This is a genomic window from Pseudomonas sp. O230 (genome assembly GCF_045447035.1).
GTDB lineage: Bacteria > Pseudomonadota > Gammaproteobacteria > Pseudomonadales > Pseudomonadaceae > Aquipseudomonas.
The window spans coordinates 288,358-341,760 of the sequence record NZ_JBJGXN010000010.1 but is presented as its reverse complement, the minus strand read 5'-3'; the positions used below and the strand labels follow the sequence as shown (position 1 = coordinate 341,760).

The window sequence follows — 53,403 nt, the reverse complement described above, 5'->3', positions numbered from 1 at the left end:
GCTGGCGCTTGGTGCGCGACGTCTGCAAGGGCTCGGAAACCATCAAGGCAGCCGGTGACAAGTATCTGCCTCGCCCGAATGCTTCGGACACCAGCCAGGACAACAAGGACCGATACGACGCTTACAAGAAGCGCGCCGTGTTCTACAACGCGACCGGCCGCACGAAACACAGTTTGGTGGGTGCGGTGTTTCGCACATGGCCGACGCTGGCTGTGCCGGGCGCGCTGGACTACGTGTCGAAGGATATCGACGGGCAAGGCGTAAGCGTTTACCAGCAGTCGCAGTCGGTCATCGGGCACCTGCTCGAAGTAGGCCGCCACGGGTTGCTGGTGGATTACGCGGCTGTGCAGCCTGGGTCGGTGAGCAAAGCGGACGAGCAAGCGGGACGCGCCCGTGCAAATGTCGCCAGCTACCCTACTGAGGCAATCATCAACTGGAAAACACGACAGGCCGGCGGCCAACATCTGCTGAGCCTGGTTGTGCTGCGCGAGACGGTCGACGTTGATACCGACGATGGCTTCGGCAGTGAGCAGGTCGTGCAATATCGCGTGCTGCGCCTCGATGCCGCTGGCGTCTACACCCAAGAGGTTTGGGAGGAAGGATCAAGCAAGACGGAAATGACAGTCGCGCCTTTCGCTCCGCTGAACGGCCTAGGCCAGCCGTGGAAGGTGATCCCATTTCAGTTCCTGGGCAGCGAGAACAACGACACCAGCGTTGATGACTCGCCGTTGTACGACATGGCTGAAATCAACATCGGGCATTACCGCAACAGCGCGGATTACGAAGAGGCCGCTTACCTGGTGGGCCAGCCTCAGCCGTGGATGTCCGGTCTCAGTGATCAATGGCGCGACCATTTGGAAGAGCAAGGCATCTTCCTCGGATCGCGCGCGCCGTGGTTGCTTCCTCAGGGTGGCGCCTGCGGGATGATGCAGGCGCAGCCCAATGCGCTTGCCAAAGAGGCCATGGACGCCAAGAAAGAAGACATGGTGTCGCTCGGTGCCCGACTGATCGAGCGCGGCAGCGCGGTGAAGACCGCAACCCAGGCTGACAACGACAGCGCCGCCGAACACAGCGTTCTCTCCCTGGTGGTGAGTAACGTCAGCGAGGCCTATAGCCAATGTCTGGTCTGGATGGCTGAGTTTGTGAATGCCAAGGGCGAGACCCTCTACAAGCTCAATCAGGACTTCAGCCAGATCACTCTCGACGCAACGATCCTGACCGGACTGTTCAATGCGGTGCAGGGCGGCAAGTTGCCGTCGTCTGACTTCTGGCAGTACTTGCGCGATCGCGGGGTGATTGATCCCGAGAAGACCGACGACCAGATCCGCGACGAGCTGGAAACAGAAAGCCCAGGACCTGCTCTAGATGACACCGAGGTAATCCCGAATGGCGGCAAACCAAGCAATCCTTGACGCCACGATCCGGCACGCTGTCTTCCTCGCGCAGCTGAAGTCGGGGGAGGTCGCCAAGTTCGGGCCATTCCTCAAGGAGATCGACCGCTCGATTCGTGAGCGGCTGACCCGGGCTGACCTGACGGATTACACCGTCGCTCGGCTGGAGCGGCTGCTGAGTGAGGTTGACAGCCTGCTGCTGGGCATATTCGACCGTTACAGCGAGAAGCTGAACCTCGACCTGATCGACATCGCCAACTACGAAGCTGAGTTCGAGGCGGCCAGCCTGACCCGGGCGGCACCGGTGGGCGTTTCATTTGATGCGGCAGTGCCTGGCGCTGCTGCGATCCGGGCAGCGATCCTCGGCAACCCGCTCAGCGTGCGCGGTGCGGACGGCGGTAAGCTGCTCAAGTCGTTCATTGATGGCTTCACCTCTACTGAGCGTCAACGCCTCACAGGCGCGATCAGGCAGGGCTTCTTCGAAGGCCAAACCAACTTCCAGATCATCAAGAACATTCGCGGGACCAAGGCGCTCCAGTACAACGACGGGATTCTGGCCACGACCAACCGGAATGCCGGCTCGGTCGTTCGGACAGCAGTGCAGCACGTCGCTACCCAGGCACGCATGGAGACGCTGAAAGAGAACGCCGACGTCGTGCAGGCGGTGGAATGGGTCAGCACGCTGGATACGAAAACGACCAGTCAATGTCGGTCGCTCGACAAGCAACGCTTCAAGCTGACCGAGGGGCCTCGGCCGCCGATCCACATCAACTGTCGCTCGACGGTCGTTGCTGTTACCCGCTTCAGCGCTCTGTTCGCCAAGGACGCCACGCGGGCATCCATCGGTGACGGTGGCGCCCAGCAGGTGAGGGCAGACCTCAGCTATTACGACTGGCTCAAGCAGCAGCCGGCAGCGTTTCAGGACAAGGCCATCGGCCCAGTTCGCGCCAAGCTGTTTCGCGAAGGTGGCCTGAGCATCGAGCGATTCTCGGAGCTGCAGCTTGATCGCAACTTTTCACCCCTCACCCTTGTGCAGATGAAGGCTCTTGAGCCGTTGGCGTTCGAACGGGCGGGCATCAAATAACACCCACAAATCAGCCTGTGCGCAGGCCGGAGGCTCTATGAGTACTGAATACCAAGTTCGCCCTGTGACCCGATACATAGTCACTTGCTACACGCAAGAAACGCCAAGCGCTGGTGGCGGGTGCGGCGCCTCGTCTATCACCGTCGGTGAATTCGGCAATGCTCAGCAGGCTGACAACGTAGCTGACGCGATGGTTGCCAAGGATGCTGCGGCGGGTATCGAGTCTCGCCGAAGCCGCCACGGGCTTTCGCTCGGCGAGGTCATCTCTGGTCAGCGGATCGAATAAGCGACAACGATTCACACAAGCCTCGTCAATGACGGGGCTTTTTCATATCTGCGGGCAGGGCCTGCAAATCGTCTCTGGGAGACAAGCAAATGGGTTTGAAATATCAGCTGGACACTCTGGACGGTCTCGATGATTCCGTTAAATCGCTCTACACCGAGAAGGAAGGAAAGTTTGTCCTCGGTATTGAAGGCCTGCCTCAACCAGAAGACGTTTCCGGCCTGAAGGCAAAGGTCGATGAACTGCTCGGCGAGAAAAAAGCCGCTGAGAAGAAGGCGCGGGAAACCGAAGAGGCAGCACGCCTTGAGCGTGAAGAGCTCGCTCGCAAGTCGGGAAACGTGGAAGAACTCGAAAAGTCCTGGTCGGAAAAATTCAACCGCCGCGAAGCTGAGCTGAACGGCATGTTGGAACAGGAGCGTGGAACGCTGAGCACTCAGATCCGGGATCTGACCGTCGGCCGTACCGCGACTGATATCGCGTCCGCCCTGGCAATCCCAGGCAGCGCCAAAGCCCTGTTGCCGCATATCGAACGCCGTTTGAGCGTCGAGCAGCGCGACGGGAAGCCTGTTGTGGTCGTTCTCGACCAGCAGGGCAAGCTCTCGGCGGCAACGCTGGACGAGCTGAAAGCAGAATTCGCAAACGACGTGGCGTTCGCGCCATTGATCGCGGGTAGCAAGGCATCGGGTGGCGGGGCCAGCGGTGCTGGGAATGGCGGCGGGGCCGCAAAAGGCAAGATCGGCGGCACCAAGGAAGAACGACAGGCCGCAATCGCGGGCCGGTTCTCCGACCTCCCACTCAAGTAAGGAATTGATCCATGTCCCTGTCTCAAATGCAGGTCTTCAACCAGTACATCATGCCGGCGACTCTCGAGACGCTGGACCAGATGCTGGAAGCGTTCAACATCGCCAGCAATGGCGCGATCCTGTTGTCCCCGGACGGCTTCACCGGTGATTTCCTTCTGGAGTCCTTCTTCCAGAACTTGGGCGCGGCTCAGCGTCGGGTCAACCGTTACGGTGCAAACAACACCGTCGCCGCGACCGACCTGACCGAGCTGCAGAACGCCTCGGTGAAAGTGGCTGGCGGCTTCGGCCCAGTTCGCTACGAGCCGTCGCAAATGACGTGGCTTGAGCGCCCAACCATTCAAGGCATCGAGGTTGCATCGCGCGCCTTTGCCGAAGTCTTGCTGAAGGACCAGCTCAACACTGCCATCGCCGCTCTGGTCGCCGCAATCACTGCCCAGGCAGCCGCGGTGAACGACGTGTCGGCAACAGCAGGCATCACTCAGGCCGCCTTGAACCTGGCGCACGCGAAGTTCGGCGATGCCAGCCAGAGCATCGTCGCCCAGATCATGCAGGGCAGCACCTACCACAAGCTGGTCGGCCAGGCGATTGCCAACCCGACCAACCTGTTCGTGGCGGGCAACGTCCGCGTGGTCGACATTCTCGGCAAGGTGTCGGTTGTCACCGACTCCCCGGCACTGGCGCAAACCGGCACTCCGAACAAGGAAATCATCCTTGGCTTGGTGCCGGGCGCCGCTCAGGTTCGTGATGGCCGCGACATCATTTCGAACGTTCAGACCACCAACGGCAAGGAGCGTATCGAGACGACCATTCAGGTGGATTACACCTTCAGCGTTGGTTTGAAGGGCTACACCTGGGATACCGCGAACGGCGGCAAGTCGCCTACCAGTGCCGCGCTCGCCACGGGCACCAACTGGGACAAAACCGCAGCCAGCATCAAGGACACCGCCGGTGTTGCATTGATCGGCGACGCCGCCAAGTAACCACCTGAAGGCTGCTCCGGGGCATAATGCCCTGGCGCAGCGGAGTGACAGTGATGACCGATAACATCTGGTATCTGCCGGGCCCGTTCCACCGCTACGAAGATGACGTGAAGGCGATCGCCAATAAAGCGGGCTTGATCATCATCGACGCGAACGTGACCGAGAGCCGGGAAGGTGAAGCGGACAAAGTCCCCGAAGTTACTTTGAAAGAAGTGGCTTCGCAGCCGGCTGTGATTGTGGCGGGCGGCGATCAAAGCGAGCTGGAAGACCTGGTCGGAAAGCTTCGTATCGAGAGCGACATGGTCCGCGGCGTCATTGATGGCCTCGATGCAGGGGAGATCGAAAAGCCAGAATGCGGCGAACTGGCGATCCGTCTCTACCACGCCCTGGATCACATCCGCACCAAAGTGGATGAGTTGGCCACCAGTCGCGATTCTCTCGCCAGTGAAAACGAAAAACTGCGTGGCGAGATCGAATCGCTGAAGGCTGGCGAAGTGCAAGAAGTCGAAGCCCTGAAGGCCAAGCTCGAAGCGGCCGGTGTGACGTACCGGGCGAACGCTTCGAAAGAATCCTTGGAAAGGCTCGTCGCCGAGATGCCCAAGGCGTAATACTGCGGGTGCCGGTCACTCTGGCGCCCAATCATTCAACGCTCATTCCAGCGAGTCGATCCATGACACTCATCATCGAGGACGGCACCGGCAAGCCAGACGCCGAAAGCTACGCGAGTGCTGCGGACCTGGTCATGTACGCCGGTAAGTTCGGCGTGGTCATTCCCGCAGAAGTGCCTGCGCAAGAAGCGTTGCTGCGCCGGGCCGCCTTGGCGATGGATGGCAAGACCTGGAAGGGGCGTAAGACGGATAGCGATCAGGCGCTTGCCTGGCCGCGCCGAGGGGTTGAGCTGGATCAGCAGATAAAACCCGACAACTACCTGCCGGCGCGCATCCAGTACGGCCAGATGGCTTTGGCCGCCGAGATTCACACCGACGACATCGACCCTATCGACAAGCGCAAAGGCGCTGTGACGCTGGAGCGTGTCGAAGGTGCGGTCACTCGCGAGTACGCGACAATCGCCAACACCAGCGGCCGACTGTTGCCGGCGGCGCCGGATCGGCCGAGCGCTACGCAGTTCGCTGACTACCTACAAAAGCGGGGCTTGTTCGCCGTCCGCGCATAAGTGATATGGAGCAACCATGGCCACCTTCTACGACGAAATGGCCGTGATGGCTCTGGAGATGATCACAGAGTTCGGCCAACCCGTGACTATTCGGGCGACCACCGCCGGCGAGTACGACCCTGATACCGGAACTGCCGGTCCCGACACCGTCACCGAGCAGACCGCCCAAGGCATGCTGATCGACTTCACCGGCCAAGAATTCCAGAACAACAGCCTCATCAAGCAGGGCGACAAGAAGCTGAAGATCGCCGCCCAGGGACTGTTATGGGTGCCAGACCTGCTGAACAAGGTCATCGTTCAGGGTCGCACCTGGTCAATCGTCCCGCCGCTGAAAGAGATCAACCCGGCCGGCACGCCGATTCTTTACGAATTGCAGGTGCGGTCATGAGCAAATACTCAGGCCTCAACGGCAGCTTCGCCGAGAACATCCGCCAGTTTGCCGAGCAGGCGCAGGCCGGGCTCGACGCCACCTTCCGTGAAATTGTGATCGAAATCGGCAGCAGCGTTATCCGCATGTCGCCGGTGGGCAACCCCGAGATCTGGGCGGCCAACGTCGCGCATCGACAGGCCAACACCGCGGCGGCAGATGATTACGACTTTAAGGTGGCTGTACGCAATACGGTCATCAACCTGACCGACAGCAACTTCAACAGGTCGGGCAAGCTGAAGCGCGGCGTGAAGTATGCCAAGCCTCTGACCAAGACCGAGCGCGATCAGAACTACAACGTGAACGGCCTGGTCGCGGGCAAGGACTACGTCGGCGGGCGGTTCCGCGGGAACTGGCAGTTCTCTATTGATACCCCTGCCGACGGCGTGCTCGATCAGATCGACCCATCGGGCAATGTCTCGATGGCGGTGCTGAGGGCGCAGGTGCAGTCGTTGACCATCGGCCAGACGGCGTACCTGGTGAACAACCTGCCGTATGGCATCGCCCTGGAATATGGCCATAGCAAACAAGCGCCATCCGGAATGATCCGCGTGACGCTTGCGAGATTTCAGCAAATAGTTGATGAAGCAATTGCAGCGAATAAAGTCTAGGCAACGTGAGTCCATGCTCGACGCTTGAGGATGTTCCGTATCGTGGCCTCGCTGACAATGTACTTTCGAGATATCGCAGCGCACGTCATGCCGCCGGAGCTGAGCTGGCGAATGGTGCGCACATCATCGTCCCTAAGGATAGATCGCGAATTTGCTGACCCTTTACGAGATGAGCAAAGCCCGGTGGCAAAAGCGTGCAGCACATTCTCCGAGCAGCTGACCCACTCTAAATTCTCCACGCGGTTATCACCCTTGACGCCGTTGATATGGTTTATCTGGTGATCGGCGGATGGTTGCGGAGGCAGAAACGCATACGCAACCAAGCGATGGACCTTGTAGGTTTTATGCACGGTCTCGACGCACAATCTCACGGCTATGTAGCCCTTGATTTCTGTCCGCATGTAGATCTGTTTGCCGTAGCGAACAAAGGGTCTGCCTATGCTATCGGTCGTCCTGCGATCTAGGGATCTGACGCGGCCCAGGCTTGAGACTTCGTAATATTTTTCAAAGTCGGGAATTGCTTTCCAGATTTCATCCATGTTGCTCTCCATCACAGAGTAATCACTTGGGGAGTGCAGCAGGCCGGTGATTAATCGGTTTTTCGGGGGCGACCCTAGCTGCACGCGTTAATTATACAGGGCTTCAGAATGTCCCATAACATCATCGCTTCAATCTACGAAGCCAAGCTGATCGCCTGGGCGAAAGCCTTGCCGACCCCATTGAAGGTTGTCGTCGAGAACGAGGCTTACGAGCCCGCCGATGGCGTCACCTACCTGCGAGCCTTCACGCTGCCGGGCGACACCGCAAGCAACACGCTTGGCGGTGACCACAAGCTGTACACCGGCGTGTTTCAGGTCAGCATCGTGACGCCATCTGGCAAGTATCGCGGCGCGGCCGGTGCGCTGGCTGACCAGATCGCCACGCTTTTCCCGCTGTACGAGCGGAACACCAAAGGCGTGCTGACGGTGGTGACCATGACCCCGGTCGACCCGGGCCCCGGGATTCCCGACGGCACCACGTTCATCGTACCTGTGTCGTTCATGTACCGCGCTGACACAAACTAATCCGCCCATTGGGCAAACCCAGAACCCGCCATTGAGCGGGTTTTGTCATTTCTGAAAAGAGGAAAACCCCATGGGCTACAAAATCCCCAACGGCGGCACCTTCCAGCACGCCGCGACTTATGCCGCTGCGCTGGCGTTCACTGCCATCTCCAATGCATCCGAGGCGGTGGCAACCGTTGTCGGCGGCACCCTGGCTGCTGGCGATATCGTCCTGCTCAGTTCCGGCTGGAGCAAGCTGGATAACAAGGTGGTGCGCGTGAAGGCGGCGACGGCAACCGCGATCACCCTCGAGTCGATCGACACAACGGACACGCAGGTCTTCCCTGCTGGCAACGGCTCCGGATCCATGAGGAAGGTGTTGACCTGGGTGCTAATCCCACAGGTCAGTGATCTCGCCTTCTCCGGTGGTGAACAGAACTATCTGGACGTGGCGTTTTTGGAGAACGACCAAGGCAAGCAGATCCCGACAGATAAATCCGCAGCGAGCATGGTGCTGACCATTGCCGACGACCCGGTTCAGCCGTTCAACGCGGTGCTGCTGGCGGCCGACGCGGGCAAGCAAGTGCAGGCAGCGCGTCTCAACCTGCCGGGCAACGACACGCTGCTCTACGGGGCCTACACCTCGTTCTCGAAACAGCCTGCCGTCTCGCGCAACAACCTGCTGACCCGCACCGTCAACTTGGCGTTGCAGGCGGAACCAACCCGTTACCTGACTGCGGTGGCGTAATCCATGGCCAAGTTCAAGATTGCTCAGAATCCCACCTTCAAAGCCGACGTGGATATCCCGCGCGTCGGCGGCACCACGATCAAGGTGCCGTTCGAGTTCAAGTATCGCGACCGTAAGGAACTGGCGGCGCTGTTCGCGGGCTGGCAGGAGAGCGCCAAGGAAGATCAGGAGCGCTTCAAGGCCAAAGGTGACGAACTCACCCTGATTGAAATTACCGACTCCCACATCGAGCGCCAGGTGGAGCAGGTCACGCAGTTGGTGGCCGGCTGGGGCTTTGACGACAAGTTGAGCCCTGAGTCTATTCGCGCTCTGGTCGAAACCTCGGCCGGCGCCGGTGATGCCATCGTCGACGCCTATCAAAAGGCGTTTTCCTCGGCCCGCCTGGGAAACTGATCGCCGCAGCGCGCTCTCTGTACGAGCCGGGCGCGCCGGCCGACCAAATGAGACTGTTCGGCTTATCCCCTGCGGACTTTGATGAGGATGTGGACGTTTGGCCGGACAACTGGCCGGCCTTCTGCCTCTTCAATGCCCTGGCCACGCAATGGCGTACAGGGGCGTGCGGCGCCACCGGGCTCGACTACTCGTCCATTCGCGACGTAGCCGGTTACCTCGGCATCAAGAAAAAACAAATCGCCGAGATTTTTCCTGACCTTCAGGTGATGGAGGCCGAAGCCCTGCTCGTCATGAGCGAATCGAAGTAATGGAGCACTCATGTCGGGCACAATCGCGCAGTTGGGCATCGAGGTAAATTCGGGCGATGCCGTCCAGGCCGCCACGGATCTGGATCGTCTGACTCAGGCCGGCGTCAAGGCTGAAAAAGCCGCTGAAGGCGTTGCTGCTGGCTTCGACAAAGCGGCCACCGCAACCGCCGGCCTGGCCACAGCAGAGGGCAAGCTCTCCGAATCCACTGACGACGCAATCAAGCGTCTGACGGCCATGGCCAAGGCATCGCTCGATTCGAGCGAGTACTACCAAAGCCTGACTACCAGCGTAAACAGCAACTCCGCGGCGATGGACGCCGCGCGCGCTTCAACAACTGATTTTGCTGCCATCCAGCGAAATCTGAACACGCTAACCCCGAGTCTCGATCAGCAAACAGAGGCGACGAAGAGAGCTGCGGCGGCGACTGGCGTTCAAGCCGAAGGCCTTCAGGCTCTGTTGGCCAAGATCAATCCGACGATTGCCGCCTATGAAAGACTCGATCAGCAACAGGAACTGCTCAAGCAGCATCTGAAAGCGGGGAACATTGATTCCGACCAGTTCAAGGCCTACTCGGCGGATATAGAAAAAACACGGAGCAAGCTGGGCGACTTCGATGATGGACTGAAGAAGACTGGCGTGTCTTCGGCGCAAACCCAGGCGGCTCTGCGTCAACTCCCGGCGCAGTTCACGGACATCTTCACCAGTTTGGCAGGCGGACAGAACCCGCTGATGGTGCTGATCCAACAGGGCGGCCAAATCAAGGATTCGTTCGGCGGTGTCGGGAATACCTTCGATGCGCTGAAAGATAAGTTCCGCTCGCTGTTCACCGGCGGCGCCGGCGCAGCGGTGCTCGGCGAATCGCTGGCGGGTATCGCGGCCAACTCCAAGGACGTGGCCGAGAATGCAGGCAAGGCAGGCGAAAGCCTGTCCAGCTTGGCAGAAAGTTCGAACACGGCGGCAGAGGCTGCGGAAAACGCACAGAAGGCTGTCGGAGCGATCACTCCCGCTATAAGTGGTGTGTCCTTCAGTGCCGCCGGGATGGCGCTGGCCGTAGTTGCAGCCGCTGCCGCGCTCGGCACGCTGATTTACGGCTACAGCCAAGGCAGCAAGGAAGCGGACGAATACAACAAGTCTCTGATCCTGACCGGCAACTACGCCGGCACCTCGGCCGCGCAACTGGCAAATCTCGCGCAGCAGGTGAGCGCAACAAACGGCACAACCGGTGAGGCAGCGGCATCGCTGGCCAAGCTGGCAGCAAGTGGCGTCATTGCCGGCGGCAGCTTCAAGGACATCGCTGATGCAGCGGCGGCCATGGAGGACGCGACCGGGAAATCGGTCGACGCGACGATCGCCGAGTTCGTCAAGATCGCCAAGGATCCAGTCGCTGCTGCGAAAGAGCTGAACGATCAATACCATTTCCTGACTGCCTCGGTTTACTCGCAAATTGTCGCGCTCAAGGAGCAGGGCGACACGATCGACGCCGCCAAGCTGCTGACCGACACGTATGCTGACACGGTGAAGACTCGCTCGACGGAGATCACCGAGAACCTCGGATTCATTGAGCGCGCTTGGAAGGGCGTCAAAGACGAGGCGAGCAAGTCGCTGGATGCGATCAAGAACATCGGCAGGGATCAGGCCGAAAGCGCTCGAGTAACTGAGCTCAACCAGAAGATTGCGTACCTGCAATCAACGATCGGCACCGGCTACGAGGACGGCGACGCGAAACAGCGTCTAACCGCGCTCAAGGACGAACTGAGCCTGATACAGGACAAGCAGGCCGCCGAGAAACAAGAGGCCCAGATCGGCAGCGACAATGCCAGGATTCAGAAGGAAGGGATCGAGGCAGAGCAACGGCTCAAACAGATCAGCGACTCAACGCTGAGCAATGCCGAGAAGCGCAACAAGCTGATCAAGGCCTACCTGCGCGACGTCGAAGTGCTCAAGAAAGCGAACCCGGACGATCCGAAGGTTCAAGCCGACTACGTCGCCAAAACCCTCCAGAACATCAAGGATAAGAACAAGGATCCGAAGGCGAGCGCCGGCGCGGTGGACCTGACGGCCTATAACGCCGCGCAAAATGCGCTTAAGGAGCTGCAGGCCGACTACGCGAACACCCAAAAGCAACTGGATGCTGCACAGAAGGCCGGGCTGATCTCGCAAGAAAGTTATGCCTCGCAGCGTTCAGTGCTGATCAGTGCAGAGAAGGAGGAGGTCACGGCGGCTTATCAGGCCGAGATCGACGCCCTTGAGGCAGCCAAGGCCAAGAAGAGCACGACGGCCGAGCAGTCCATTGAGCTCGACAATAAAATTGCCGGCGCAAGATCGGACATGCTCAAGGCGCAAAAGGATGCTGACAGCCAGCAGGAAGTGCTGGCAACCGCTGAGACCGGTAGGCTTAATCAACTCCGGGTCGCTTCAGAGGCTTATGTCACGCAACTGGAGCGGCAGCGCGCAGCACTTGATAACTCAGGCACACGCGCTGCGCAGGCGCTCGGCCTTGGCGACCGTCAAGCCGGACTGCAAAGCAACTTGGACGGCGTAACGGATAAGTTCAACGACGAGCGAGCGAAGCTGCTTGATCGCCGTAAGACCGCTCCGGACAAATACAGCAGTGCCGAATACGAGAAGGACCTCGCGATTCTGGAAAGCGCCGAGAACAAATACCGCGACACAGTGATCGAGAATTACGAAAAGATCTCTGCTGCTCAAGGGGATTGGCGCGCCGGCGCAACGTCGGCTTTCCAGAACTACATGGAATCGGCGCGCGACGTTGCCGGGCAGACGAAAAGCCTGTTCACCAACGCCTTCAGCTCGATGGAAGACGCCATTGTCCAGTTCGCGATGACCGGGAAGCTGTCCTTTGCTGACTTCGCCAAGTCGATTCTCGCTGATATGGCGCGTATCGCGACCAGGCAAGCGAGCTCGGCAATTCTGAGCAGTTTGTTTGGTGCTGCGCTGAGCTACTTCGGTGGAGGTGGCGGCGCAACCGGCGCCGCTACTGCAGGCGGGGCCTCTCAGGGTGCGAGTAACTTCGGCAGCCAATTCGATGCAAGTAACGGGTCTGTGATGTTTCCGCAAGCCAAGGGTGGCGCATGGTCCAGCGGCGTGCAGCTGTTTGCCGATGGCGCAGCCTTCACAAACAGCATCGTCAGCAAGCCAACGGCGTTCGGTATGGCCAACGGGAAAACCGGCGTGATGGGTGAGGCTGGTGAAGAGGCAATCGTTCCACTGGCTCGCGACTCGCAAGGGCGTCTCGGTATCCGCGGCGGAAGCAACGCAACACCCATCACCATGACCTTCTACATTGATGCGGCTGACAACGGTGCCAGCACAATCCCAGATCCGGCGAAGCTGGCTGAGGCGATGAAGGTTGTCGCACGGCAGGAAATCGCTCAACAGCGCCGTAACGGCGGCCAGCTCGCATAAGGAGGCGTCATGCCGACATTCACATGGCGGGCGACATATGACGCCTCCAAGACGGTCACCCCGACGGTCAAGGTCATCAAGTTCGGTGATAACTACGAACAGCGGCAGGGAACCGGTATCAACCGGCAGCCGCGTAAATTCGCACTTATGTTCAAGAACAAAATCAATGTGATCGCCGAGATTGACGCCTTCCTTGCTGCCCGAGGCGCGATCGACGCCTTCAACTACACGCACCCCGGTCAATCGATCGGGGTTTTTGTTTGCCGGGAGTGGGTACGAACCAACATTGCCCTGGGTGTTGACGGACTGTCCGCGACCTTTGAGGAGGTTTACGAGTGAGTGAACTTCAAGGTCAATTATCGCTCGCGCGAGGCCTGTCGATCTGGGAAGGTTTCGACCTGATCCTCCCTGACCAGACGCTCCACTTTCATGCGGGCACCAACGAAATATTGGGCTCTGTAATCTGGCAGGGGGTCCCCTATACGCCTTGGCCGCTAAATGGCACCGAGTTCGCAACACCCAGCCAAGGATCTCCTGCCCGCCCGAAGCTTCAGGTGGGCAACTTCGGCGGAACCATCTCGGCGTTGTGCCGGCAATACGAAGATCTGCTGTGGGCGAAGCTCAAGCGCCGTCGCACGCTGGTCAAGTACTTGGATGCGGTGAATTTCGCGGGAGGCAACCCGACGGCCAACCCCGCCGAGGAATATCCGGTCGAGACGTGGTTCATCACCCGCAAGGTCAACGAGACGCCCGCTGCGATCGAGTTTGACCTTGGCTCGCCGCTCGACCTGCATGGCGTCAAACTGCCGCGTCGTCAGGTGATAGCAGGCACTTGCCTATGGGTGTATCGCTCGGACGAGTGCAGTTATGCCGGCGGTCCTGTAGCGGACTATAAGAACAACCCCACCAGCGATCCGAGCAAAGACCAGTGCAGTCGCACAGGGACTGGATGCAAGCTGCGCTTTGGGGAATATGGCGAGCTTTCATACGGAGGCTTCCTTGGCATCGCCCGCGTCCCGAGACTTTGACCATGACTGACTTTCTAAATAAATGCCGGGCAGATGCCGAGGCGCATGCGCTGGCCGAGTATCCGCGAGAATCTGTCGGGCTCGTCATTAACGCTCGAGGTAAACCTCGATACGTTCCGTGCCGCAATCAGTCGGAAGAGCTGGATCATTTCATCCTGCACCCTGAGGACTATGCCGCGGCTGAGGACCTGGGCGACATCATCGCCATCGTGCACTCGCACCCGGACGCCGGACCAGAACCCAGCCTGCACGACATCGCCAGTCACGCGGTCAGCCGCATGGCGTGGTGGATTGTTGGGCTGAAGGATGGAGTCTTAACCTGGCACGAGATGCCAGCCGCCGGCGAGATGCCGCTTGAGGGGCGCGTGTTCGTCCACGGTGCGATCGACTGTTACACGCTGATTCGCGACTACTACCGGCAGGAGCGAGGTATCGACCTGCTCGACTTCCACCGGCCGGATGACTGGTGGCACAACGGCGGCGATCTTTACCGGGAAAACTTCGCCAAGGCCGGCTTTGTCGAGACGAACACGCCAAGCAATGGCGACGTGGTCCTGATGGCCATCGGCAGTCCGACACCTTGCCACGGCGCGATCTGGCTCGATGGCGACGTTCTTCTGCACCACCTCTACGGCCGGCTGAGTTGTCGCGAGGTGTACGGCGCCGCCTATCGAGAGCGCACAACGCACATTCTCAGATACATCAATTCGCAACCAACCACATGATGCGGCAGAGCCGTTGGAGATCGATATGACCAAAGTGGTCGAGATTACGAATTACCGCACCGAGAAATTCACCCTGACACGCGCAGAACTGGTCGCGGCGCTTACTGAAAAGTATGGTGATGAAGCGATCTTCAGCGAGGGGCGGATATACCAGACGTTTTGTCAGACCCTTTTCCATGAGGCGGGCAACTTCGAGAATACTGAAGTTGAGTTTCGAGTTGACCAGGCATAAGCCTGGTCAGCCCGGGTGGATCGGCGCTTTCTATTCTTTCGCCGCTCGCACCTCCAAATCATCCAGCCGCTTATTGAGCAGCTCAATAGCTTTGACTAGATCAGAGACGGCGTTAGCTGCAGCTAAACCTGAGCGCTGGCCGAAATGGTCAGTTGAGACTATTTTGGCAAACTCGGTAATGTTGGACTCTGCTGCACGTAGGTGCGAACGCACTTTATTGCTATCTGAAATCTTTGACCTCCAGGTCATAAACGCGCCGAAATTGGCGCATCCCCAGTCCTTGGGCTTGCAGGCGAAGGACTGGGAAATCCATTGCGTAGAAGCAGGAGGCTACTATCGGCAGGTGGTGGGGCGTTACTGGGGATTCGTACAGGCGCATCTTCGCTGGTAGAGTCGCCGAAACACATGGAGGCTCAATATGCGGAAGATTTCCACAGCTCTGGCATTTCTTGCTCTGGTCGGGTGCACGATCCACGGAAGAGAAAGTGATGGGCCTGATCTTGAGGTGAAAACAAGCAAAACGCCGCAAGAATATGCTCGATGCCTCGGACCGAAGTGGCTTTCATTAAACCCAGCAACAACTTCAGTTGAGACCGAGCAGGGATACAAAATATCCGCATCGGCCACTTTCTACGGAGTGATCTCTCTCGCCAGTATTGAGCGCTCGGCAGACGGATCGAGCGTCAAAGCCTACTTCCCAGTTACGAAACTAGGAACTGACGGTTGGAAACAGCCAGTAATCGCTTGCCTATAAGTACAGGCAGCCAACTCAAACCGCCCACGGGCGGTTTTTTATTGCCCGGAGAAAAGTATGACCACTGCCAACAACAAGGCCATGACACTGATTTTACTGTCCGGCAGCTTGGCTAGAGCCTTTGGTCGTCAACACTTTCGTCTGCTTGAGACGGGCACCACTGTCGAAGCCTTCAGCGCCCTAAAGAATACCGTCGATGGGTTCGAGGATTTCATCCGCGACCAAGCCCGGCGCGGTATGCGTTACGCCATTTTTCGCAACCGTGAGAATGTCGGCGAGGATGGATTCACTCTTAGCGGAACAACGGAGATCCGCATCGTTCCGGTCATTGCCGGTAGCAAAAACGGTGGGGTTTTCCAAACCATCGTCGGCATCGTGCTGATTGTGGCCGGCGCGTTTCTCACCGGCATCGGTTGGGGCGCAATAGGTGTGCCAATGATGTCGATGGGGGTATCAATGGTCATTGGCGGCGTCACACAGATGCTTTCGCCAGTACCAAAAGCGTCCAGCCAGCAAGAACAAGCCGGCACCGAAAACAAACCCAGCTACCTCTTCAACGGCGCGTTCAACTCCACCCAGCAAGGCCTTCCTGTGCCTGTGGTTTACGGGAAGATGCTGGTCGGCTCGAGCGTTGTCGCCATCGGCACCTGGTCAGAGGTCATTCCGGCATGAGCGAAGTGATCGTTGGCCGCAAAGGCGGTGGCGGGAAGGGCGGCGGCGGTAGCGGGTCGGCGCGCGCGGCTGTAGAGGCGCCAGACACTTTCAGCTCTCGTCAGCATGTCCGTGTCTTGCATGTGCTTTCTGAGGGCGAGATCGATTCCATTCTTGAAACCACTTTCGATGATGTGCCTCTCCAGAACACTGATGGCTCCTACAACTTTTCGAACGTCCTCATCGATACGCGCCTGGGCACTCAGTGGCAGACGTACATGCCGATCACTGGGCTCGAAGCAGAGCAATCGGTTGGCGTAGAAATGAGAGCGGGCGTCTCCATTGAGCGCGCCATTACTGACACTGACGTTGATGCTGTGCGCGTCACCGTCAGCGTTTCTCAGTTGACGGAACAAAACACGTCGAACGGGGACATGTACGGTTCGTCGGCCACCTTCCGGCTGGAGGGAAGGCTCGGCACCGGCTCCTGGTTTTTGCTGTGCGCCGATCAGGCGATAACCGGCAAAACGATGAGCCGGGCGCAAGTCTCCTATTACCTTCGCCTGCCCGCTTCGGGCGGTCTTCCGCGCTATGTGCGGGCGACCCGGATGTCTGCCGACTCCGGCACCGCGGCAATCCAAAACCGAACCTTCTTCGACAGCATGACACTGCTGTGGGATGAAAAGCTGCGCTACCCGAACACTGCGCTGCTGGGCGTCTCGATCGATGCCCAGCAGTTCGCCTCGATTCCGCGCATGGCGTTTTTGATCAAGGGCATCAAGGTCTTGATCCCGAGCAACTACAACCCGTTGACCCGCGCTTACACGGGGTCTTGGAATGGGTCATTTACCAGAGCCTGGACAGATAACCCTGCCTGGATCTGGTACGACATGCTGACCAACACCCGCTACGGGCTTGGCGGCTTGCTCGACTCGACGCTGATCGACAAGTACGCGCTCTACAGCATTGCCCAGTACTGCGACGTGCTCGTTCCTGACGGCTATGGCGGCAAGGAGCCACGGTTTACCTGCAACCTGGCACTGACCACTCAGCAGGATGCGTGGAAGCTGGTCAATGACATGGTGTCGGTCTTCCGCGCCATCTGTTTCTGGGCCGGCGGCACGCTCACGGCTGTGCAGGACGCGCCACGCTCAAGTCGATACGGGTTCAACAACTCCAACGTGGTCGGCGGCGAGTTCAACTATCAATCGGTCGCCTCCGATCAGCGCTTCAACGTGGCGGCCGTCACCTGGAATGACCCGCTTCAGCAATACAAGCAGTCGGTCGAAATCGTCGAGCGCCCTGAGCTCATTGCCAAGTGGAACCGAATCCAGCAAAGCGATGTTGTGGCCATCGGCTGCACCTCGCGCGGGCAGGCTCGTCGCCTGGGGCGTTGGTTGCTGTATGCCGAAAGTGAGGCGGTGACGTTTGCCGCCGGCGCAGACGGGGCCATCCCGATGCCCGGCGACATTATCGACATCGCCGACGCGAACCGGGCCGGGGCACGCAACGCCGGCCGCTTGCTGACGGGTAGCACGGCTTCAACGCTGCTGCTGGATGCACCTATTGGGTTCGCCGGTGACGGTGTGATCGGCGTTGTCATGCCGGACGGCTCATACGTGAACGTTGCTGTCAGCGTGGCGCCCGGCGCAACGTCGATCAGCGTGTCGCCGCCATTGACTGCGGCGCCTCTGGCGTCGGCGCCGTGGGTGTTTTCCACGCCCGCTTTGGAAACTCAGAAGTTTCGCGTCATCAGCATCAGTGAAGGCGACGACGGCACCTACGCCATCAGCGGCATCGCCTACGACCCCGACAAGTTCGACGAGGTCGAGTTTGGCACGCCGGATGTCGATAATCCGACCAGCATCGTCAACCTTGGCGCTCCGGATGAGGTAGGGCAGCTGACGTTCTTCGAGTCCTTGTATGACACCGGCACTGGGCTGGCTGCGGCTCGCCTATCGGTTAGCTGGACGCGGCCAGCGCGCGCCATGCGCTATCAGGTCGAAGTCATGAAGCCCGGTGGAAACTGGGAATACGTGACCGAGACGTCGATGCCGAGTATTGATTTTGACTCGGCGTCGTCCGGGCTATGGTCGGTTCGAATCACGCCGAAATCAGTGCTCGGCCTGGCGGGGCCGGTGTCAATGCAAGCCTACAATGCTCAGGCGCTTTTGGCTCCGCCGTCGGCGCTGGTTGGGCTGCGCTTGGACGTTATCAGCAGCGTGGCCACACTGGCATGGGACCCGGTTCCGGAACTGGACGTGAAGCTCGGCGGCAGCATCAGCGTTCGTCATTCACGCAGCACCTCGGCGAATTGGGACGCGGCCTTGCCGTTGACCGAAGTGGCGGGGCGCTCCACGTCGGCAGTCGTATCCTTGCTGCCTGGCAAGTACATGGCACGCGCCGTCGATTCCTCTGGTATCGGCGGGCCGATAACAGAAGTCTGGTCCGATGCTCAGGTTCCGCTGCCGACCAACGTCGTACTGACGGTCACCGAGTCTCCAGCTTTCCCGGGCGTGGCAGTCAATGCTTACGCCACTGGCGGCTCTTTGAAGATGGGTGGTTCTGGCTCCTTTGACGACATCCCTGATATCGATGCGTTTCTGAATGAGATCGATAAAACTGGCGGCTCGCTGCTCTCTTTCACCTACCGCTTCGCCTCTCCGGCAGACCTTGGCTATGTCTACGATTGCCGACTGACTGCCGACATCGTCGCGCTGCTCTACGACGACGGCACGTACATCGATGAGATTGCCGACTTTGACGCGATCACCAACCTGGATGGTGACCCGCCAAATGGAGCCACGCTCTCGCTATGGGTGCGTACCTCTGACGTATCGCAGGCGGTTTGGTCCGCGTGGAAACCGTTCGTAGTCGGCGACTACCGTGCTCGCCAGTTCGATTTTGAGCTGCGCGGATCGGTACAACAAACCAGCAACTGGATCGATGTATCAAAGCTAGAAGTCGTGATTGATATGCCTGATCGCATCGAGAGCGGGAACGACATTGCCGTTCCTGATACCGGGCTTCCAGTCCTTTATTCACCTCCGTTCAATGCGCCTCCGGCTGTCAGCCTGACCGCGCAGAACCTGTCGGCCGGCGATTACGTCGATGTCTCCGCCAAGACCGCCACCGGTTTCACGGTCTTCATTCGCAATTCCAGTGGGGTCGCCCAGTCAGGCCGCTCGATTGACTACATCTCAAAGGGATACTGACCTATGTCGCAACATGATATGACCGTTGATAACGGATCTGGGCTTGGCGTTCGAACCGACATCAACAACGCCTTGCAGGCGCTGGCATCCCTGAGCAGCGGAGCTTCAGCACCGAGCCCGTCGTTTCCATGCCAGCCTTGGGCGGATACCGGAACCGGCCGGTTCAAACGACGGAATGCTGCCAACACTGCGTGGGTTGATGAGGGGCCGCTGGATGCGGCCTTGCGCGATGCGGCCAGCCAAGGAGGGTTCGTGGCTGATACCGGAGCGGCCGGCGCGTATGTTTGCAACTTCGTGCCAGCGCTGACTGCGCGTAGCGAGAGTACTCCGCTGCGCTTCAAGGCTGCGAACGCCAACCCTGGCGCGAGCACTATTAACGATGGTGTCGGTACCGTTGCGCTGGTAGGAAGCACTCATGCTGCGCTGCAGGGCGGAGAAATCATCGCCAATGGCATCGCATGGATTCAGTGGAATGCTTCTGTCGGGGCATACGTGCTGCTGTCCTGCACTGGCGCGGCTGGGCCGGCAGTCAATCAGGTGCAAACCGCATTCACCACTGCTGGTACGGCGCCGGCGTTCACGCTGACTCCTGCTCCCGCCCTTGGTGGGTATGCCGCGAATCAGCGGTTCCGCGTGAAGTTCAATGCGGCAGCCGCATCCAGCGGTACGCTGAACGTGTCCGGTCTGGGCGCGAAGAACCTGAAGCAATACGATTCGGCTGGCGCCAAGGTGACGGCTGTCATTGCTTCCGGTCAGCTGGCCGATGTTGAGTACGACGGCACGGACATGGTGGTGCTCGATCCGCTCGCTGCGGATATAGCACCTTTAACCGGCAGGGTCACAACGCTGGAAAACATTGGCAAACCGTTCACCAAAGAATACATCAGCCCCCAACAAACTATTGTCGGGTTAGGCGGTATTACTCTGGCCCATGGATTGGGGGTCAAACCAAAAATAGTAAAAGTTTATTTGGTATGCACGATAGCGACTGGAAACTGGGCCGTGGGGGACGAGACGTTCTACCAGTTGGATTACGAGCAAGCCAACGCCTCCTTAGTAATCTTCGGGTTTGTCTGTAAACGAGATGCAACGAACCTTATCGTTAGGTTCGGTACTGGAATATTCTTATTGGACCCGGTTACCGGCGCTGTTGTCCCAAGTACAACCGTAGCCACAAACTTTAAAATCGTATTCGAGGCATGGGCATGAGCAATGATCTTAGCGAGGTTCAGATAGCCGGTGACGCAACTATTCATTATGTTGACGATGCTGGTCGCTACATGGGTGGGTGGGATGTCAATCCGCCTGACGGCGCAATCGAAGTTGATCCGCCACCAGCATATGCCGATCAGATCTGGCAGTTTCCAGGCTGGGGGCCGAGCCTTATCGCCATGCGCGCCGCAGAAGACCTGTGGCGTGAAGCTGAATTGATCGTTATTGCCAACCAATTAGATGCTCTGGAAGAGGTTTTTGCTGGTGAAATTCCCGCAGACATCTTGCCGGGAACGCGTGCGCAGTGGCTTGCGCATCGCGGTAAAACGCGAAACTGGAAAGAAGGAGCTGAGGGTTACCCAAATTTAATGGGGAGACCGGTTCGGCCTAGCTGAATTATGTTCAGGAAACACCCACGCCGCCTTGAGCGGTTTTTTTGTGCCTGGAGAAAGGTATGCCTGTAACTGAAAAGGACCGCGACGTTCTCGCCCGCACATTATGGGGCGAGGCGCGCGGAGAAGGCCTCGCCGGCCAGATCGCCGTGGCGTGGACCATTCGTAACCGGGTGAACGACGGCAAGGACAAATCATGGTGGGGCGAAGGCTACGCAGGCGTGTGCCAGGCCAAGTACCAGTTCAGCTGCTGGAACAGGAACGATCCGAATTATCCGTTCCTGAGTGGTGCCCGGCAGATCCCGTTCCGCGAATTGGCTCAAGCTCGGATTGCCGCTGATCAGGTGATTGACGGAAAGGTGCCAGATCCCACCGACGGCGCCACGCATTACTACGCAACCACCATGCCGAAGCCGCCGACCTGGGCGAAGGGTGCCAAGCAGACGCTGAAGCTTGGTCACCACATCTTCTTCAAGGACGTGCCATGACAGCCTTTCGCCGATTGTCCCGGCTGGCCACAACCGAGGAAGGGAGTCTGTGGTTCGAATGCCCTGGCTGCGAAATGGTGCACCGAATCATGCATGGTGCTGGCCCGGGTCCGCGCTGGGGCTGGAACAGCAATCTTGAAAAGCCGACATTCACCCCTTCGGTTCTGGTGCGTTACAACTGGTCTGACGGTGAGCGCGTCTGTCACTCCTTCGTCACCGATGGGCAAATCCAGTACCTCGGTGACTGCACGCACTCGCTGGCTGGCCAGACCGTTGACCTGCCTGACTGGGAGGACGAAGTATGATCTCCCTGGTGCAAAAGCTGCTCGGGCTGCTGGTGCTGATCCTGCTGGCGATGGCAATTACTTGTTTTTCCACATGGAAGGTGCAGGACTGGCGTTACGGCAAGCAACTCGCCGAGCAGGCCCGACTGCACCAGGACGATCTGACCGCCATCAGCAATGCCGCCGCCGAACAGGTCCGCACCGATCAGGCAAAGCGCCTCGCGCTGGAGCAGCGGCTTTCGGTCAGCGACCAAACCCACCACAAGGAATTGAACGATGCTCAAGCCAATCAGGCTCGCCTGCGCGATCGCCTTGCTACTTCTGATCTGCGGTTGTCAGTCCTTATCGACGCCACGGATTCAGCCAGCGGCTGTTCAGTGCCAGCCGGTACCGAAGCCGTCGGCGTGGTTCATGGAGGAACGCGCGCCCGACTTGACCCAGCGCATGCTCAAAGAATTATCGCCATCACCGACGCCGGCGACCAAGGACTGATTGCGTTGAAGGCATGCCAGGCCTACGTGCGAGAGGTGGCCGCCCCCTGAATGAGCGCGCAAGTCGAACGCTATGGACTCTACTGAGATGTGCAATTACTTCTTGGCTGCGATGTTTCTTTTCAGTGCGAGGGCCACTTCGCTGCCAGGCGTTACATAGGCAAATCCTGTCTCGTAGCCGTTAACATCGTTAATAACAAGCATTGCGACTTGGGACCAGCCGCGCGTGACGGTCTTATTTTCAACGCTGGCGATTTCAGAGTATTTGATTTTGAACGCGAGGCCATAAGAACCGCTCGTTAGATCCCAATACGCGGCGTACAGACCTTTCGAGGTGGCATACAAAGTGACCATCTGGAGTGCAGCATCGCCGCTATATTGATGGGCAAAACTTGTAGCTTCGACTGATTTTGCCCCATCATTTGCTTTGGCTAATAAAAGGGTTCTGTCTGTGTCCCGATTCGACGGGGGCATTGTTCCGCAGCCTGCCGTCAAGACCAGAGCAAGTGCTACTACAGTGGAGCGAATCATTCGGGTGGCATCCTTTCCAAGCTATTGGGGGGGCTGGTGCTAGAATGGCCGATTGTATGACGTGATGGCATTTTGAATCTAGCCACTCACCCGTTAATACTCGAGCACATCAAACTTATCGCGCTGTCTGGGTATCAGGCGTACGTCGGGGAGATTCTGCGCTCGGCTGATACTGTCACCGACAAGCAGAGGGAAATGCTATGGATCATCAGCTCGTATGGATGGCGGTGCTCCTGATCGCAGTCTGGGTTGTTGCTGTCTCGGCGGCTCTAGACGTGATCGTCTACGCGCTCGATGAATAAAGCAAAGCCTTGGAGCGAGCTTCGATCCTCCAGGGCTTCTATTTTCACCGGCATCCCTTAATGTCAGGCGGACGTGGCGGCGAGATACCAGCGGTGTGCCGGAGATTCCCTACTGCGACAGGTGGATTGTGTTGGGGCGGTAGGGCGCCCGAGAAGCCTTGGCTCACTTTTTTGTCGGTGTATGTAGACGGCAGCTCATCGGTGCCGTTGCATTTTTGTTAGGCCAGTATCTGTGATGAGGCGGTCATAAGCCTGCGAGCCTTTGAAATGTCCAACTCGTATTTACCATCGGGCTCGTAGTACCGCGCGGCGTCTACAGCAATGCCAACCGGACCATAGTAAATAGTGAAGAGCGCGCCTTCATGGTATTGCACGACCATCAGGTCATCGACTCTGTCTAACGTTGATTTCCCGATAGGAACAAATCCGGTTTTTTGCGCTGTTGTTTTTACGCTCACTCTGCGATTGTTCTGACAGATTACGTCGAAGCCATGCTGGTTGGTTAGACTCGCGAGAGTCCCGCCGACTTGCAGGGCGCAGTAGAATTCGCCAAGCCGTCCAATCAGATGGCGAACCTCAGTGGGCTTGACACCAAACTCAGCGATCTCCAGATGAATTAATTCGAGATATTTGTCGAATAGTTGCTGTATGCGGTCTGTCGTGATCATTTGAACTCTTACGTGAAATTTGGCGTAATCGGCGGCGCAACAAAGTCCTCGAATGCACTGCAAGCTACTCAAGACTTGGCTATTGGCCGCCGAAGCTGACGCAAGGCTGCTATTAGGTCCACCGTTCGCATTGACGTTGTGCCAGCACTCAGTCAGTCACTCGCAGTCAATTGCAGTCAATTGCAGTCAATCGGGCGACATCAGCACCGCCAACGTCAACTTGATGAACTCTTCGTTCTTGTCGATGGTGTCCAGGGCGCCGCGAACGTTGTCGGCGACTTCAGCGGCCCCGCGCTGCTCGACCCAGTTGGTCAGCTCGAGGATGGCGGCCTCAAGGGCCAATTGGTTTTCGTTGATCTTGTAGAGCAGGGAAGGGAGTAGGTCTGAATTTGGCATGGTGTTCCTCCGTGGAAGAGGAAAGCGTAGCAGGGTTGGGATGTGGTGTTCGGTCGGCAGGACGCCGTGGGCAGTGTTAAAATCAGCCTGTGCCAAGCCACCAACACAATCCAGCGACATCGAAATAGTACAGCGGTTAGTACATCAAATTAGCCGGCATCCATAATTTACCAATGAATGCTGGGGTTTTTAGCCGGAATTAGATTCCGGCTTCGGGCACCATCTTAAATCAAGGGTTTGCGGGCGAAAGCTGATGCAAGCCCTTGTTTGTTTCTGGTCCGCTACTTTCAGTTACCGCTTTTATCAGCAGGCATGCGTCGATCCGGGCCGCAAGCGTTGCCGCTATCAACCAGCCGTCTTTCCACCAAAATATTCTGCAATGCCTCCCGAGCTGCCGGGTCGAGCTGATGTTCTCGTTCCTTCAGCTCCAGCAAGATCGGGCTGGACCAGGTGCGGTAGGTTTTTTCCGCCTCACGAATCGGTGTCATTTATTCCTCCTTGATCAGGTGCCTACCCACATCGTCGGCGCAGTCTCGATGCGATAGAAACCCTAGCTGAGGAAAACGTTTATCGCCAAAAACGAAAAGGCATTTGATAGGTCGCAAGTTGCAAAGCCACACTGAAAAGGGTGACTCTTTCTGGGAAACACTGAGCCCTGGCGGGGCTGCAGCCATCAAGATCGCGGATTACCCTGAAGCAAAAGGCAGTTGGACGATTGCCGGAGATGTGATCTGCGTGACGTATAAGGAATATGGAAAGGAGTGCAATACCGTGCGCAGTGATGGTGTTTCAGTCTGGCTCATCGATGAGTCTAAAAAGACCACGAACAACAAGTTCAGTGCGCATTAGATCAGTTCTGACTGATGCACACTGACGTAATCCGTTGCTTAAATCATGGGGCCAGCGGCTGGGCCGAGTGAACGCGCTTCAGCCGCCGAACCCACCCTCTAAACGAATGGTTGGCCGGTAAAACCACGGGGCAAGCGTTGCCGCCCGGTCATGGCGGTAAGCCGCTCGACCCATGCCGCGCGCCAGTCATTGGCTGTGTGAGTGACTTTGGCTTTGCGTGCGGCGCGGCGTGCCGCGTTGCGTTGGTCTTTGCGTGCATCCTTGAATGCATCGGTATTTCGGCAGCTTCTGCATTTCACCCGGGCCAGTTCAGTGGTTGAGGTGAGATTGCTGTCTTTATGACCGCAGGCCAGATGCCCGGCAACTTTGAAGTGAGTAACCATCAGACGCCTCCTTCGTGACGTGTGTGATTGTTAGACCCCCCGCGAGTGATGACGTTCGTTAACCGAAAAAAGGCAAAAATAAGGCCCGCATGCGGGCGGGCCAAGGGGTGTTTCAAAAGGAGTAGGGCCACTGTAAGAGGAGAGTTGTGAACGCGGTGTGAAATGGCCGGGCAAAAAAAATCCCGGGGCCGGGCCGGGTTGGGTATTCAGCGGCAGTTGATCAGGCAAGGACGCATTCGGTGACGATCATCGTCGCCGTTTATGCGTCCTGAAGCAGGTGCGCGCTCGTGTCCGAAGCCCAGATTGAATCATCTGAACCGCGGCAGGGGCGGCTCGACAGGTTTGAGCGAAGAAAGCGTGTTACGAATCAGTGGCGCGTCTTTCTCGATGTCGTTCAGACGATCCCGAATCCTCAGGGCAGTCGGGTGCCCGCCTTGATGATCGACCCAGTCGGCGATTTCCTTGCAGGCCGCAGCCAAACGAGCCTGGCGCGAGTCAAGCAGGGTGAGCAGGGTGGTGATGGACTCTTTTTCGGACATGGCAAACACCTCCGTTCAAGAAACCTGGCAATGGCAGCAAAAAGCCCGCAAGGAGCGAGCTTTCTACCGATGGGGTCGCTGTTCCCTCAGCCATTTTCAGTATAGACCCGGACTTCAGCCTTGTCGGGCCGTCACTTGCGATCTGGAATTGAGTTGACGACATTCGCGCTGGGCGTCTTCCTCAAGGGCGTAGCCGTCACCGATGAAACCGTGGGTCCGGGTGTCTGCGATGCGATACCAGACGGCGGCGTCAGGGGGCTGGTGATCGACTTCCCCGTCTCGGCGGCCATAAATGATGATCTTGTTGCAACGCTTCACAACGAAAATGTCTTCCATGGCGTCACTCGAAGCTAATTCGTGTCACAACAACTATAGAAGTCATTTGTAATCACGCAAAAAATGGACAGGTCAGTTCGTCGGTTGAGTCGCCTCGATCATCTTTTCCAAGTACATCGCCAACCCCACTTCTTCTGCCCTCAAGCCTTTACGCGTTCTCGGACGCGGTAACTCGGCCAGTGCCCCCAACAGGAAACCCTCGAGAACCGCGGGGTGGATGTAGCACTTGCGACACACCGCCGGGGTGTTGCCGAGTTGCCTGGCGACGTTCTTGACCATCTCCACGACGTGCCGCTTGGCGTCCGATTCGGGCTCCCACTGCAAACCGCGCAACACCGACAACGCCAGCGCGCTGCCCGCCCACGTGCGGTAATCCTTGGCGGTGAAGTCAGCGCCGGTGAGGGTTTGCAGGTACGCGTTGACGTCGGAGGAACTGACGGTGTGCCGCTCACCGTTTTCATCCAGATACTGAAACAGATTCTGCCCGGGAATCTCCTGGCAGCGCTTGATGATGCGCGCCAGGCGTCGGTCTTTCACGGTGATCTGGTGTTCGACGCCGCTCTTGCCACGGAACTGGAACCGGATCGCACTGCCGTTGACCTCGACGTGACGGTTGCGCAGGGTGGTCAGCCCATACGAGCGGTTGTCCCGGGCGTACTGCGTGTTGCCGACCCGGATCAGCGTCGCGTCGAGTAAGGTAATGACCGTGGCCATGACTTTGTCGCGACTGAAGCCCGGCGCCGCCAACAGCGTTTCAAGCTGTTGGCGCAGTTTCGGCAGTGCGAGCCCGAAATCCCGCAGGCGTGAGTATTTGTCGGCATCGCGCACTTCGCGCCAGCGCACATGGTAACGGTATTGCTTGCGGCCCCGGGCATCACGGCCAGTGGCTTGCAGGTGTCCGCGCGGGTCGGCGCAGATCCACACGTCAGTGTAGGCCGGGGGCACGGCGAGGGCGTTGATGCGTTTGATCTCGCCCGGGTCGGTGATGCGCTGTCCGTCCGGGTCGAAGTAGCAGAACTTGCCGCGCAGTTTCTTGCGGGCGATGCCGGGCTGGGAGTCATCGACATAATGCAGGTCCGGCGGCAGTACATCAGTCAGCGCGGAATCGGGCATGGCGGTAGTCCTTGGCGACGAATCAGGGGCCGTTACAGCCATTGACCGCGCGCCGATGCAGTGGTGCCAGCGGATTTACGCCAGCACCGCCACCGCTTTGATTTGCGCCCAGAGCTGCTGGCCGGGATGCACTTGCAGCTGATCCCGGGAATAGCGGGTAATACGGGCCAGCAGCGGCGTGCCGCCCGCGTCCAGACGGATCAGCACATGGGCGGCGTTGTCCGCGCCCATTTCACTGATCACGGTCACCGGCAGGCGGTTGAGGATGCTGCTTTGTTCGACGCTGTGCAGGCTCAGGCTGACATCGCGTGCCTGAACCTTGCAACGCAGCGCCTGACCGGCATCCAACGGCGTGTGCGCCACACGGATATTCAGAGCGGTGCCGGGCAGTTGCAAGGTCAGCAACTGATAGTCGGCGTCGTAAGCACTGACGTGGCCTTCGATCACCACGCCGGCGTCATCGCCCAATGCCAAAGGCAAATCGAGCCGAGCCAGCGTTTCACCGATAGGGCCGCTGGCCAGTGCTTTGCCGTTGCTGAGCAGGACGATGTGGTCGGCCAGCCGCGCCACTTCATCCTGGGAATGGCTGACGTACAGCACCGGGATGTCCAGCTCATCGTGCAACCTTTGCAGGTAGGGCAGGATTTCGCTTTTGCGTTGCGAGTCCAGCGCCGCCAGCGGTTCGTCCATCAGCAACAGTTCCGGACTGGTAAGCAGGGCGCGGGCGATGCCGACACGCTGTCGCTCGCCACCCGACAGGTGCTGTGGGTGGCGGTCCAGCAGATGACCGATACCCAAGAGTTCCGTCGCGTGAGCCATGTCGACCCGGCGTTGGTGTCTGGGGATCCGTTTGAGGCCGAACTGCAGATTCGCCAGCACCGACAAGTGCGTAAACAGACTGGCTTCCTGGAAGACATAACCGATCGCGCGTTTGTGCGGCGCTACGAAAAGCTTCTTGTCGCTGTCCTGCCAGACTTCATCGTTGACCTGGATAAATCCTTGTTCGGCCCGTTCCAGTCCCGCGATGCAGCGCAAGCACGTGGTCTTGCCCGAGCCGGAATGGCCGTAAAGCGCGGTGACGCCACGGCCGGGCAGTTGCAGGTCCACATCCAGGGCGAACCCCGAGTATTTCAGTTTCAGACGCGTTCGGATCATCGATCAGCTCCAGCCCGCTTTGGTTTTGCGGCTGGAGTAGAGCGCCAGCAACACGGCAAACGAAAACACCAGCATCGCCCCGGCCAGCCAGTGGGCCTGGGCGTATTCCATGGCTTCGACGTGATCGTAGATCTGCACCGAGACCACGCGGGTCTTGTCGGGGATGTTGCCGCCGATCATCAGCACCACGCCAAACTCACCGACGGTGTGGGCGAAACCGAGAATCGCGGCGGTGATGAATCCCGGTCGGGCCAGTGGCAGGATCACGCTGAAAAAAGTGTCCCAGGGATTGGCGCGCAAAGTCGCAGCCACTTCCAGTGGGCGGGTGCCGATGGCAGAAAATGCGTTTTGCAACGGCTGGACCACAAACGGCATCGAGTAGAGCACCGAGCCGATCACCAACCCGGCAAAACTGAACGTCAAGGTGCCGAGCCCCAGCGATTGAGTGAAGTGGCCGACAAAGCCGTTAGGGCCGAGCGCCAGCAACAGATAAAAACCAATCACCGTGGGTGGCAGCACCAGGGGCAGGGCGACAATCGCCCCGACCGGGCCGCGCAGCCAGGATTGGGTGCGCGAGAGCCATAACGCGATCGGGGTGCCGATCACCAGCAGGATAACCGTCGTCAGGGAGGCGAGTTTCAGGGTCAGCCAGATGGCGGAAAAATCGGCACTCGTCAGCGTCATTTAGAGTTGGTAACCGTAGGACTTGATGACAGCAGCGGCTTTCGGGCCTTTGAGGTAGTCAACCAGTGCCTTGGCGGCCGGGTTGTCCTTGCCTTTGTTGAGGATCACCGCATCTTGTTTGATCGGGTCGTGCAGGCTGGCTGGAACGATCCACGCCGAACCGCTGGTGACTTTGCCGTCTTTGTAGATCTGCGACAAGGCGACAAAACCCAGTTCTGCGTTACCAGTTGAGACAAACTGATAGGCCTGGGTGATGTTCTGGCCTTCAACGATCTTGTCTTTGACCCTGTCGGTCAGGCCCAGCCTGGCCAGAACCTGGGTGGCAGCAAGGCCATAAGGGGCGGCTTTCGGGTTGGCGATGGACAAATGCTGATACTCGTTCTTTTTCAGCACATCGCCCTTGGCGTCGACGTAACCGTCTTTGGCCGACCACAGCGCCAGGGTGCCGACAGCGTAAGTGAAGCGCGAGCCCTTTACAGTGTCGCCTTCGGCTTCGAGTTTTTGCGCGGTGGTGTCATCCGCCGAGAGGAACACCTCGAACGGCGCGCCATTCTTGATCTGCGTGTAGAACTGGCCGGTTGCACCAAAGGAGGTGACCAGTTTGTGCCCGGTGTCTTTCTCGAAATCGGCAGCGATCGCCTGGATAGGCGCGGTGAAGTTGGCCGCGACGGCGACCTGAACTTCGTCCGCGTGGGCCGCGCCGATGGCGAACACTGCGAGCAGACTTGCGAGGCAGGACGGGGCAAAACGTGAGGCACGAATGGTCATGAAACGGCTCCGTGGTAGGCAGGGGCGGCGAGGGGTGAAAGCGCTATATAGCGGAATATATAGCGAATTGCCTGCAAACGGAATGTGTTGAACTCGATTGCATTGCGGCGAGGCTCACTCGCTACTGGTCTTATGCCTGCCGGTGCAACAGTTTTGCCAACCCCTCTTGCGCCAAACGCTGCGTCAACTCCGCCGTCGTCATCTCAACCCCCAACGTAAACGCCTGCCCGGCCCAGAGGTTGCTGAAATCCGCTTCGCCCTTGGCCCGCAACGGCATCAACGCCCCACCCGCCAACGGGAAGGCCGGGGCTTTATCGCAGATCGGTCCGAGCTCGTGCATCACGCGATTGAGAATCCCGCGTGCGGGACGGCCGGTGAAAATATTGGTGATGGCGGTTTCGCTTTCTTTGGCCGTGCGCAACGCCTTGTGATGGGAGGCGTTGACCTTGGCTTCTGGCGTGAACAAATACGCCGTGCCCACCTGAACCGCGGACGCGCCCAACAGAAACGCCGCAGCGACGCCCCGCGCATCGGCAATGCCGCCGGCCGCAATCACCGGCACTTTCACCGCGTCGACAATTTGCGGCAGCAGTGCAAAAAGCCCCACCTGGCTGCTCAAGTCGTCGCTGAGAAACATGCCTCGATGGCCTCCAGCTTCGTAGCCCATGGCGATGATTGCGTCACAGCCATGCTGCTCAAGCCAGAGGGCTTCTTCGACCGTTGTCGCTGAAGACAGCACTTTCGCCCCGGTCGCCTTGACGCGATCCAGCAGGGATTTTTCCGGTAAGCCAAAGTGAAAGCTCACCACTTCGGGACGGCATTCTTCGATCACTTCACAGGTCGCGTTATCGAACGGCGCGCGATTGGACACAGGCGTCGGCGCGTCGAAATCCACGCCGAGTTCGCGGTAGTAGGGCTCCAACAGATTCTTCCAGTCCCGAGCGCGTTGCTCGTCGGCCGCAGGCGGTTGATGGCAGAAGAAGTTGACGTTGAACGGCCGCTGACTGTGTTGGCGAATGGTCTTCAATTCTTCGCGTAATTGCTCGGTGCTCAGCATGGCCGCGGGCATCGAGCCCAGGCCGCCGGCGTTGCTCGCGGCGATCACCATGGCCGAACCGGTTGCGCCCGCCATCGGGGCCTGGATGATCGGCAGTTCGATCCCCAGCAAATCAATAATTCGGGTGTTTGGCCATTGGTTCATTTCAAATGTTCTCCGGCATCAAAACAGGGCAGGACGGTAGAACGGGAGTTGTATCAGCAAAGCGGCGCGAGACCAACGAGTTGTAGCGGGTAGATCGTCAGTTTTGTAGCGCCGCTGCTCAGCACCTGCGGCCAGGTCGGGCTCGTGGGTGCCTGCGATGCAGTATTGGCTTAAGGTCGAGTACGGCAAAATGTTGCCGTGTGTTATTTCAACTGCACCACAACCCAGTGATTCCGTAGGAGATAGCAATGTTCCAAGGCATTTTGATCGACAAAGACGACAGCGGTTACCGGGCCACACTGCAAGAGATCAATGACGATCAGCTGCCCGAAGGCGATGTGACAGTGCGTGTGGCGTACAGCACGCTGAACTTCAAGGACGGTCTGGCGATCACCGGCAGCAGCCCGGTGGTGCGAAAATTCCCGATGGTGCCGGGCATTGATCTGGCGGGGACTGTCGAAGTCAGCGGGCATCCGGACTACAAGGTCGGTGATCAAGTCGTACTCAATGGCTGGGGCGTAGGCGAAGGGCATTGGGGCGGATTGGCACAGAAGGCGCGCCTGAATGGTGACTGGCTGATTCCGCTGCCTCAAGAGTTCACCGCTGCCCAGGCAATGGCGATCGGCACGGCCGGTTACACAGCGATGCTGAGCATCCTGGCCTTGGAGCATAACGGTGTGACACCTGAGCAGGGTGACGTGTTGGTCACAGGTGCCAACGGCGGTGTTGGCAGTTTCGCCATCGCATTGCTGAGCAAGCTCGGCTACCGGGTGGTCGCGTCCACTGGCCGCACCTCAGAACATGACTACCTCAAACAATTGGGTGCCAGCGAAATCATCGACCGCGCGACGTTGTCCGAGCCGGGAAAACCGCTGGGCAAAGAACGTTGGGCGGCCGTGATTGACTCGGTCGGCAGTCATACGCTGGCCAACGCTTGTGCCAGCACGAAAGCCAACGGCACTGTCGCGGCATGTGGTCTGGCGCAAGGCATGGACTTTCCCGCCTCTGTCGCCCCGTTCATTTTGCGCGGCGTGACCCTGGCCGGCATCAACAGCGTGACCCAACCCAAAGCCAGGCGGGTACTGGCCTGGAACCGTCTGGCCAAGGATCTGGACTTTGCCTTGTTGCCGCTGATCAGTCATGAAATCGGATTGAGTGAGGCGATCGATGCTGCACCGCGATTGCTCGCCGGTCAGTTACGTGGCCGTGTGGTGGTGGATGTAAATCGCTAACAGCGAAAATCGCAGCACTGCGCCAGCGCCTGCACAGTCTGCAGGCGCTGGCGCAGGCTGCGATCTTTGGATCTATAGGCCTTCACGCTCCAACAACTGCCGCTTGCGTTCCACCCCCCAACGATACCCGGACAAGTTGCCGTCACTGCGCACCACACGGTGGCACGGGATCGCCACCGCCAGACTGTTCGCACCGCAGGCTTGAGCCACGGCGCGCACCGCTTTCGGTGAGCCGATGCGCTGCGCGATATCGGCGTAGCTCGCGGTGCTGCCCACCGGAATCTCCCGCAGGGCTTGCCAGACTCGCTCTTGAAACGCGGTGCCGCGCACATCCAGTGGCAGGTCAAGGCCGATAGACGGCGCTTCGATAAACCCGACAACCTGGGCGATCAACTGCTCGAACCCGTGATCGGCGCCGATCAGATTGGCCCGCCGAAATTTGTCCTGCAGGTCGCAGACCAGTTGGTGCGGATCATCACCCAGCAGAATCGCGCACACCCCGCGCTCGCTTTGCGCCACCAGAATCGCCCCCAAAGAACATTGGCCGACGGCAAACCGAATGTCGTTGTTCTGGCCTTCGGCGCGGTAGTCGCCGGGTTTCATCCCCAGCAATTGATCCGCAGCCTCATAAAATCGGCTGTTGGAATTGAACCCTGCGTCATACAAGGCGTCGGTCACCGAGCCTCCATCGGTCAAGCGTTGGCGAACCTTGCGTGAACGGTGGGCCGTGGCGTAGCCCTTTGGCGTCAGCCCGGTGACGGCTTTAAACACTCGGTGAAAGTGGAAGCTGCTCAGACCTGCCACGGCGGCCAGTTCACTCAATGCTGGCAGATGCTCTGCGGTCTCGATCTGCCGGCACGCGGCGGCCACCGTCGCGGCATGTTGCGCGGCGACGTCACTTTGATCTTTCGCCGCGCGTTTGCTCGCGCGATAACCGGCTGCCTGGGCTTGCTCGGCCGTGTCGAAGAATTCGACATTCTGCGGCTTGGGTAAACGCGCCAGACTGCTGGGGCTGCAATAGATGCCGGTAGTCTTCACTGCATATACAAACTGCCCGTCAGCGCGGGGATCACGCGCGACGATGGCGGCCCAGCGCGGATCGTTTTCGGTGGCGATTTTTGTCGATTGGCGTGTCATGGCTGCTTGTCCGTTGACCTGTTTGATTCAGATTAACCAGCGGGCGGAGGCGTTGCACTCCGGGGCTTGCGGTCAAATTCGAGGACTCACTCAGCGGTACGAAACGTGAAGTTGATCCGCTGCTCGCCCATTCGCGGGTGCTGGCCGTCCTTGATCGGCAAGACACCGTGATAACGCAAGCGATCAACGCCGCCCCAGACCACGATATCGCCATGCAACAGCGGCACTCGCTGGCTTTTATCGCTGCGTTCAAACCCTCCGAAGAGAAACATCGCCGGCAAGCCCAGGGATACCGAAACGATTGGCGCTGTGTAGGCAGCTTCATTCTTGTCTTGATGCAATGACATTTTGGCGCCGGGGATATAGCGGTTGATCAGGCAGGAATCGGGAACGAAATCAGCAAAACCGGCTTCGCGCGCTGCCGCTTGTGCGAGCGCAATAAACACCGCGGGCATCATCGGCCAGGGAGCGTCGGTTTGCGGATCATTGCGCGTGTATCGATAACCGCTGCGGTCGGTGGTCCAGCCCCATGTACCGCAACTGCTCATGGCTGCCGACATGGTAAAACCGCCGGGCGTGACCATTTGCCGAAGCGGTGCGGCGGCCAGGACGGCTTCAAGTGCCGGCAGCAATTGATCCAGCCAGGGTAGGGCAAAGCCCCTGAGTACGAAGGATTGTTCGCCGATCTGCTCGCGCCGAGGTTGCTGCTCGGGCTCGGCGTCGGCAAAAAGGTCGAATGTGCTCGGGTTCATGGGGTCAAGACGCATCGTGAAAGATGATTCCAAGGGTATGCCGTTTGCCGCTGTGCAGGCGACTCACCCCGTGGCGCAGGGTGACCCGGAAGTAGCCGCGAACGCCTTTGACCGGCCGTTGGTTGACGGCAAAGATCAGTCCATCACCTTTCTTCAGGCCAATCACCTGGGGGCGCGACTGCATCCGTGGACGTTGCTCGGTCAGTACAAACTCGCCGCCGGTGAAATCTTCGTCTGGCTCTGACAGAAGAATCGCCACTTGCAGCGGGAAGACGTGTTCACCGTACAGATCCTGATGCAGGCAGTTGTAGTCCTGTGGCCCATATTGCAGCAACAACGGCGTTGGACGCTTCTGACCGGCGGCATGACAACGCTCAAGGAACGCCTCATGCCGTTGAGGGAAACGGATCGGCAAGTCCATCTGCTCGTACCAGCGATTGGCAATCGGCACCAGTCGCGGGTAGAGCGCATTGCGCATTCGGCAGACGAGGTCCGGTAGCGGGTAGCGGAAATATTTGTACTCGCCACGGCCAAAACCGTGACGGGCCATCATGACCTGGGAGCGGAAAGGCTCGGGTTTCGCATAGAGCGAGCTGATGTCGTCGCACGCTTCGGCACTCAGCAATGACCGAATGATAGCGCAGCCATCCTGATCGAGTTGCTGGTACAGGCTGTCCCAGTCGAGTGCGTCGAGCGTACGCTCGTTAAACATGTGCTGACTCCTAAACCCAGGGTTGAGGTGGCCAGTCTAGGGCGCGCTGCAGTCGAGAACACTCCGGCGCTTGCGGTCGAATTCAACGGACGGAGCAGACATCCAGGTTGTCGCTCCGAATCCCGTTACAGCGCTTTGCTGACGCTGATGTCGCTGATGACGTCTTCGCTCTGGCCATGAAGGGCGTCCAGCGCGGCTTTAGCCTCTGCTTCGGTGCCGTTTTCCAGTTGGGCGAACTCGAAGCGGCGTTCACCGTTGAGTTTGTATTTGATGACGTACTTGGTCGTTTGGGCCACGGTCATATCTGCCTGTGTTCGAGTCGGGGGTGCTCAGCTCAGTTTCGTGGTAGAGCGGCGGATGATCTTGATCGAGTGAGTCAGGGTCGGCTTGCGGGTCACGCTGATTGGCCGGCGGTTGACGGTGTCGATGGTGATGTTCCAGAAACCGGTGCTCGGTGCAGTAATGCGGGCCGGGAAGGTGTCGAACGCACCGCCATGGTAAGTGTGACGGCCGCCATTCTTGAAACTGCGGAAATTGGCGTCGTTCATCAAGCGGATGTTGCACGTTTGCGAGCACTGGATGACGACGATGTCGTCTTCGTTGAGGTGCTCGCGCTGGTGGATAAATTTCATGAGGCGCCTCCAGAAGGGCTTTTTCTACAAAATCAAAACGATAGCATGGGCGATTGGCGCAGTTTATCAGCCCGAACGGGTTATTATCCGGTCGTCGAGCTCGGCTTTGACAATTAAAAACAGTTATTCGGAATTCTATGAGCGATAAAAGCGGTGGGCCTCGGAGAAAACCAGCGTTTGTGCTGTCGGAGGGTCTTTATCGGAGGTTTTGTATGAAGTGGGGTCCGTGGGTCTTGCCATTGGCGTTGGCGATGAGTGGTTGTGCGAGTGTCTCGGAAATCAACGAGACACTACCCACCATGAACGTGATTTCAGGCAAGAAGCCCCATGAGTACGCACAATGCCTGACCGAGAAACTGGCCAGCAGCCGCGGTGCCCTGCAAGTCGAGCCGCAAGAGAAAGAAGGTGTGCGGGTCATCGTGCCGCAGAAGTTCTCCTCAGGCCCGGCCGCCGTATTCGATATCGAAGAACGCTCCAGTGGCAGCAGCATCAAGCTGCATGAGCGCATTTCAAATGTGCCATTGCGCCCCATGGATGTACGCAATGCCGCTACCGCGTGCATTTCCGGCTGATAGACTGGCAACAGTCAGCATCGATGCCGTCAACGCAAGGCTTTGGCGGCATTGTCATTTCTGGAGTCGAGCATGAAGCGAGAGCAGGTACGGGAGCGGCACGCAGAGGGTCAAATTTCTGCTACCCACGTGATTCAGAATCCGGCCGATCCGGGGGAATGGATCGTATTTTTCAAGAAAAGCGCCGGGCGCAGCTATTTTCTGGTGGACGATAACGATGAAGTCGAGTCCTTCAGTCGTCTCGACGATCTGATCGAGACCGTGCGCGGTCTCGGGATCAAATTCGCCGAAATTCACATGTAGGGCAGGGCGCCTTACTTGCAGACCACCACGACGCTGCGGTTTTTGTAGTTGCCTACGTCGACGCCGAGGGTCTTGTCGCTTTCCTTGGTCGAAGGCGTACCGTCGGTGCCGACGATTCGATAGCCGGTGCCGGCGCAGGAGGCATCGGCTTTTTCATAGCAGGTGGCCCAGGAATTGGCTTCACCGGAGCAGTCGATGGACAGGCCTGTTTCGCCATTGTCCAGGTAAGTCTTTTCCGAGGTGGCGCAGCCGCTCAGGGCCAATACCGCAATCAGAGGCAAAAATTTATTCATGTCGTTGTCGTCGTCAGGATGATGGGGCTTAGCGCTGTGACAGCGCCGGAATCAAAAGGTTATAGCGAAAGGCCACTTCGTTTCAGCCAATCACAAAAAAGCCCTGCGCGAGGCAGGGCTTGGGTAAGTAGGGTGCTTCTCAGGACTTGTCCTTGCCGCGACGTTTTGGGGCTGGGTGTTCGAGCTCCAATACGGACGCCACTTCAATCGCCGACGCTTCGGTCGGGAATGGCCCGGCGATGTTTTCGCCGCCGCCGCTGGCTACCCACCACTGGCCGTCTTTCGCCTGATTGATCAGGAACCCGTTGACGCTTTTTGCTTCCGACATCTATCTGCCTCGTTGGCTGGTTCAATTGCGCAATGATAACGCCAAACGCACGCAACGGGTGCTGATGGGCGTATGGTGGTTTCGTTTGATTCGCAGGCGCGGGTCGGAAACTCTGCTATCTATAAGAGGCGGCGCGACGTTCTGCGGAACTATCCGCGAGATTATTTCTCTATGATGGCATCGGTTAGCCAGTGCGGGGCATTGTAAGGTGCGCGCCGCCTGATTAGACTGCGCCGAAACTCGTACACACAGCCCTTTCAAGGACTTTTATGATCAAGAAATGCTTGTTCCCAGCAGCCGGTTACGGTACTCGCTTCCTGCCAGCGACTAAAGCCATGCCCAAAGAAATGCTGCCGGTGGTAAACAAGCCACTGATCCAGTACGGCGTCGAAGAAGCACTGGATGCCGGGTTGACCGAGATCTCCATCGTCACCGGTCGTGGCAAGCGTGCTCTGGAAGACCACTTCGACATCAGCTATGAGCTGGAAAACCAGATCAAGGGCACCGACAAAGAGAAATACTTGGTCGGTATCCGCAAACTGCTCGACGAGTGCTCGTTCTCCTACACTCGCCAGACCGAAATGAAAGGCTTGGGTCATGCCATCCTGACCGGTCGTCCGCTGATCGGCGACGAACCTTTCGCCGTGGTGCTCGCGGATGACTTGTGCGTCAACCTCGACGGTGACGGCGTACTGACGCAGATGGTCAAACTGTACAAACAGTACCGCTGCTCGATCATTGCGATCCAGGAAGTCGATCCGCTGGAAACCAACAAGTATGGCGTGATTTCCGGTGACCTGATTGGCGATGATCTGTACCGTGTTCGCAACATGGTCGAGAAACCAGCCCCGGAAGACGCACCGTCGAACCTCGCAATCATCGGTCGTTACATCCTGACGCCGGACATCTTCGACCTGATCAAGCAAACCGAGCCAGGCAAGGGCGGCGAGATCCAGATCACCGACGCCTTGATGAAACAGGCGCAAAACGGTTGCGTGATTGCCTACAAATTCAAAGGCAAGCGTTTCGACTGTGGTGGTGCTGAAGGCTACATCGAAGCGACCAACTTCTGCTTTGAGAACTTCTACAAGACAGGCAAGGCTTACTGATAGCGTTTGAGCTGCTTGTTTCTTAAAAGCCACCTTCGGGTGGCTTTTTCATTTTCTGCCCCCAAATAGTCTGCAGCGCTTGCCCAACAAATGGCGGCAGGTATGCTGGTCACCTGCCGAGGAGATTGAAAATGGCCTACGATTTTGACCTTTATGTGATTGGCGCCGGTTCCGGCGGTGTGCGAGCGGCGCGTTTTGCGGCCGGGTTTGGTGCGAAAGTGGCTGTGGCCGAAAGCCGCTACCTGGGTGGTACGTGCGTGAACGTCGGCTGCGTGCCGAAGAAGTTGCTGGTCTACGGCGCGCACTTCGCCGAAGACTTCGAGCAATCTTCGGGCTTTGGCTGGACCCCGGGCGAGGCGAAGTTCGATTGGGCGACGCTGATTGCCAACAAGGATCGCGAGATCAATCGCCTGAATGGGATCTATCGCAACCTGCTGGTCAACAGTGGCGTGACCTTGCATGAAGGTCACGCGAAGATCGTCGATCCTAATACGGTCGAGATCAATGGCGAGCGTTTTACCGCGAAGAACATTCTGATTGCTACCGGCGGCTGGCCGCAGATTCCGGAGATTCCGGGGCACGAGCATGCGATCAGCTCCAATCAGGCGTTCTTCCTGAAAGAGCTGCCTAAGCGTGTTCTGGTGGTCGGGGGGGGTTACATTGCCGTCGAATTCGCCGGGATATTCCACGGCCTGGGCGCCGAAACCACATTGCTGTATCGCGGTGACCTGTTCCTGCGCGGTTTCGACGGTGCGGTTCGCAAGCACTTGCAGGAAGAGCTGACCAAGCGTGGCATGGACCTGCAATTCAATGCCGACATCGAGCGCATTGAAAAACTCGCCGACGGCAGTCTGAAGGTGACGCTCAAGGACGGTCGCCAGCTGGAAGCCGATTGCGTGTTTTACGCCACCGGCCGCCGTCCGATGCTGGACAACCTGGGTCTGGAAAACACCGGGGTCAAACTCGACAAGAAAGGCTTCGTCGAGGTCGATGAGCAATACCAGACTGCCGAGCCGTCGATCCTCGCGCTGGGCGATGTGATCGGCCGGGTTCAGCTCACACCCGTTGCGCTGGCCGAAGGCATGGCCGTTGCGCGTCGCTTGTTCAAGCCTGAGCAGTATCGCCCGGTGGATTACAAGATGATCCCGACGGCCGTGTTCAGCTTGCCGAACATCGGTACTGTCGGCCTCACGGAAGAAGAGGCTCGCGAGGCCGGCCATGATGTGGTGATCTTCGAAAGTCGTTTCCGCCCGATGAAACTGACCTTGACCGAGTGTCAGGAGCGCACGCTGATGAAGCTTGTGGTAGACGGCAAAACCGACAAGGTTTTGGGCTGCCATATGGTCGGGCCGGATGCCGGCGAGATCGTGCAAGGTCTGGCGATTGCCTTGAAGGCGGGCGCTACCAAGCGCGACTTCGACGAAACCATCGGCGTGCATCCGACCGCCGCCGAAGAGTTCGTCACCATGCGTACGCCGGTCGCCGGTTAATCGGCCTTGGCTGCGTCTGGCGCTGTCGCAATGACCGCTGCCAGGCGCACGCTTTCATCGAGGCTCGCCTGAGTCTTCAGTAGTTCGATTTCCAGTGCTTTGTTTATCTGCGATTGCTCCTCGACGCTCTGCTTCAGCGACTGGCTCTCCAGCAGTGCTGTGCGCAGACGATCCTGAAGGAGCGTGCGTTCGCTGTCGATCCGGTTGACCTGTTCCAGCAACTGATCCTGACGGCTATGGGTGTGCTTGAGCTGCTCCTGCAACAGGCTCAACTCGCGCAACGTGCCACGGTTTTCGGTGAGCAGGCGCTCGTTGTCACGGTGCAGTTGAGTGATTTCATCCTGGCGTACCAGGGCGCTTTGCTGAGCCTGGCGCAACTCCATCTGAATCTGCTGCACCTGGCCTTCATGACGGCTTTGGTCCTGCTCGCGCTGCTCTTTGACGGCGTTGCGATAGTGTTCGAGTGCATCGCGGGCGTGAAGGTGTTTTTCTTCAAGGGAGCGGATCTGCTCGTCTTTGTCCTGCAAGCGCAACTCAAAATCGGCCAGCGCCTGGTTCATGCCGGCGTTGCGGGTTTGCTCGGTCTGCAGCATCGAGAGGGTGTTTTGCAGGGTGTCGGACTCCTGCGTCAGCGCCAGGGTTTGAATCTCGTACTGCTGCTGCAGTTCGCTGTTGGCTTCTTGGGCATTTATCAGCCGGTTTTCCAGGTCTTTTCGTTGCTGTTCGAACTGCGCGCGTGCCTGGTCGATGGGTTCCTGCGCCTGCTCTTTGAGCCGTAGCGCAAGGCGTGAAACCAGCCCTGCCAATTCGTCATCGATCGGCTCGGAGGAGGGGGCGGCGGGTTCAACGCCGTCATCCAGTTCCTTCAGATAGCGGTGGATGGTGGTTTTCGAGCCGGTATTGCCCATCTCGATCCGTACTGCATCGATGCTGGGGTTTTCACCGCGAGCCAGAATTGCCAAGCGTGCCGCTTGCACCACTGCTTTGTTTACACCGCCGCGTGCCATGAACTCTCCTACGATTTCGTACTGTGGTACATACCACTAAAGTACACAATGTACCACGCCATCAAACAACATTAAATACGTGACGTATTCATGCGGGATATACTGGTATTACCCCGTGTGATGCACGCTGGCGCGGGTTTTCAGCCAAGAAAAAGTACGACTTCGAGAAGTAAGCCCATGAGCGATCTGGATCGTTACCTGCAAGCCGCCACGCGCGACAACACTCGCCGTAGCTATCGCGCGGCCATCGAGCATTTCGAAGTGGGTTGGGGTGGGTTTCTGCCGGCCACTGCTGACAGCGTCGCGCGCTATCTGGTGGCGTATGCGGGTGAGTTATCGATCAATACGTTGAAGCTGCGTTTGTCGGCGCTGGCGCAGTGGCATAACAGCCAGGGGTTTGCCGATCCGACCAAGGCGCCCGTCGTGCGCAAAGTCTTCAAAGGCATTCGCGCACTGCACCCGGCGCAGGAAAAGCAGGCGGAGCCATTGCAGCTTCAACATCTGGAGCAAGTGGTGGCCTGGCTTGAACAGGAAGCGCTCACCGCGGAATCAGAAAACGATCGGCCGGCGCTGCTGCGGGCGCGACGTGACATGGCGTTGATCTTGTTGGGCTTCTGGCGCGGGTTTCGTAGCGACGAGTTGTGCCGCGTACAGATTGAGCACGTGCAGGCCAGCGCCGGTTCAGGCATCACCTTGTATCTGCCGCGCAGCAAGAGCGACCGCGAAAACCTTGGCAAGACCTACCAGACACCGGCGTTGCAGCGATTGTGTCCGGTGCAGGCATACATCGCCTGGCTGACCGAAGCCGCATTGGTACGCGGGCCGGTGTTCCGTGGTATCGACCGCTGGGGCAATCTGGGTGAAGAGGGTTTGCACGCCAATAGCGTCATCCCGCTATTGCGTCAGGCACTGGAGCGCGCCGGGATTCCGGCCGAGCACTACACCAGCCATTCGTTGCGACGCGGTTTTGCTACGTGGGCCCATCAAAGCGGTTGGGATTTGAAATCGTTGATGAGTTACGTCGGCTGGAAGGATATGAAGTCGGCCATGCGTTACGTGGAAGCCAGCCCTTTTCTGGGGATGGCGCGGATTTCGGAAAAGCCGTTAGCGCCATAGATACCGTTTCCTTCTATTAATACTGTCTGCTAATAGCGAAAACCAATCAGCAGCATGAGCTTTGCCAATGAGCCATCCGTCCGTCGAGTGGGTAGAGTTCACGCCATCAACTTATTAACCCCTGACGGAGAGTCAACGATGCCTATCATCAACAGCCAAGTTAAACCGTTCAAAGCTACCGCTTACAAAAATGGCGACTTCGTACAAGTGTCGGACGCTGACCTGAAAGGCAAGTGGTCTGTCGTGTTTTTCTACCCAGCAGACTTCACCTTCGTTTGCCCGACCGAACTGGAAGACCTGGCTGACAACTACGCCGCGTTCCAGAAACTGGGCGTCGAGATCTACAGCGTTTCCACTGACACCCACTTTGCTCACGCGGCCTGGCACAACACTTCGCCAGCCATCGGCAAAATCCAGTACACCATGATCGGCGACCCGACCCACGCTATCTCCCGCAACTTCGACGTACTGATCGAAGAAGCTGGTCTGGCTGACCGTGGCACCTTCGTGATCAACCCTGAAGGCCAGATCAAAATCGTTGAATTGAACGATGGCGGCGTTGGCCGTGACGCTTCCGAGCTGCTGCGTAAAATCAAGGCTGCCCAGTACGTTGCTGCTCACCCAGGCCAGGTTTGCCCAGCCAAATGGAAAGAAGGCGAGGCCACACTGGCTCCGTCCCTGGACTTGGTCGGCAAGATCTAAGTCTGTGAAAGCATCATCAGGGCGGGTTTCCGCACCTAAGTAAGCTGCAACCGCCCAATAGAAAAGCCCGGGCGAGATTCGCTCGGGCTTTTTTTCGCCTCAAGAAAACCAAGGAAATCGCCCGTATGTTGGACGCCAATCTTAAAGCCCAGTTGAAATCGTACCTGGAACGGGTCACCCAGCCGATCGAGATCGTTGCATCCCTCGACGACGGTGCGAAATCCCAGGAAATGCTCGAACTGCTGAAAGACGTTGCCAGTCTTTCCACCCAGATTACCCTGCTCGATAACGGTGACGACGCACGCAAGCCATCGTTCTCGATCAATCGCCCCGGTGCCGATATCAGCCTGCGTTTCGCCGGCATTCCGATGGGCCACGAATTCACCTCGCTGGTGCTGGCCTTGCTGCAAGTCGGCGGCCACCCCTCGAAAGCCAGCGTTGAAGTGATTGAACAGATCCGCTCGCTCAAAGGCCAGTTCAGCTTCGAGACATATTTCTCGCTGTCCTGCCAGAACTGCCCGGATGTCGTTCAGGCGCTAAACCTGATGGCCGTGCTCAACCCGAACATCCACCACGTCGCCATCGACGGCGCGTTGTTCCAGGCCGAGGTCGATGATCGCAAGATCATGGCCGTGCCAAGCATCTACCTGAACGGCGAGATTTTCGGCCAGGGCCGTATGGGCCTGGAAGAAATCCTCGCCAAGATCGACACCAGCGGCGCCGAACGCCAGGCTGAGAAAATTAGCGCCAAAGAAGCTTTTGACGTGCTGATCGTCGGCGGTGGTCCGGCCGGTGCTGCCGCAGCGATCTACGCTGCCCGTAAAGGCATTCGCACCGGTGTCGCGGCTGAGCGTTTTGGTGGGCAGGTGCTGGACACCATGGCCATCGAGAACTTCATCTCCGTGCAGGAGACCGAAGGGCCGAAGCTGGCCAGCGCACTCGAAGAACACGTCAAGCAATACGACGTCGATATCATGAACCTGCAACGGGCCACCGCGCTGATCCCGGCGAAGAATCCCGGCGAGTTGCACGAGGTTCGCTTCGACAGTGGCGCCACCCTCAAGACCAAGGCGCTGATCCTGGCAACGGGTGCGCGGTGGCGTGAAATGGGTGTGCCAGGCGAGCAGGAATACAAAGCCAAAGGCGTGTGTTTCTGCCCGCACTGTGACGGCCCGCTGTTCAAAGGCAAGCGCGTAGCGGTAATCGGCGGCGGCAACTCCGGCGTTGAAGCGGCGATTGATCTGGCCGGTATTGTCAGTCACGTTACGCTGCTGGAGTTTGACAGCAAGCTGCGCGCCGATGCGGTGTTGCAACGCAAGTTGTTCAGCCTGCCCAACGTCGATGTCATCACCAGCGCACTGACCAGTGAAGTGAAGGGTGACGGCCAGAAGGTAACCGGTCTGGTCTACAAGGATCGCGATTCGGGTGAGTTCAACACGGTGAACCTTGAAGGTATCTTCGTGCAGATCGGTCTGCTGCCGAACACCGACTGGCTCAAAGGCACCGTCGAGTTGTCGCCGCGAGGCGAGATCATCGTCGATGCGCGTGGTGAGACATCGCTGCCGGGTGTGTTCGCTGCCGGTGACGTGACGACTGTGCCGTACAAGCAGATCGTGATTGCGGTAGGCGAGGGCGCCAAGGCTTCCCTGAGCGCATTCGATCACCTGATCCGGACCTCGGCCCCGGCATAACCCCGGACGCTGTAAACACAAAACCCCATGAGTGATCATGGGGTTTTTTTGTGTGCGCAGCAGATCTCTGTAGGAGCCGGCTTGCCGGCGATGGCGATCTGACTGGCTAAGCGATTGCTTGGCCGCCGCTTTGCGACGGATCGCCAGCAAGCCGGCTCCTACAGGACGGCGTTGTGTTTCAGAGCGGGGCTGGCTGGATGATCTCGACCCAGTAAGCATCCGGGTCCTTGATGAACGCCAGGCTCTTCATGCGGCCGTCGTTCAGGCGCTTCTGGAAATCGCAGCCCAGCGCTTCAAAGCGTTCGCAGGCCGCGACGATGTCCGGCACCGAGATGCAAATGTGGCCGAAACCGCGCGGGTCGGTGTTGCCGTTGTGGTAGGCAAAATCCGCATCGTTTTCAGTGCCGTGGTTGTGGGTCAGCTCGAGGATGCCGGGGATCGATTTCATCCATTCGGTGCGGGCTGCGGCGTCGGCCGGGATCTGGTTTTTGTCGACCAGTGCCAGGAAATACAGGCTGAACTCGGCTTCCGGAAAGTCGCGTTTTTCCACCAGCGAGAAACCGAGGATCCGCGTGTAGAAATCCAGGGACTTGGTGATGTCCTTGACCCGCAGCATCGTGTGGTTGAAGACGAAGTTCTGCGTCGCGGTGTCTGGTTGGGCGGTGACGCCTGGGAAGGTGTTCAATTCGTGCAGGCTCATGGGCCCTCCGGAAATAAGTGGGGCTAACGAATGGCGCCAATGATACGCAAGGGCGCAGGCATCACCAAACCCAAACCGCCAGCTATTGCCTGACAGGCGGGTGAGGCTCAGACTTTACGGTTCAATCCGTGAGTGTTCATTGCAATGATTCGATCCTGTCAATCGCTGTTCGTTCTGATTGTCCTGCTATCAGGCGTTACGTGTGCTCATGCGGATGCACCGATCGTGACCTGGCCGGATGGCTGGGAAGTTGAAGCGACCCCGGCCGATCAGGCCACGCCTCAGGTGTCCCGGCAGCGCGCGGTGAAAAACGATCAGGGCGGTGCGCCGTCGATGGTCATGGAGTTGACGGTGACGCCAGTGGAAAGCGGTCATCAGGTCAATCTGCAAGGCGTGCTGCTGGAAATGCGCAAGTCAGTGCAGAAGGACTTCTTTCAGGGCGGCTATCAAAGCGTATGCAACAAAATCCATCCGACAACGTTGAGCCGCCTGGCGGCACTGGAAACTACCTGCACGATTACGCAGAACGGGCGCCATGTGCTTTCGCAAACATTGGTCGCGGCGGTGGATGCCGATAAGGCTTATGTTCTTTCGTACGCCGGGCAGGCGGAGGCTTATAAGGCAAGCCAGGGTGAAATAGAGGCTGCTCGTAACAGCTTGAAACTTTAGTTGCCGGTTTGCACGGTCGTGCATTTCGCAATGTTTAGATACCCGAACGGATTAAGCACAAAGTTAGTCGATAAGTAGCGAATGGATCGATTCCAATTGTTGCATTGAGTAGATAGTCATAAAAAACCCTGCTTAATGCAGGGTTTTTTTGTCACCGCGAGTGCTTAGCCGCGCAGCCAGGAATCAACGGTGGCAGCACCGTATTGTTCTTTCCAGGCTTTCAGGCCCCGGTGGTTGCCGCCTTTGGTTTCAATCAGTTCACCGGTGTGCGGATTCTGATAAACCTTGACCACGCGAGCGCGGCGGGTTTTAGGCGCGGCTGCCTGTTGCAGGCCGGATTTTGCCGGGTTCGGATCGAGAATGGCGATGATGTCGCGCAAGCTCTTGCCGTAGGTTTTCATCAGCCCCTGGAGCTTTTCTTCGAATTCGATTTCTTTCTTGAGCCCGGCATCGTTCTTCAGGGATTCCAGCTGCTTGAGCTGCTCTTGAAGGGCCTTTTCAGCTGCACGAAATTCAGCGAGTCTGGACAATATCTTTACTCCAATAGTGTGTTTGGCTGATACCAACCGCAAACAAAGCTATAAGCCAAGAGCCTTGTAGCGACTCGGTGATAATGGCTCACCTGCCAATTTAGCGCAGGCATGAAAAATTGTAGTAGTTAATGGACAAAGAGTAAATCGTGACTTTTTCTTCATGTAACGAGAGTCGTCTTTTGATTCAATTTGGTGCGCATTCCCGTTGTTCCGTCGCTTAATGCCGTTAGTTAATGGTGACTTAATGCATTAATGAAGTCTGCGCCGGGCATCGGCCGACCGAACAGATAACCTTGCAGAAAGTTCACGCCATGGGCGGTGAGATAAGCACTTTGCTCTTCGGTTTCCACGCCTTCGGCGACGATGCCCAGATCGAGCTTGGCCGAAAGCTCGATGATGGTGTCCAGAATGTGCCGGGAAAGGGCGTCCGCGCCGATCATGGCGACAAAGCTTTGGTCGATTTTCAGGAAGTCGACATTGAACTGGCGCAAGTAGCCCAGGCTTGAGTGACCGGTGCCAAAGTCATCGATGGCGATCATCACGCCCAGCGCGTGAAGCTGCTCGAACAATTGCAGCGTGACGGCGGTTGGCTCGATCAGTTCGCGCTCGGTCAGTTCCAGTACCAGATGGATGGAGCCCGGCGCAAAGGCACGGAGAAATACCCGGCAATCCTCGACCAGTTCCAGGTCTTTGCAATGGCTGGCGGTGATGTTGATGCCAATGTGAAACGGGCTGTTGAATGAGCTCGATACGGGCGCCAGCAACGCGGCGGTTTGCTGCATTAAGGAGCGGGTCATCGGCACGATCAGCCCGGAGTGCTCGGCAAACGGGATGAACAGGTCCGGACGCACCAAACCTTCCTTAGGGTGATTCCAGCGCATCAACACTTCAGTGCCGGACCACTTTTTATTCGCACCATGCACCACTGGTTGGAAATACGGAACGAACTCCGCAGCCTCCAGTGCACGCTGTATTTCATGGCTGGGCGACGACGAACGCTTCTGCAAAATATGTCCGATCAAGCCGGAAACGACGCTAAAGAAAATCAGCAAGCTGAACAGTGGCGGGTACTCGCTGCCCATGTAACGCCAGGTCTCACCCTCGGGAAAACCGGCGTCGACGGTAAAGGCGTGGCGTGTTGACGTCAGTTTGCTTTCGGCGACGGGGAGGACGGGCAGGGCGTCTTCGTGAACCTTGCCATCGGCCGATAACCAATTGGGACCGACTTGCAGCAACACTAATGTCTGGCGTCCAATCAGGCGCAGCACATTGCTCAAGTGATATCCGTCGAGGGTGCTCAGCGCACCCTGTTTGCCTTCGCTGAGCCGATACACCAACAACGCAGTATTGGGCGTGATCGGGTTGCCGTTCATGAGCCACAACTTGCCTTGGGTGTAGTCTCCGGTGTTCACCTTCTCCTGATAGTCACCAAACAACGAACTGCAATAGAGGTTGCCGTCCCACACCAGATTCGTCGAGCGCACGAATGGCCGGCGGGTGACTTGTTCGCGCAAGGCCAGTTTGACCTCGTCGCAAGGCTGACCGGCCAGCGGCAGCAATTCGCGCGCGGCCTGCGCTGTGTTGTCGAGCATCAGCTCGAACTGGCGGACAGCTTCTTCGGCCGTCTGCTCGGTACTGTGCTTGAGCGCGCGTTCAGCCTGCATATAAAGAATGGCGAACCCCAGCAACATCGGGAGCAAACCACTCAATACAGTGACAACAATCCGTTTGGCGCGTTGACGGCGGGTTTTTACAGTCAGGGGCATTTGCGAAACCTGTAGCGATGGAAAAGGGCTCTCAAATGCAGGCAGGACAACGGCAAGCCTCCCCAAAAGAGTTCGGTCAGAGGCCATGATAGTTGGCCTTTGTGGCTTATGCCGCTCATCGGTATGCCAAATTCGAGGCCAGTTTGATAAAGGCCAGTGCCGCCGGTGAGCTCTGGCGTTGGTCAAGCACGGCCAGACCGACCTGGCGTGCAATCGCTGGAGACAGTGGTTTTTTCAGGTAACGGTCGTCGTGATGTGCGGGCAACGAGCCTTCGGCGACCACGGTCAAGGCATCGCCCCGGCCAACGGTATCCAGTGTGCTGAGTAGCTGCGAGCAGCGATAACGGATGTTAGGCGTCAACTGTGCGGCACCGAACAAGCGGGAAACCAGCTCCGAAGAGCCGGCCTCGGTCAGCACGAAAGGGTCGTGACACAAATCGCCCAAGGTCACGCTGGCGCGAGCCGCCAGCGGATGATGGGCGGGCAGCAAAGCGACCATCTGGTCCTCGAAGAGCGCAACGGTATCGAAGCGTACTTCGGGCAACACCACGAAGCCGATGTCGATGCGTCGCTCTTCCAGCCACTGGATCACCTGCCGGTCGGGGCCTTCATCAATGTGCACCTCGATGCCAGGGTGAGCGGTGCGATAGTGCTGCAGGATGGTCGGCAACAACTTGATCGACGAGGTCGGGCCGAACGAGCCGATGCGCAATGTGCCGCATTTCATGCCGCGGGCATCCGCCGCTTCCTGGCGCAAGGTGTTGGCCAGCCCGAGCATTGCCCGGGCGCGCAGTAACAGCTGTTGACCGATGTCGCTGAGTTCGACCTGAGACTGATGCCGCCGCAGCAACTCGACGCCTAATTCCTGCTCCAGCGACTTGAGGGCGTGTGACACCGCGGATTGGGAAATGCCCAGACGATTGGCCGCCGCCGTAAAGCCGTGAAGCTCGGCGACGAGCGAGAAGATCTCCAGTTGAGTAAGGGTCATGAGTTTTTACTCATTTTACGATGATCAAGTATTAGCGGGATGATACGCCATCGAATCGATTTGTCGTTCCGGAGACTTATGACTGCATGTGAGCAAAACCTGTCACAGCCTTCCAATGTCGCGGTTTATTTCAAACTCGCGGCGGTTACCATGATTTGGGGCGGCACGTTCGTCGCCGGGCGTTTTCTGGCGGACAGCCTCAGTCCGTTGTTCGCCGCCAGCCTGCGGTTTTTGCTGGCCAGCGTGGCGCTGCTGCTGTTTTTACTGCTGGCGCGCATTCCATTGGTCCGGCCCAGTCCGCGGCAATGGTTACAACTGACGCTGTTGGGTTTCTTCGGGATTTTTTTCTACAACCTGTGCTTCTTCTATGGCCTGCACTACATCAATGCCTCGCGGGCGTCATTGATCGTCGCGCTGAACCCGGCCGTGATCGGGCTGGCCTCGTGGCTGCTGTTCAAGGAGCACTTGAGTCGAGCGAAAGTCATCGGCATCGCGAGCTGCATTGCCGGGGCGAGCCTGGTGATTGTCAGTCGTCATCCACAGTTGCTGGCCGGTCAGACTGATGCCTGGGTGGGCGACTTATTGATCTTTGGCTGCGTGCTCGGTTGGGGCATCTATTCACTGTTCTCCAAAGATCTGAATCAAACCCTGGGGCCGGTGCAAACGGTGACGTATTCGATTTTGCTCGGCACGGTGATGCTCTGGGTGGTCAGTGCGATCAGGGGCGAGGTGAGTGTCGCGGCGCTGGTCAGCCTTGGCTCGCCGCAATGGCTGAGCCTGATGTATCTGGGTGTATTGGGCTCGGCGCTGGCGTATATCGGCTATTACGACGGCCTGCGCACAATCGGCGCGACCCGTTCCGGTGTGTTTATCGCCTTGAATCCGCTGACCGCTGTGATCCTCGGCGCGTTGCTGCTCGGCGAGCAGTTGACGCTGACGATGTGTCTGGGCGGCGGGCTGATTCTGGCGGGGATTTTCCTCTGCAACAAACCCCTTGCGCGAGCAGGGAAAAAGGGGATTTGATACAGAAGGCGGACAAACCGATTTACGCTGTGTAGAATCCGGTTACGCATATAAGAATAAATGTCTTCTGGCAGCAGAAGCCTAGCCCGTAATAGCCTTGGGTCGACAATGAAGAGTTTTGGGTTTCAATTGATCTACGGTGATTTCCTCGCCCGCAGCGTGCGAGGCATTTCCTGCGCGCCACCCGCCGGTCTCAGCATTGCCAGCAACTAACGATTCGTTAATTGACCAGAAAATGATGAGGCGCCGACCATGGCAGATTTATACGAAAACCCGATGGGCCTGATGGGCTTTGAATTCATTGAATTCGCATCGCCAACCCCGAACACGCTGGAGCCGATCTTCGAGATCATGGGCTTCAGCAAAGTCGCGACCCACCGCTCCAAAGACGTGCACCTCTATCGCCAGGGCGCGATCAACCTGATCCTCAACAACGAACCCAACAGCGTCGCTTCGTACTTCGCGGCCGAGCACGGCCCGTCGGTGTGCGGCATGGCGTTCCGCGTCAAGGATTCGCAAAAGGCCTACAAGCGTGCGCTGGAACTCGGTGCGCAACCGATCCACATCGAAACCGGCCCGATGGAACTGCACCTGCCGGCGATCAAGGGCATCGGCGGCGCGCCGCTGTACCTGATCGACCGTTTCGGTGAAGGCAGCTCGATCTACGACATCGACTTCGTGTTCATCGAAGGCGTTGACCGCAACCCGGTCGGTGCCGGTCTGAAGATCATCGACCACCTGACTCACAACGTGTATCGCGGCCGCATGGCGTACTGGGCGAACTTCTACGAGAAGCTGTTCAACTTCCGTGAAATCCGCTACTTCGACATCAAGGGCGAATACACCGGCCTGACCTCCAAGGCGATGACCGCGCCGGACGGCATGATCCGCATCCCGCTGAACGAAGAGTCGTCCAAGGGCGCGGGGCAGATCGAAGAGTTCCTGATGCAGTTCAACGGCGAGGGCATCCAGCACGTAGCCTTCCTGGCCGACGACCTGGTGAAAACCTGGGATCACCTGAAAAGCATCGGCATGCGCTTCATGACCCCTCCACCGGACACTTACTACGAAATGCTCGAAGGCCGTCTGCCGAACCACGGCGAGCCGGTTGACCAACTGCAAGCGCGGGGCATTCTGCTGGACGGTTCTTCTGAGTCGGGTGACAAGCGTCTGCTGTTGCAGATCTTCTCGGAAACCCTGATGGGGCCGGTGTTCTTCGAATTCATCCAGCGTAAAGGCGACGACGGCTTCGGCGAAGGCAACTTCAAGGCGCTGTTTGAATCGATCGAACGCGATCAGGTTCGTCGTGGCGTGTTGTCTACCGACTAAACCACCAGCGCCGTAAAAACTGTGGGAGCGAGTTTGCTCGCGATGGCGCCAGGTCAGTCAACCGAGAGGTTGAATGTCAGGCCCTCATCGCAAGCAGGCTCGCTCCCACATTTGTTTGGTATGTGCTTAAGGTTTGCGTTGTCGCGTCAGGTGCTTGAACCCTTCGAACACCAGCACCAGCACCGCCATCCAGATCGGAATGTAGGTCAGCCATTCTCCGGCCTTGATGCTTTCCCCGAGCAGCAACGCCACGCCAAGCAACAGCACCGGCTCAACGTAGCTCAGCAGCCCGAACAGGCTGAACGGCAACAGCCGACTGGCAATAATGTAGATCACCAGCGCCGACGCACTGATCACGCCAAGCATCGGGATCAACAGCGACAACCACGGATGCTGATCAAACACATTGAACCCTTGCTCGCCGGTCTGTACGAACCAGAAGGCCACCGGCAGCGTCAACGCCATGTCCAGCCACAAGCCGCCGAGATTGTCCGCCGCCAGACGTTTGCGCAGGATGAAGTAGGTCGGATAGCCGATGCACACCAGCAAGGTTGCCCAGGAAAAACCACCGACCTGATACACCTCGTTGATCACCCCGAGGCAGGCGAAAAACACCGCAATTTTTTGCAGATAGGAGAGGCGCTCACCGTAGGCGAGCCGTCCGGTCAGGACCATGGTCAGTGGCAACAGGAAATAGCCCAGCGACACATCGAGGCTGTAGCCGTTGAGCGGCGCCCACATGAACAGCCAGAGCTGCACGCCGAGCAGGGCCGAAGAAGCGATCAGGCCAGCGATCAGTTTCGGCTGGGCAATGGCTCGCCGAACGAGCTCGACCACGCGCTTCCATTCGCCGGACACCATCATGAACACGGTCATGCACGGCACCGTCAGCAGCATTCGCCAGCCGAAAATTTCCACGCCGCTCAACGGAGTGAGCAGTGAGGTGTAGTAATACATGACGGCAAACAGCACCGAGGCCGAAACCGAGAGAGCGATACCTTTAGACAAACTGTCCTCGCTAAGTTGAGCGTGAAACGGGGGCGGAGGATACGTGGTTTTCGATGTGAATACTGACCAGCCGATCAACACCTGCCGACTGTGGGAGCGGGCTTGCTCGCGAAAGCGATGTGTCAATCGACATTGATGTTGATTGGTGCACCGCTTTCGCGAGCAAGCCCGCTCCCACAAGTTGTCTTGTGTTTATTCAACTGCGGAGTTTGCGGCCCGACACGAAGTGGCTCACATCATTGAACCCCGGCGTGGACGCATGCCCCGGTGTCACCAGCGAATCGATAAACGCCTCATCTTGCGCCGTGATCTTCACCGCTTGTGCCTTAGTGTAGGCATCCCATTGCGCTTCCGTGCGCGGCCCGACAATGGCCGAGGTGACGGCGCTGTTGTTCAGCACCCAGGCAATCGCGAACTCGACGATGCCGACGCCGCGATCCTGGGTGTATTGCTGGATCTGCTGGGCGATGCGCAGGGATTCGACGCGCCATTCGGTTTCCAGAATACGTTTGTCGGCGCGCCCGGCGCGGCTGTTGGCATCCGGTTTTACATCCGGTGCGTATTTGCCGCTGAGCACGCCACGGGCCAGCGGGCTGTAAGGCACCACGCCCAAACCGTAGTTCTGCGCGGCGGTGATCTGTTCGGTTTCGGCCTGACGATTGACGATGTTGTACAGCGGCTGGCTGATGACAGGCCGGTCGACGCCCAGTTTGTCGGCCACGCGAATAACCTCGGCAATGCGCCAGCCGCGGTAGTTCGACAACCCCCAGTAGCGGATTTTGCCCAGGCGAATCAGGTCGCCGATGGCCGATACCGTGACTTCCAGAGGTGTGTTGTGGTCTTCGCGGTGCAGGTAGTAGAGGTCGACGTAGTCGGTGCCGAGGCGTGTGAGGCTGGCGTCGATGCCGTTGAAGAGATGCTTGCGGCTCAGGCCGCTGCGGTTCGGCACACCGTCCACCGGGCCGAAACCGACCTTGGTGGCGAGCACCCATTCGTGGCGGTTGCCGGCGATCGCTTCGCCGACGATCTCTTCAGAGCGACCATTGGTGTAGACGTCGGCGGTGTCGATGAAATTGATGCCCTGGTCCCAGGCTTTGTCGATGATCCGCAGGGAATCTTCGGTGCTGGTCTGTTCGCCGAACATCATGGTGCCCAGGGTCAGGGTGGACACCTGCAAACCCGAATGACCCAGCGTGCGATAGCTCATGACGAAATCCTTTTACCGGTGGGAAAGGCTCAATC

64 protein-coding genes (1 of these 64 only partly in view) are annotated in these 53,403 nt (G+C 58.4%); 37 read left to right on the top strand and 27 right to left on the bottom strand.

Translation table 11 applies throughout. The features are described 5' to 3' along the window. From ACI77H_RS23025 to ACI77H_RS22985, 9 genes are all read left to right on the top strand, one after another. Positions 1-1,412, top strand: partial view of a DUF4055 domain-containing protein gene (locus ACI77H_RS23025; RefSeq protein ID WP_407014005.1) — the 3' portion only. The gene continues 52 nt to the left of window position 1, outside the view; the window shows 1,412 of its 1,464 coding nt (coding positions 53-1,464); its start codon lies beyond the left edge, outside the window; its stop codon occupies positions 1,410-1,412. After that, positions 1,387-2,475 (top strand): minor capsid protein, encoded by a 1,089-nt coding sequence (locus ACI77H_RS23020; protein ID WP_407014004.1) that lies wholly within the window; start codon positions 1,387-1,389, stop codon positions 2,473-2,475. The genes ACI77H_RS23025 and ACI77H_RS23020 overlap by 26 nt, the downstream gene beginning before the upstream one ends. A 37-nt stretch (positions 2,476-2,512) precedes the next feature. Then, complete coding sequence (locus ACI77H_RS23015; RefSeq protein ID WP_407014003.1) at positions 2,513-2,761, top strand: hypothetical protein; 249 nt, start codon at positions 2,513-2,515, stop codon at positions 2,759-2,761. An 89-nt stretch (positions 2,762-2,850) separates the two neighbouring features. After that, on the top strand, positions 2,851-3,561 hold the full coding sequence (locus tag ACI77H_RS23010) for a hypothetical protein (protein WP_407014002.1): 711 nt from the start codon (positions 2,851-2,853) through the stop codon (positions 3,559-3,561). Positions 3,562-3,572: 11 nt separating this feature from the next. After that, positions 3,573-4,541, top strand: a complete 969-nt coding sequence (locus ACI77H_RS23005) for a major capsid protein (protein ID WP_407014001.1) — start codon at positions 3,573-3,575, stop codon at positions 4,539-4,541. Positions 4,542-4,594: 53 nt separating this feature from the next. Further along, a complete protein-coding gene (locus tag ACI77H_RS23000; RefSeq protein ID WP_407014000.1) occupies positions 4,595-5,149 on the top strand; it encodes a hypothetical protein in 555 nt (184 codons plus the stop codon). A gap of 62 nt (positions 5,150-5,211) precedes the next feature. Continuing rightward, positions 5,212-5,715: a DnaT-like ssDNA-binding protein gene (locus ACI77H_RS22995; protein ID WP_407013999.1), complete on the top strand. Its 504-nt coding sequence runs from the start codon at positions 5,212-5,214 to the stop codon at positions 5,713-5,715. Between the two features lie 16 nt (positions 5,716-5,731). Further along, positions 5,732-6,103, top strand: coding sequence for a hypothetical protein (locus ACI77H_RS22990; RefSeq protein ID WP_407013998.1), 372 nt, complete (start codon positions 5,732-5,734; stop codon positions 6,101-6,103). Beyond that, on the top strand, positions 6,100-6,753 hold the full coding sequence (locus ACI77H_RS22985) for a hypothetical protein (RefSeq protein WP_407013997.1): 654 nt from the start codon (positions 6,100-6,102) through the stop codon (positions 6,751-6,753). Before ACI77H_RS22990 ends, ACI77H_RS22985 begins: the two co-directional genes overlap by 4 nt. On the opposite strand, the gene ACI77H_RS22980 is transcribed toward ACI77H_RS22985, so the two are convergent. Then, on the bottom strand, positions 6,750-7,292 hold the full coding sequence (locus tag ACI77H_RS22980; RefSeq protein WP_407013996.1) for an NUMOD4 motif-containing HNH endonuclease: 543 nt from the start codon (positions 7,290-7,292) through the stop codon (positions 6,750-6,752). The genes ACI77H_RS22985 and ACI77H_RS22980 overlap by 4 nt on opposite strands. Before the next feature lie 108 nt (positions 7,293-7,400). Here ACI77H_RS22980 and ACI77H_RS22975 point away from each other — a divergent pair, with 108 nt between their 5' ends. From ACI77H_RS22975 to ACI77H_RS22900, 16 genes are all read left to right on the top strand, one after another. Continuing rightward, complete coding sequence (locus ACI77H_RS22975; RefSeq protein WP_407013995.1) at positions 7,401-7,817, top strand: phage tail terminator-like protein; 417 nt, start codon at positions 7,401-7,403, stop codon at positions 7,815-7,817. Between the two features lie 70 nt (positions 7,818-7,887). Further along, positions 7,888-8,544 carry a phage tail protein gene (locus ACI77H_RS22970; protein ID WP_407013994.1) on the top strand — a complete coding sequence of 219 codons (657 nt, stop codon included), beginning with the start codon at positions 7,888-7,890 and terminating at the stop codon, positions 8,542-8,544. A 3-nt stretch (positions 8,545-8,547) separates the two neighbouring features. Further along, the gene (locus ACI77H_RS22965; protein WP_149658532.1) at positions 8,548-8,937 is read left to right on the top strand and encodes a phage tail assembly chaperone; all 390 of its coding nucleotides are present in this window, start codon (positions 8,548-8,550) and stop codon (positions 8,935-8,937) included. Positions 8,938-8,984: 47 nt separating this feature from the next. Continuing rightward, positions 8,985-9,245 (top strand): DUF1799 domain-containing protein, encoded by a 261-nt coding sequence (locus tag ACI77H_RS22960; protein ID WP_407013993.1) that lies wholly within the window; start codon positions 8,985-8,987, stop codon positions 9,243-9,245. 10 nt (positions 9,246-9,255) lie between these two features. After that, positions 9,256-12,672, top strand: a complete 3,417-nt coding sequence (locus ACI77H_RS22955; RefSeq protein ID WP_407013992.1) for a phage tail tape measure protein — start codon at positions 9,256-9,258, stop codon at positions 12,670-12,672. Positions 12,673-12,681: 9 nt separating this feature from the next. Then, positions 12,682-13,011 (top strand): phage tail protein, encoded by a 330-nt coding sequence (locus tag ACI77H_RS22950; protein ID WP_407013991.1) that lies wholly within the window; start codon positions 12,682-12,684, stop codon positions 13,009-13,011. Then, complete coding sequence (locus ACI77H_RS22945; RefSeq protein WP_407013990.1) at positions 13,008-13,700, top strand: phage minor tail protein L; 693 nt, start codon at positions 13,008-13,010, stop codon at positions 13,698-13,700. The genes ACI77H_RS22950 and ACI77H_RS22945 overlap by 4 nt, the downstream gene beginning before the upstream one ends. 2 nt (positions 13,701-13,702) lie before the next feature. Beyond that, entirely contained in the window at positions 13,703-14,425 is a 723-nt protein-coding gene (locus ACI77H_RS22940) for a C40 family peptidase (RefSeq protein WP_407013989.1), read from the top strand. A gap of 25 nt (positions 14,426-14,450) precedes the next feature. Further along, entirely contained in the window at positions 14,451-14,657 is a 207-nt protein-coding gene (locus ACI77H_RS22935; RefSeq protein ID WP_407013988.1) for a hypothetical protein, read from the top strand. A gap of 811 nt (positions 14,658-15,468) precedes the next feature. After that, positions 15,469-16,083, top strand: coding sequence for a tail assembly protein (locus tag ACI77H_RS22930; RefSeq protein ID WP_407013987.1), 615 nt, complete (start codon positions 15,469-15,471; stop codon positions 16,081-16,083). After that, positions 16,080-19,277: a host specificity protein J gene (locus tag ACI77H_RS22925; protein ID WP_407013986.1), complete on the top strand. Its 3,198-nt coding sequence runs from the start codon at positions 16,080-16,082 to the stop codon at positions 19,275-19,277. The genes ACI77H_RS22930 and ACI77H_RS22925 overlap by 4 nt, the downstream gene beginning before the upstream one ends. A gap of 3 nt (positions 19,278-19,280) precedes the next feature. Then, on the top strand, positions 19,281-20,486 hold the full coding sequence (locus tag ACI77H_RS22920; RefSeq protein ID WP_407013985.1) for a hypothetical protein: 1,206 nt from the start codon (positions 19,281-19,283) through the stop codon (positions 20,484-20,486). Further along, positions 20,483-20,884 carry a hypothetical protein gene (locus ACI77H_RS22915; protein ID WP_407013984.1) on the top strand — a complete coding sequence of 134 codons (402 nt, stop codon included), beginning with the start codon at positions 20,483-20,485 and terminating at the stop codon, positions 20,882-20,884. Before ACI77H_RS22920 ends, ACI77H_RS22915 begins: the two co-directional genes overlap by 4 nt. A 59-nt stretch (positions 20,885-20,943) precedes the next feature. Then, entirely contained in the window at positions 20,944-21,369 is a 426-nt protein-coding gene (locus tag ACI77H_RS22910) for a cell wall hydrolase (protein WP_407013983.1), read from the top strand. Next, entirely contained in the window at positions 21,366-21,674 is a 309-nt protein-coding gene (locus tag ACI77H_RS22905) for a DUF6527 family protein (protein WP_407013982.1), read from the top strand. The genes ACI77H_RS22910 and ACI77H_RS22905 overlap by 4 nt, the downstream gene beginning before the upstream one ends. Beyond that, the gene (locus tag ACI77H_RS22900; RefSeq protein ID WP_407013981.1) at positions 21,671-22,195 is read left to right on the top strand and encodes a lysis system i-spanin subunit Rz; all 525 of its coding nucleotides are present in this window, start codon (positions 21,671-21,673) and stop codon (positions 22,193-22,195) included. The genes ACI77H_RS22905 and ACI77H_RS22900 overlap by 4 nt, the downstream gene beginning before the upstream one ends. A gap of 45 nt (positions 22,196-22,240) precedes the next feature. Here the strand turns inward: ACI77H_RS22900 and ACI77H_RS22895 are convergent, their stop codons facing one another. From ACI77H_RS22895 to ACI77H_RS22880, 4 genes are all read right to left on the bottom strand, one after another. After that, positions 22,241-22,675, bottom strand: coding sequence for a hypothetical protein (locus ACI77H_RS22895; RefSeq protein ID WP_407013980.1), 435 nt, complete (start codon positions 22,673-22,675; stop codon positions 22,241-22,243). A gap of 520 nt (positions 22,676-23,195) precedes the next feature. Next, positions 23,196-23,645 (bottom strand): DUF6998 domain-containing protein, encoded by a 450-nt coding sequence (locus ACI77H_RS22890; protein WP_407013979.1) that lies wholly within the window; start codon positions 23,643-23,645, stop codon positions 23,196-23,198. A gap of 186 nt (positions 23,646-23,831) precedes the next feature. Beyond that, the gene (locus tag ACI77H_RS22885; RefSeq protein ID WP_407013978.1) at positions 23,832-24,041 is read right to left on the bottom strand and encodes a hypothetical protein; all 210 of its coding nucleotides are present in this window, start codon (positions 24,039-24,041) and stop codon (positions 23,832-23,834) included. 287 nt (positions 24,042-24,328) lie between these two features. After that, positions 24,329-24,529 carry a hypothetical protein gene (locus ACI77H_RS22880; protein WP_407013977.1) on the bottom strand — a complete coding sequence of 67 codons (201 nt, stop codon included), beginning with the start codon at positions 24,527-24,529 and terminating at the stop codon, positions 24,329-24,331. 118 nt (positions 24,530-24,647) lie between these two features. On the opposite strand from ACI77H_RS22880, the gene ACI77H_RS22875 reads away from it, so the two are divergent. After that, complete coding sequence (locus tag ACI77H_RS22875) at positions 24,648-24,890, top strand: hypothetical protein (protein ID WP_407013976.1); 243 nt, start codon at positions 24,648-24,650, stop codon at positions 24,888-24,890. A gap of 98 nt (positions 24,891-24,988) precedes the next feature. Here the strand turns inward: ACI77H_RS22875 and ACI77H_RS22870 are convergent, their stop codons facing one another. The 8 genes from ACI77H_RS22870 to ACI77H_RS22835 form a co-directional block, all read right to left on the bottom strand. Then, positions 24,989-25,273, bottom strand: a complete 285-nt coding sequence (locus ACI77H_RS22870; RefSeq protein ID WP_407013975.1) for a hypothetical protein — start codon at positions 25,271-25,273, stop codon at positions 24,989-24,991. A gap of 308 nt (positions 25,274-25,581) precedes the next feature. Further along, on the bottom strand, positions 25,582-25,812 hold the full coding sequence (locus ACI77H_RS22865; protein WP_150629883.1) for a hypothetical protein: 231 nt from the start codon (positions 25,810-25,812) through the stop codon (positions 25,582-25,584). 114 nt (positions 25,813-25,926) lie between these two features. Then, a complete protein-coding gene (locus ACI77H_RS22860; protein ID WP_407013974.1) occupies positions 25,927-26,148 on the bottom strand; it encodes a hypothetical protein in 222 nt (73 codons plus the stop codon). A gap of 72 nt (positions 26,149-26,220) precedes the next feature. Next, a complete protein-coding gene (locus tag ACI77H_RS22855) occupies positions 26,221-27,261 on the bottom strand; it encodes a DNA topoisomerase IB (protein WP_407013973.1) in 1,041 nt (346 codons plus the stop codon). Between the two features lie 75 nt (positions 27,262-27,336). After that, the gene (modC, locus tag ACI77H_RS22850) at positions 27,337-28,416 is read right to left on the bottom strand and encodes a molybdenum ABC transporter ATP-binding protein (protein ID WP_407013972.1); all 1,080 of its coding nucleotides are present in this window, start codon (positions 28,414-28,416) and stop codon (positions 27,337-27,339) included. 3 nt (positions 28,417-28,419) lie between these two features. After that, complete coding sequence (gene modB, locus ACI77H_RS22845; protein WP_150629875.1) at positions 28,420-29,100, bottom strand: molybdate ABC transporter permease subunit; 681 nt, start codon at positions 29,098-29,100, stop codon at positions 28,420-28,422. Beyond that, a complete protein-coding gene (gene modA / locus ACI77H_RS22840; RefSeq protein ID WP_407013971.1) occupies positions 29,101-29,868 on the bottom strand; it encodes a molybdate ABC transporter substrate-binding protein in 768 nt (255 codons plus the stop codon). It abuts the gene before it with no gap. A gap of 130 nt (positions 29,869-29,998) precedes the next feature. Continuing rightward, the gene (locus tag ACI77H_RS22835; RefSeq protein WP_407013970.1) at positions 29,999-31,069 is read right to left on the bottom strand and encodes an NAD(P)H-dependent flavin oxidoreductase; all 1,071 of its coding nucleotides are present in this window, start codon (positions 31,067-31,069) and stop codon (positions 29,999-30,001) included. Between the two features lie 248 nt (positions 31,070-31,317). Here ACI77H_RS22835 and ACI77H_RS22830 point away from each other — a divergent pair, with 248 nt between their 5' ends. Beyond that, complete coding sequence (locus tag ACI77H_RS22830) at positions 31,318-32,301, top strand: MDR family oxidoreductase (protein WP_407013969.1); 984 nt, start codon at positions 31,318-31,320, stop codon at positions 32,299-32,301. Between the two features lie 72 nt (positions 32,302-32,373). Here ACI77H_RS22830 and ada read toward each other — a convergent pair whose 3' ends face one another. The 5 genes from ada to ACI77H_RS22805 form a co-directional block, all read right to left on the bottom strand. Next, positions 32,374-33,438, bottom strand: coding sequence for a bifunctional DNA-binding transcriptional regulator/O6-methylguanine-DNA methyltransferase Ada (gene ada / locus ACI77H_RS22825; RefSeq protein ID WP_407013968.1), 1,065 nt, complete (start codon positions 33,436-33,438; stop codon positions 32,374-32,376). Positions 33,439-33,524: 86 nt separating this feature from the next. Next, entirely contained in the window at positions 33,525-34,205 is a 681-nt protein-coding gene (alkB, locus tag ACI77H_RS22820) for a DNA oxidative demethylase AlkB (protein WP_407013967.1), read from the bottom strand. Continuing rightward, positions 34,195-34,902, bottom strand: a complete 708-nt coding sequence (locus ACI77H_RS22815) for a 2OG-Fe(II) oxygenase (RefSeq protein WP_407013966.1) — start codon at positions 34,900-34,902, stop codon at positions 34,195-34,197. The genes alkB and ACI77H_RS22815 overlap by 11 nt, the downstream gene beginning before the upstream one ends. A 125-nt stretch (positions 34,903-35,027) precedes the next feature. Next, complete coding sequence (locus tag ACI77H_RS22810; protein WP_191623635.1) at positions 35,028-35,204, bottom strand: hypothetical protein; 177 nt, start codon at positions 35,202-35,204, stop codon at positions 35,028-35,030. A gap of 27 nt (positions 35,205-35,231) precedes the next feature. Beyond that, a complete protein-coding gene (locus ACI77H_RS22805; RefSeq protein ID WP_150581206.1) occupies positions 35,232-35,534 on the bottom strand; it encodes a DUF1883 domain-containing protein in 303 nt (100 codons plus the stop codon). Positions 35,535-35,746: 212 nt separating this feature from the next. Here ACI77H_RS22805 and ACI77H_RS22800 point away from each other — a divergent pair, with 212 nt between their 5' ends. Then, on the top strand, positions 35,747-36,106 hold the full coding sequence (locus tag ACI77H_RS22800) for a hypothetical protein (protein WP_407013965.1): 360 nt from the start codon (positions 35,747-35,749) through the stop codon (positions 36,104-36,106). Positions 36,107-36,178: 72 nt separating this feature from the next. After that, a complete protein-coding gene (locus ACI77H_RS22795; protein ID WP_407013964.1) occupies positions 36,179-36,409 on the top strand; it encodes a hypothetical protein in 231 nt (76 codons plus the stop codon). Positions 36,410-36,420: 11 nt separating this feature from the next. On the opposite strand, the gene ACI77H_RS22790 is transcribed toward ACI77H_RS22795, so the two are convergent. Both ACI77H_RS22790 and ACI77H_RS22785 read right to left on the bottom strand, forming a co-directional pair. Continuing rightward, positions 36,421-36,702: a hypothetical protein gene (locus tag ACI77H_RS22790; protein ID WP_407013963.1), complete on the bottom strand. Its 282-nt coding sequence runs from the start codon at positions 36,700-36,702 to the stop codon at positions 36,421-36,423. Between the two features lie 139 nt (positions 36,703-36,841). After that, positions 36,842-37,030 (bottom strand): hypothetical protein, encoded by a 189-nt coding sequence (locus ACI77H_RS22785; RefSeq protein ID WP_407013962.1) that lies wholly within the window; start codon positions 37,028-37,030, stop codon positions 36,842-36,844. A gap of 269 nt (positions 37,031-37,299) precedes the next feature. Between ACI77H_RS22785 and galU the strand changes: the two genes are divergently transcribed. Beyond that, positions 37,300-38,139, top strand: coding sequence for a UTP--glucose-1-phosphate uridylyltransferase GalU (gene galU / locus ACI77H_RS22780; protein ID WP_407013961.1), 840 nt, complete (start codon positions 37,300-37,302; stop codon positions 38,137-38,139). Positions 38,140-38,270: 131 nt separating this feature from the next. Beyond that, entirely contained in the window at positions 38,271-39,629 is a 1,359-nt protein-coding gene (gene gorA / locus ACI77H_RS22775; RefSeq protein ID WP_407013960.1) for a glutathione-disulfide reductase, read from the top strand. On the opposite strand, the gene ACI77H_RS22770 is transcribed toward gorA, so the two are convergent. Next, entirely contained in the window at positions 39,626-40,636 is a 1,011-nt protein-coding gene (locus ACI77H_RS22770; RefSeq protein ID WP_407013959.1) for a DNA-binding protein, read from the bottom strand. The two genes, gorA and ACI77H_RS22770, sit on opposite strands and share 4 nt — an antisense overlap. 177 nt (positions 40,637-40,813) lie before the next feature. On the opposite strand from ACI77H_RS22770, the gene ACI77H_RS22765 reads away from it, so the two are divergent. The 3 genes from ACI77H_RS22765 (at position 40,814) to ahpF (ending at position 44,145) form a co-directional block, all read left to right on the top strand. Continuing rightward, positions 40,814-41,752, top strand: coding sequence for a site-specific integrase (locus tag ACI77H_RS22765; RefSeq protein ID WP_407013958.1), 939 nt, complete (start codon positions 40,814-40,816; stop codon positions 41,750-41,752). A 138-nt stretch (positions 41,753-41,890) separates the two neighbouring features. Continuing rightward, positions 41,891-42,454 carry an alkyl hydroperoxide reductase subunit C gene (ahpC, locus tag ACI77H_RS22760; RefSeq protein WP_407013957.1) on the top strand — a complete coding sequence of 188 codons (564 nt, stop codon included), beginning with the start codon at positions 41,891-41,893 and terminating at the stop codon, positions 42,452-42,454. A gap of 125 nt (positions 42,455-42,579) precedes the next feature. Continuing rightward, positions 42,580-44,145 carry an alkyl hydroperoxide reductase subunit F gene (gene ahpF, locus ACI77H_RS22755; protein WP_407013956.1) on the top strand — a complete coding sequence of 522 codons (1,566 nt, stop codon included), beginning with the start codon at positions 42,580-42,582 and terminating at the stop codon, positions 44,143-44,145. A 178-nt stretch (positions 44,146-44,323) separates the two neighbouring features. Here ahpF and gloA read toward each other — a convergent pair whose 3' ends face one another. After that, positions 44,324-44,845, bottom strand: a complete 522-nt coding sequence (gene gloA, locus ACI77H_RS22750; RefSeq protein ID WP_407013955.1) for a lactoylglutathione lyase — start codon at positions 44,843-44,845, stop codon at positions 44,324-44,326. Between the two features lie 144 nt (positions 44,846-44,989). On the opposite strand from gloA, the gene ACI77H_RS22745 reads away from it, so the two are divergent. Continuing rightward, the gene (locus tag ACI77H_RS22745) at positions 44,990-45,514 is read left to right on the top strand and encodes a DUF4946 domain-containing protein (protein WP_407013954.1); all 525 of its coding nucleotides are present in this window, start codon (positions 44,990-44,992) and stop codon (positions 45,512-45,514) included. 164 nt (positions 45,515-45,678) lie between these two features. Here ACI77H_RS22745 and ACI77H_RS22740 read toward each other — a convergent pair whose 3' ends face one another. From ACI77H_RS22740 to ACI77H_RS22730, 3 genes are all read right to left on the bottom strand, one after another. Then, on the bottom strand, positions 45,679-46,044 hold the full coding sequence (locus ACI77H_RS22740; RefSeq protein ID WP_008075430.1) for a histone-like nucleoid-structuring protein, MvaT/MvaU family: 366 nt from the start codon (positions 46,042-46,044) through the stop codon (positions 45,679-45,681). A 233-nt stretch (positions 46,045-46,277) separates the two neighbouring features. Further along, entirely contained in the window at positions 46,278-47,813 is a 1,536-nt protein-coding gene (locus ACI77H_RS22735) for an EAL domain-containing protein (RefSeq protein ID WP_407013953.1), read from the bottom strand. Positions 47,814-47,928: 115 nt separating this feature from the next. Then, a complete protein-coding gene (locus tag ACI77H_RS22730) occupies positions 47,929-48,801 on the bottom strand; it encodes a LysR family transcriptional regulator (RefSeq protein WP_407013952.1) in 873 nt (290 codons plus the stop codon). Between the two features lie 78 nt (positions 48,802-48,879). Here ACI77H_RS22730 and ACI77H_RS22725 point away from each other — a divergent pair, with 78 nt between their 5' ends. Together ACI77H_RS22725 and hppD are read left to right on the top strand one after the other, a co-directional pair. After that, entirely contained in the window at positions 48,880-49,824 is a 945-nt protein-coding gene (locus tag ACI77H_RS22725) for a DMT family transporter (RefSeq protein ID WP_407013951.1), read from the top strand. A gap of 252 nt (positions 49,825-50,076) precedes the next feature. Then, the gene (hppD, locus tag ACI77H_RS22720; protein WP_407013950.1) at positions 50,077-51,153 is read left to right on the top strand and encodes a 4-hydroxyphenylpyruvate dioxygenase; all 1,077 of its coding nucleotides are present in this window, start codon (positions 50,077-50,079) and stop codon (positions 51,151-51,153) included. Positions 51,154-51,279: 126 nt separating this feature from the next. On the opposite strand, the gene rarD is transcribed toward hppD, so the two are convergent. Both rarD and ACI77H_RS22710 read right to left on the bottom strand, forming a co-directional pair. Continuing rightward, entirely contained in the window at positions 51,280-52,161 is an 882-nt protein-coding gene (gene rarD, locus ACI77H_RS22715) for an EamA family transporter RarD (RefSeq protein ID WP_407013949.1), read from the bottom strand. A gap of 196 nt (positions 52,162-52,357) precedes the next feature. Next, positions 52,358-53,368: an aldo/keto reductase gene (locus ACI77H_RS22710; RefSeq protein ID WP_407013948.1), complete on the bottom strand. Its 1,011-nt coding sequence runs from the start codon at positions 53,366-53,368 to the stop codon at positions 52,358-52,360. Positions 53,369-53,403: the final 35 nt, after the last annotated feature.

What these genes read in the sequence shown, in the direction of transcription:
- ACI77H_RS22885 (WP_407013978.1), bottom strand. Translation starts at nt 24,041, where the DNA reads ATGCCAAATTCAGACCTACTCCCTTCCCTGCTCTACAAGATCAACGAA.
- ACI77H_RS22790 (WP_407013963.1), bottom strand. Translation starts at nt 36,702, where the DNA reads ATGAATAAATTTTTGCCTCTGATTGCGGTATTGGCCCTGAGCGGCTGC.
- ACI77H_RS22965 (WP_149658532.1), top strand. Translation starts at nt 8,548, where the DNA reads ATGGCCAAGTTCAAGATTGCTCAGAATCCCACCTTCAAAGCCGACGTG.
- ACI77H_RS22880 (WP_407013977.1), bottom strand. Translation starts at nt 24,529, where the DNA reads ATGACACCGATTCGTGAGGCGGAAAAAACCTACCGCACCTGGTCCAGC.
- ACI77H_RS22925 (WP_407013986.1), top strand. Translation starts at nt 16,080, where the DNA reads ATGAGCGAAGTGATCGTTGGCCGCAAAGGCGGTGGCGGGAAGGGCGGC.
- hppD (WP_407013950.1), top strand. Translation starts at nt 50,077, where the DNA reads ATGGCAGATTTATACGAAAACCCGATGGGCCTGATGGGCTTTGAATTC.
- ACI77H_RS22785 (WP_407013962.1), bottom strand. Translation starts at nt 37,030, where the DNA reads ATGTCGGAAGCAAAAAGCGTCAACGGGTTCCTGATCAATCAGGCGAAA.
- ACI77H_RS22810 (WP_191623635.1), bottom strand. Translation starts at nt 35,204, where the DNA reads ATGACCGTGGCCCAAACGACCAAGTACGTCATCAAATACAAACTCAAC.
- gloA (WP_407013955.1), bottom strand. Translation starts at nt 44,845, where the DNA reads ATGAGCCTGCACGAATTGAACACCTTCCCAGGCGTCACCGCCCAACCA.
- ACI77H_RS22980 (WP_407013996.1), bottom strand. Translation starts at nt 7,292, where the DNA reads ATGGATGAAATCTGGAAAGCAATTCCCGACTTTGAAAAATATTACGAA.
- ACI77H_RS23000 (WP_407014000.1), top strand. Translation starts at nt 4,595, where the DNA reads ATGACCGATAACATCTGGTATCTGCCGGGCCCGTTCCACCGCTACGAA.
- ACI77H_RS22745 (WP_407013954.1), top strand. Translation starts at nt 44,990, where the DNA reads ATGATTCGATCCTGTCAATCGCTGTTCGTTCTGATTGTCCTGCTATCA.
- ACI77H_RS22940 (WP_407013989.1), top strand. Translation starts at nt 13,703, where the DNA reads ATGACTGACTTTCTAAATAAATGCCGGGCAGATGCCGAGGCGCATGCG.
- ACI77H_RS23015 (WP_407014003.1), top strand. Translation starts at nt 2,513, where the DNA reads ATGAGTACTGAATACCAAGTTCGCCCTGTGACCCGATACATAGTCACT.
- ACI77H_RS22835 (WP_407013970.1), bottom strand. Translation starts at nt 31,069, where the DNA reads ATGAACCAATGGCCAAACACCCGAATTATTGATTTGCTGGGGATCGAA.
- ACI77H_RS22920 (WP_407013985.1), top strand. Translation starts at nt 19,281, where the DNA reads ATGTCGCAACATGATATGACCGTTGATAACGGATCTGGGCTTGGCGTT.
- ACI77H_RS22995 (WP_407013999.1), top strand. Translation starts at nt 5,212, where the DNA reads ATGACACTCATCATCGAGGACGGCACCGGCAAGCCAGACGCCGAAAGC.
- ACI77H_RS22960 (WP_407013993.1), top strand. Translation starts at nt 8,985, where the DNA reads ATGAGACTGTTCGGCTTATCCCCTGCGGACTTTGATGAGGATGTGGAC.
- ACI77H_RS22950 (WP_407013991.1), top strand. Translation starts at nt 12,682, where the DNA reads ATGCCGACATTCACATGGCGGGCGACATATGACGCCTCCAAGACGGTC.
- galU (WP_407013961.1), top strand. Translation starts at nt 37,300, where the DNA reads ATGATCAAGAAATGCTTGTTCCCAGCAGCCGGTTACGGTACTCGCTTC.
- ACI77H_RS22795 (WP_407013964.1), top strand. Translation starts at nt 36,179, where the DNA reads ATGAAGCGAGAGCAGGTACGGGAGCGGCACGCAGAGGGTCAAATTTCT.
- ACI77H_RS22815 (WP_407013966.1), bottom strand. Translation starts at nt 34,902, where the DNA reads ATGTTTAACGAGCGTACGCTCGACGCACTCGACTGGGACAGCCTGTAC.
- ACI77H_RS22730 (WP_407013952.1), bottom strand. Translation starts at nt 48,801, where the DNA reads ATGACCCTTACTCAACTGGAGATCTTCTCGCTCGTCGCCGAGCTTCAC.
- gorA (WP_407013960.1), top strand. Translation starts at nt 38,271, where the DNA reads ATGGCCTACGATTTTGACCTTTATGTGATTGGCGCCGGTTCCGGCGGT.
- ACI77H_RS22915 (WP_407013984.1), top strand. Translation starts at nt 20,483, where the DNA reads ATGAGCAATGATCTTAGCGAGGTTCAGATAGCCGGTGACGCAACTATT.
- ACI77H_RS22865 (WP_150629883.1), bottom strand. Translation starts at nt 25,812, where the DNA reads ATGTCCGAAAAAGAGTCCATCACCACCCTGCTCACCCTGCTTGACTCG.
- ACI77H_RS22710 (WP_407013948.1), bottom strand. Translation starts at nt 53,368, where the DNA reads ATGAGCTATCGCACGCTGGGTCATTCGGGTTTGCAGGTGTCCACCCTG.
- ACI77H_RS23010 (WP_407014002.1), top strand. Translation starts at nt 2,851, where the DNA reads ATGGGTTTGAAATATCAGCTGGACACTCTGGACGGTCTCGATGATTCC.
- ACI77H_RS22975 (WP_407013995.1), top strand. Translation starts at nt 7,401, where the DNA reads ATGTCCCATAACATCATCGCTTCAATCTACGAAGCCAAGCTGATCGCC.
- ACI77H_RS22955 (WP_407013992.1), top strand. Translation starts at nt 9,256, where the DNA reads ATGTCGGGCACAATCGCGCAGTTGGGCATCGAGGTAAATTCGGGCGAT.
- ACI77H_RS22855 (WP_407013973.1), bottom strand. Translation starts at nt 27,261, where the DNA reads ATGCCCGATTCCGCGCTGACTGATGTACTGCCGCCGGACCTGCATTAT.
- ACI77H_RS22770 (WP_407013959.1), bottom strand. Translation starts at nt 40,636, where the DNA reads ATGGCACGCGGCGGTGTAAACAAAGCAGTGGTGCAAGCGGCACGCTTG.
- ACI77H_RS22900 (WP_407013981.1), top strand. Translation starts at nt 21,671, where the DNA reads ATGATCTCCCTGGTGCAAAAGCTGCTCGGGCTGCTGGTGCTGATCCTG.
- ACI77H_RS22910 (WP_407013983.1), top strand. Translation starts at nt 20,944, where the DNA reads ATGCCTGTAACTGAAAAGGACCGCGACGTTCTCGCCCGCACATTATGG.
- ACI77H_RS22985 (WP_407013997.1), top strand. Translation starts at nt 6,100, where the DNA reads ATGAGCAAATACTCAGGCCTCAACGGCAGCTTCGCCGAGAACATCCGC.
- ACI77H_RS22830 (WP_407013969.1), top strand. Translation starts at nt 31,318, where the DNA reads ATGTTCCAAGGCATTTTGATCGACAAAGACGACAGCGGTTACCGGGCC.
- ACI77H_RS22805 (WP_150581206.1), bottom strand. Translation starts at nt 35,534, where the DNA reads ATGAAATTTATCCACCAGCGCGAGCACCTCAACGAAGACGACATCGTC.
- ahpF (WP_407013956.1), top strand. Translation starts at nt 42,580, where the DNA reads ATGTTGGACGCCAATCTTAAAGCCCAGTTGAAATCGTACCTGGAACGG.
- ACI77H_RS22735 (WP_407013953.1), bottom strand. Translation starts at nt 47,813, where the DNA reads ATGCCCCTGACTGTAAAAACCCGCCGTCAACGCGCCAAACGGATTGTT.
- ada (WP_407013968.1), bottom strand. Translation starts at nt 33,438, where the DNA reads ATGACACGCCAATCGACAAAAATCGCCACCGAAAACGATCCGCGCTGG.
- ACI77H_RS22890 (WP_407013979.1), bottom strand. Translation starts at nt 23,645, where the DNA reads ATGATCACGACAGACCGCATACAGCAACTATTCGACAAATATCTCGAA.
- ACI77H_RS22990 (WP_407013998.1), top strand. Translation starts at nt 5,732, where the DNA reads ATGGCCACCTTCTACGACGAAATGGCCGTGATGGCTCTGGAGATGATC.
- ACI77H_RS22895 (WP_407013980.1), bottom strand. Translation starts at nt 22,675, where the DNA reads ATGATTCGCTCCACTGTAGTAGCACTTGCTCTGGTCTTGACGGCAGGC.
- ACI77H_RS23020 (WP_407014004.1), top strand. Translation starts at nt 1,387, where the DNA reads ATGGCGGCAAACCAAGCAATCCTTGACGCCACGATCCGGCACGCTGTC.
- alkB (WP_407013967.1), bottom strand. Translation starts at nt 34,205, where the DNA reads ATGCGTCTTGACCCCATGAACCCGAGCACATTCGACCTTTTTGCCGAC.
- ACI77H_RS22800 (WP_407013965.1), top strand. Translation starts at nt 35,747, where the DNA reads ATGAAGTGGGGTCCGTGGGTCTTGCCATTGGCGTTGGCGATGAGTGGT.
- ACI77H_RS22860 (WP_407013974.1), bottom strand. Translation starts at nt 26,148, where the DNA reads ATGGAAGACATTTTCGTTGTGAAGCGTTGCAACAAGATCATCATTTAT.
- ACI77H_RS22930 (WP_407013987.1), top strand. Translation starts at nt 15,469, where the DNA reads ATGACCACTGCCAACAACAAGGCCATGACACTGATTTTACTGTCCGGC.
- ACI77H_RS22905 (WP_407013982.1), top strand. Translation starts at nt 21,366, where the DNA reads ATGACAGCCTTTCGCCGATTGTCCCGGCTGGCCACAACCGAGGAAGGG.
- ahpC (WP_407013957.1), top strand. Translation starts at nt 41,891, where the DNA reads ATGCCTATCATCAACAGCCAAGTTAAACCGTTCAAAGCTACCGCTTAC.
- ACI77H_RS23005 (WP_407014001.1), top strand. Translation starts at nt 3,573, where the DNA reads ATGTCCCTGTCTCAAATGCAGGTCTTCAACCAGTACATCATGCCGGCG.
- modA (WP_407013971.1), bottom strand. Translation starts at nt 29,868, where the DNA reads ATGACCATTCGTGCCTCACGTTTTGCCCCGTCCTGCCTCGCAAGTCTG.
- modC (WP_407013972.1), bottom strand. Translation starts at nt 28,416, where the DNA reads ATGATCCGAACGCGTCTGAAACTGAAATACTCGGGGTTCGCCCTGGAT.
- ACI77H_RS22870 (WP_407013975.1), bottom strand. Translation starts at nt 25,273, where the DNA reads ATGGTTACTCACTTCAAAGTTGCCGGGCATCTGGCCTGCGGTCATAAA.
- modB (WP_150629875.1), bottom strand. Translation starts at nt 29,100, where the DNA reads ATGACGCTGACGAGTGCCGATTTTTCCGCCATCTGGCTGACCCTGAAA.
- ACI77H_RS22935 (WP_407013988.1), top strand. Translation starts at nt 14,451, where the DNA reads ATGACCAAAGTGGTCGAGATTACGAATTACCGCACCGAGAAATTCACC.
- ACI77H_RS22970 (WP_407013994.1), top strand. Translation starts at nt 7,888, where the DNA reads ATGGGCTACAAAATCCCCAACGGCGGCACCTTCCAGCACGCCGCGACT.
- ACI77H_RS22725 (WP_407013951.1), top strand. Translation starts at nt 48,880, where the DNA reads ATGACTGCATGTGAGCAAAACCTGTCACAGCCTTCCAATGTCGCGGTT.
- ACI77H_RS22765 (WP_407013958.1), top strand. Translation starts at nt 40,814, where the DNA reads ATGAGCGATCTGGATCGTTACCTGCAAGCCGCCACGCGCGACAACACT.